The 57,671-nt window shown below is 42.7% G+C and carries 44 protein-coding genes, 3 pseudogenes and 1 CRISPR repeat array; of the genes and pseudogenes, 32 read left to right on the top strand and 15 right to left on the bottom strand.

Going from position 1 to position 57,671, the window contains the following annotated elements; all coding sequences use genetic code 11:
• Positions 1-149: 149 nt before the first annotated feature.
• Together BM122_RS24995 and BM122_RS08325 are read right to left on the bottom strand one after the other, a co-directional pair.
• Positions 150-1,262 (bottom strand): BON domain-containing protein, encoded by a 1,113-nt coding sequence (locus tag BM122_RS24995; RefSeq protein ID WP_074905139.1) that lies wholly within the window; start codon positions 1,260-1,262, stop codon positions 150-152.
• A 254-nt stretch (positions 1,263-1,516) separates the two neighbouring features.
• Positions 1,517-1,684, bottom strand: a complete 168-nt coding sequence (locus BM122_RS08325; RefSeq protein WP_074905138.1) for a DUF1328 domain-containing protein — start codon at positions 1,682-1,684, stop codon at positions 1,517-1,519.
• A 645-nt stretch (positions 1,685-2,329) separates the two neighbouring features.
• Between BM122_RS08325 and BM122_RS08320 the strand changes: the two are divergent.
• From BM122_RS08320 to BM122_RS08305, 3 genes and pseudogenes are all read left to right on the top strand, one after another.
• Positions 2,330-3,084 (top strand): annotated as a pseudogene (locus BM122_RS08320) (IS5 family transposase).
• Positions 3,085-3,294: 210 nt separating this feature from the next.
• Positions 3,295-3,489 (top strand): hypothetical protein, encoded by a 195-nt coding sequence (locus tag BM122_RS08310; protein ID WP_143083364.1) that lies wholly within the window; start codon positions 3,295-3,297, stop codon positions 3,487-3,489.
• 87 nt (positions 3,490-3,576) lie between these two features.
• Positions 3,577-3,879 (top strand): DUF1840 domain-containing protein, encoded by a 303-nt coding sequence (locus tag BM122_RS08305; RefSeq protein ID WP_074905135.1) that lies wholly within the window; start codon positions 3,577-3,579, stop codon positions 3,877-3,879.
• Positions 3,880-4,810: 931 nt separating this feature from the next.
• On the opposite strand, the gene BM122_RS08300 is transcribed toward BM122_RS08305, so the two are convergent.
• The gene (locus BM122_RS08300) at positions 4,811-5,395 is read right to left on the bottom strand and encodes a hypothetical protein (RefSeq protein WP_074905134.1); all 585 of its coding nucleotides are present in this window, start codon (positions 5,393-5,395) and stop codon (positions 4,811-4,813) included.
• A gap of 444 nt (positions 5,396-5,839) precedes the next feature.
• Between BM122_RS08300 and BM122_RS08295 the strand changes: the two genes are divergently transcribed.
• From BM122_RS08295 to BM122_RS08270, 5 genes and pseudogenes are all read left to right on the top strand, one after another.
• Complete coding sequence (locus tag BM122_RS08295) at positions 5,840-6,382, top strand: histidine phosphatase family protein (protein WP_083398396.1); 543 nt, start codon at positions 5,840-5,842, stop codon at positions 6,380-6,382.
• 761 nt (positions 6,383-7,143) lie between these two features.
• Complete coding sequence (locus BM122_RS25935) at positions 7,144-7,239, top strand: DUF1232 domain-containing protein (protein WP_074905156.1); 96 nt, start codon at positions 7,144-7,146, stop codon at positions 7,237-7,239.
• 392 nt (positions 7,240-7,631) lie between these two features.
• Positions 7,632-8,144, top strand: coding sequence for a low molecular weight protein-tyrosine-phosphatase (locus BM122_RS08285; RefSeq protein ID WP_074905132.1), 513 nt, complete (start codon positions 7,632-7,634; stop codon positions 8,142-8,144).
• 504 nt (positions 8,145-8,648) lie between these two features.
• Positions 8,649-9,797 (top strand): annotated as a pseudogene (locus BM122_RS08280) (ISL3 family transposase); the annotation flags it as partial.
• An 802-nt stretch (positions 9,798-10,599) separates the two neighbouring features.
• The gene (locus tag BM122_RS08270; protein WP_074905129.1) at positions 10,600-11,979 is read left to right on the top strand and encodes a porin; all 1,380 of its coding nucleotides are present in this window, start codon (positions 10,600-10,602) and stop codon (positions 11,977-11,979) included.
• A gap of 123 nt (positions 11,980-12,102) precedes the next feature.
• Here BM122_RS08270 and rluD read toward each other — a convergent pair whose 3' ends face one another.
• Complete coding sequence (rluD, locus tag BM122_RS08265) at positions 12,103-13,140, bottom strand: 23S rRNA pseudouridine(1911/1915/1917) synthase RluD (protein ID WP_074905128.1); 1,038 nt, start codon at positions 13,138-13,140, stop codon at positions 12,103-12,105.
• Between rluD and BM122_RS08260 the strand changes: the two genes are divergently transcribed.
• Positions 13,139-13,939: an outer membrane protein assembly factor BamD gene (locus tag BM122_RS08260; protein ID WP_074905127.1), complete on the top strand. Its 801-nt coding sequence runs from the start codon at positions 13,139-13,141 to the stop codon at positions 13,937-13,939. The genes rluD and BM122_RS08260 overlap by 2 nt on opposite strands.
• 33 nt (positions 13,940-13,972) lie before the next feature.
• Here BM122_RS08260 and BM122_RS08255 read toward each other — a convergent pair whose 3' ends face one another.
• Entirely contained in the window at positions 13,973-14,446 is a 474-nt protein-coding gene (locus BM122_RS08255) for a universal stress protein (RefSeq protein ID WP_074905126.1), read from the bottom strand.
• Positions 14,447-14,919: 473 nt separating this feature from the next.
• The gene (locus tag BM122_RS08245; RefSeq protein ID WP_074905124.1) at positions 14,920-15,900 is read right to left on the bottom strand and encodes a sulfite exporter TauE/SafE family protein; all 981 of its coding nucleotides are present in this window, start codon (positions 15,898-15,900) and stop codon (positions 14,920-14,922) included.
• Between the two features lie 549 nt (positions 15,901-16,449).
• On the opposite strand from BM122_RS08245, the gene BM122_RS08240 reads away from it, so the two are divergent.
• Positions 16,450-19,095, top strand: coding sequence for an MMPL family transporter (locus BM122_RS08240; protein WP_074905123.1), 2,646 nt, complete (start codon positions 16,450-16,452; stop codon positions 19,093-19,095).
• Positions 19,096-19,310: 215 nt separating this feature from the next.
• Here BM122_RS08240 and BM122_RS08235 read toward each other — a convergent pair whose 3' ends face one another.
• Positions 19,311-19,946, bottom strand: a complete 636-nt coding sequence (locus BM122_RS08235; RefSeq protein ID WP_074905122.1) for a DedA family protein — start codon at positions 19,944-19,946, stop codon at positions 19,311-19,313.
• A 796-nt stretch (positions 19,947-20,742) separates the two neighbouring features.
• Here BM122_RS08235 and BM122_RS08230 point away from each other — a divergent pair.
• The 6 genes from BM122_RS08230 to BM122_RS08215 all read left to right on the top strand — a co-directional run bounded on the left by BM122_RS08230 (position 20,743) and on the right by BM122_RS08215 (position 28,763).
• Positions 20,743-21,990: a TraB/GumN family protein gene (locus BM122_RS08230; RefSeq protein ID WP_083398395.1), complete on the top strand. Its 1,248-nt coding sequence runs from the start codon at positions 20,743-20,745 to the stop codon at positions 21,988-21,990.
• Between the two features lie 74 nt (positions 21,991-22,064).
• The gene (locus tag BM122_RS23205) at positions 22,065-22,223 is read left to right on the top strand and encodes a hypothetical protein (protein ID WP_177198074.1); all 159 of its coding nucleotides are present in this window, start codon (positions 22,065-22,067) and stop codon (positions 22,221-22,223) included.
• A complete protein-coding gene (locus BM122_RS08225) occupies positions 22,210-22,479 on the top strand; it encodes a hypothetical protein (RefSeq protein ID WP_074905121.1) in 270 nt (89 codons plus the stop codon). The genes BM122_RS23205 and BM122_RS08225 overlap by 14 nt, the downstream gene beginning before the upstream one ends.
• Before the next feature lie 525 nt (positions 22,480-23,004).
• Positions 23,005-26,181: an efflux RND transporter permease subunit gene (locus BM122_RS08220; protein WP_218152037.1), complete on the top strand. Its 3,177-nt coding sequence runs from the start codon at positions 23,005-23,007 to the stop codon at positions 26,179-26,181.
• On the top strand, positions 26,150-27,436 hold the full coding sequence (locus tag BM122_RS24085; RefSeq protein ID WP_218152036.1) for a TolC family protein: 1,287 nt from the start codon (positions 26,150-26,152) through the stop codon (positions 27,434-27,436). Before BM122_RS08220 ends, BM122_RS24085 begins: the two co-directional genes overlap by 32 nt.
• Before the next feature lie 25 nt (positions 27,437-27,461).
• Complete coding sequence (locus BM122_RS08215; protein WP_074905120.1) at positions 27,462-28,763, top strand: efflux RND transporter periplasmic adaptor subunit; 1,302 nt, start codon at positions 27,462-27,464, stop codon at positions 28,761-28,763.
• A 217-nt stretch (positions 28,764-28,980) separates the two neighbouring features.
• Here BM122_RS08215 and BM122_RS08210 read toward each other — a convergent pair whose 3' ends face one another.
• Both BM122_RS08210 and BM122_RS25930 read right to left on the bottom strand, forming a co-directional pair.
• A complete protein-coding gene (locus tag BM122_RS08210; protein ID WP_074905119.1) occupies positions 28,981-29,841 on the bottom strand; it encodes an alpha/beta hydrolase in 861 nt (286 codons plus the stop codon).
• A gap of 377 nt (positions 29,842-30,218) precedes the next feature.
• Entirely contained in the window at positions 30,219-30,395 is a 177-nt protein-coding gene (locus tag BM122_RS25930; protein ID WP_083398393.1) for a transposase, read from the bottom strand.
• A 125-nt stretch (positions 30,396-30,520) separates the two neighbouring features.
• Here BM122_RS25930 and BM122_RS08195 point away from each other — a divergent pair, with 125 nt between their 5' ends.
• The 5 genes from BM122_RS08195 (at position 30,521) to BM122_RS08180 (ending at position 37,291) form a co-directional block, all read left to right on the top strand.
• Complete coding sequence (locus BM122_RS08195; protein ID WP_074905118.1) at positions 30,521-33,730, top strand: hypothetical protein; 3,210 nt, start codon at positions 30,521-30,523, stop codon at positions 33,728-33,730.
• Between the two features lie 139 nt (positions 33,731-33,869).
• Entirely contained in the window at positions 33,870-34,253 is a 384-nt protein-coding gene (locus tag BM122_RS21555) for a RidA family protein (protein WP_083398392.1), read from the top strand.
• A 6-nt stretch (positions 34,254-34,259) separates the two neighbouring features.
• Positions 34,260-36,008 (top strand): NAD(P)H-dependent oxidoreductase subunit E, encoded by a 1,749-nt coding sequence (locus BM122_RS08190; RefSeq protein WP_083398391.1) that lies wholly within the window; start codon positions 34,260-34,262, stop codon positions 36,006-36,008.
• Position 36,009: 1 nt separating this feature from the next.
• Positions 36,010-36,756 carry a 2Fe-2S iron-sulfur cluster-binding protein gene (locus tag BM122_RS08185; protein WP_256211956.1) on the top strand — a complete coding sequence of 249 codons (747 nt, stop codon included), beginning with the start codon at positions 36,010-36,012 and terminating at the stop codon, positions 36,754-36,756.
• Positions 36,746-37,291: an NADH-quinone oxidoreductase subunit B family protein gene (locus BM122_RS08180; RefSeq protein WP_074905117.1), complete on the top strand. Its 546-nt coding sequence runs from the start codon at positions 36,746-36,748 to the stop codon at positions 37,289-37,291. Before BM122_RS08185 ends, BM122_RS08180 begins: the two co-directional genes overlap by 11 nt.
• A 149-nt stretch (positions 37,292-37,440) precedes the next feature.
• On the opposite strand, the gene tnpA (BM122_RS08175) is transcribed toward BM122_RS08180, so the two are convergent.
• Both tnpA (BM122_RS08175) and BM122_RS08170 read right to left on the bottom strand, forming a co-directional pair.
• Positions 37,441-37,872, bottom strand: a complete 432-nt coding sequence (gene tnpA, locus BM122_RS08175; RefSeq protein ID WP_074905116.1) for an IS200/IS605 family transposase — start codon at positions 37,870-37,872, stop codon at positions 37,441-37,443.
• Positions 37,873-38,140: 268 nt separating this feature from the next.
• On the bottom strand, positions 38,141-39,313 hold the full coding sequence (locus tag BM122_RS08170; RefSeq protein ID WP_256211955.1) for an NnrS family protein: 1,173 nt from the start codon (positions 39,311-39,313) through the stop codon (positions 38,141-38,143).
• Positions 39,314-39,746: 433 nt separating this feature from the next.
• Here BM122_RS08170 and BM122_RS08160 point away from each other — a divergent pair, with 433 nt between their 5' ends.
• Complete coding sequence (locus tag BM122_RS08160; protein WP_074905113.1) at positions 39,747-40,220, top strand: PepSY domain-containing protein; 474 nt, start codon at positions 39,747-39,749, stop codon at positions 40,218-40,220.
• A 154-nt stretch (positions 40,221-40,374) separates the two neighbouring features.
• Here BM122_RS08160 and BM122_RS08155 read toward each other — a convergent pair whose 3' ends face one another.
• A complete protein-coding gene (locus BM122_RS08155; protein ID WP_074905112.1) occupies positions 40,375-41,052 on the bottom strand; it encodes a lipocalin/fatty acid-binding family protein in 678 nt (225 codons plus the stop codon).
• Positions 41,053-41,953: 901 nt separating this feature from the next.
• Positions 41,954-42,244: a hypothetical protein gene (locus BM122_RS08150; protein ID WP_143083362.1), complete on the bottom strand. Its 291-nt coding sequence runs from the start codon at positions 42,242-42,244 to the stop codon at positions 41,954-41,956.
• A 424-nt stretch (positions 42,245-42,668) separates the two neighbouring features.
• On the opposite strand from BM122_RS08150, the gene BM122_RS08145 reads away from it, so the two are divergent.
• From BM122_RS08145 to cas6f, 7 genes are all read left to right on the top strand, one after another.
• Complete coding sequence (locus BM122_RS08145) at positions 42,669-43,655, top strand: helix-turn-helix transcriptional regulator (RefSeq protein ID WP_074905110.1); 987 nt, start codon at positions 42,669-42,671, stop codon at positions 43,653-43,655.
• 74 nt (positions 43,656-43,729) lie between these two features.
• Entirely contained in the window at positions 43,730-44,719 is a 990-nt protein-coding gene (gene cas1f / locus BM122_RS08140) for a type I-F CRISPR-associated endonuclease Cas1f (protein WP_074905109.1), read from the top strand.
• Entirely contained in the window at positions 44,716-48,003 is a 3,288-nt protein-coding gene (cas3f, locus tag BM122_RS08135) for a type I-F CRISPR-associated helicase Cas3f (RefSeq protein WP_074905108.1), read from the top strand. The genes cas1f and cas3f overlap by 4 nt, the downstream gene beginning before the upstream one ends.
• A 9-nt stretch (positions 48,004-48,012) precedes the next feature.
• The gene (csy1, locus tag BM122_RS08130) at positions 48,013-49,698 is read left to right on the top strand and encodes a type I-F CRISPR-associated protein Csy1 (RefSeq protein WP_074905107.1); all 1,686 of its coding nucleotides are present in this window, start codon (positions 48,013-48,015) and stop codon (positions 49,696-49,698) included.
• Complete coding sequence (gene csy2 / locus BM122_RS08125) at positions 49,695-50,744, top strand: type I-F CRISPR-associated protein Csy2 (RefSeq protein WP_074905106.1); 1,050 nt, start codon at positions 49,695-49,697, stop codon at positions 50,742-50,744. Before csy1 ends, csy2 begins: the two co-directional genes overlap by 4 nt.
• 13 nt (positions 50,745-50,757) lie before the next feature.
• On the top strand, positions 50,758-51,786 hold the full coding sequence (gene csy3 / locus BM122_RS08120) for a type I-F CRISPR-associated protein Csy3 (RefSeq protein WP_074905105.1): 1,029 nt from the start codon (positions 50,758-50,760) through the stop codon (positions 51,784-51,786).
• Between the two features lie 11 nt (positions 51,787-51,797).
• Positions 51,798-52,382, top strand: a complete 585-nt coding sequence (gene cas6f / locus BM122_RS08115; protein ID WP_074905104.1) for a type I-F CRISPR-associated endoribonuclease Cas6/Csy4 — start codon at positions 51,798-51,800, stop codon at positions 52,380-52,382.
• Between the two features lie 131 nt (positions 52,383-52,513).
• A CRISPR array of direct repeats spans positions 52,514-54,161; the repeat unit is 28 nt; unit sequence GTTCGCTGCCGCATAGGCAGCTTAGAAA.
• Positions 54,162-54,490: 329 nt separating this feature from the next.
• Here cas6f and BM122_RS22315 read toward each other — a convergent pair.
• Both BM122_RS22315 and tnpA (BM122_RS08105) read right to left on the bottom strand, forming a co-directional pair.
• Entirely contained in the window at positions 54,491-54,841 is a 351-nt protein-coding gene (locus tag BM122_RS22315) for a hypothetical protein (protein WP_143083361.1), read from the bottom strand.
• Between the two features lie 419 nt (positions 54,842-55,260).
• Positions 55,261-55,503: pseudogene (gene tnpA / locus BM122_RS08105) on the bottom strand (IS200/IS605 family transposase); the annotation flags it as partial.
• A gap of 688 nt (positions 55,504-56,191) precedes the next feature.
• Here tnpA (BM122_RS08105) and BM122_RS08100 point away from each other — a divergent pair.
• From BM122_RS08100 to BM122_RS08090, 3 genes are all read left to right on the top strand, one after another.
• Positions 56,192-56,545: a hypothetical protein gene (locus BM122_RS08100; protein WP_074905153.1), complete on the top strand. Its 354-nt coding sequence runs from the start codon at positions 56,192-56,194 to the stop codon at positions 56,543-56,545.
• 58 nt (positions 56,546-56,603) lie between these two features.
• Positions 56,604-57,038, top strand: coding sequence for a hypothetical protein (locus BM122_RS08095; RefSeq protein WP_143083360.1), 435 nt, complete (start codon positions 56,604-56,606; stop codon positions 57,036-57,038).
• A gap of 205 nt (positions 57,039-57,243) precedes the next feature.
• On the top strand, positions 57,244-57,564 hold the full coding sequence (locus BM122_RS08090; protein ID WP_074905096.1) for a copper-binding protein: 321 nt from the start codon (positions 57,244-57,246) through the stop codon (positions 57,562-57,564).
• Positions 57,565-57,671: the final 107 nt, after the last annotated feature.

Raw genomic sequence — 57,671 nt, 5'->3', positions numbered from 1 at the left:
TCTCCTCAAACATTGCATGATCCCGGTGATTTATGCAACAAAGCCCTTCAGCGCAAGAACGTCTGTTACGAATAAAATAGTTGTGCGACTCACTTTCGCATCATCAAATAGTGATTACTAAATCATACCAACTTTTAGTAAGTAATAACTCAGTCATTTGGCGTATCTAAAACAAGGTCGTTTTGCACTGATTTTACGCCATCCTGACTTTGGGCAACCTCAATAGCTCTGTCGATAATTTGCTGGGAATCAACTGTACCGCTCAGCTTTACTACGCCATCAACCGTACTCACTTTAATATCAGCTACCTTAAGCAGCATGGAGTCATTTAAAATGGCTGTCTTAACTTTCATGGTAATAAACGGATCATCCATGTACTGAGCACTTTCTTCAGTTTTCTCGTCAAGTTTACTTTCTGTTTTTTCTGTTCCTTGCTCAACCTTTTGTTCGGCACTATCTGATACATCAACAATAAGGTCGCTTTCCACTGATTTCACGCCATCCTGAATTTGGGCAACCTCGATAGCTCTGTCGATACTTTGCTGGGAATCAACTGTACCGCTCAGCTGTACTATGCCATCAACCGTAGTCACTTTAATATCAGTTACCTTAAGCATGGAGTCATTTAAAATGGCTGCCTTAACTTTCATGGTAATAAACGAATCATCCATGTACTGAGCACCTTCTTCAGTTTTCTCGACTATCGTCTCTTTTATCTCGTCAAGTTTACTTTCTGTTCCTTGTTCAATCTTCTGCTCAGTATCACCAGGTACATATACAATAAGGTCACTTTGCACAGATTTTACGCCGTCCTGACTTTGGGCAACCTCCATAGCTCTGTCGATACTTTGCTGGGAATCAACTGTGCCACTCAGCTGTACTACGCCATCAACTGTAGTTACTTTAATATCAGTTACCTTAAGCATGGAGTCATTTAAAATAGCTGCCTTAACTTTCATGGTAATAAACGAGTCATCGATGTACTGAGCACCTTTTTCAGTTTTCTCGACTATCGTCTCTTTTATCTCGTCAAGTTTACTTTCTGTTTTTTCTGTTCCTTGCTCAACCTTTTGTTCAGTTTGCTCAGCTGAACGATCTATCTCTTTTCCAGCTCTTTCTGTTGGGCCTTCTTTTTGGCAACTAGCCAATCCTATGATTGCAAATAAACTAATGATCATAGAAAGTTTTTTAGTTGAAATAGTTAACCTATACTCATGCGTTAGTTTCATGGCTTTTTCCTTAAGTTGATAATTTGTTAACAAAAATATATCCCTCCTGTAATAACCACTCAAATGTGTAATAAATGTCCGAGAAAAAAATCTCGCAACTTAAATTCAACACATTTAAATTTTGGTCAAACTATTACAAGAGTGACAATGCCAAGCACAGCTTCTCACTATTAACGTAGATGAAACCTTAAAAAACAAATTGAATCGCATTACACATGACGAATTCAACCTTCTTTAGGTTAATTATGTGAGAAAGCTGATGAGCACGTAAATTTTTACGTAACGAATTAGACGGGCGGTGGACGTCTTCCTAGTAGCCAGAAGATGAGGGCAAGAACAATTCCAACTACAAACAAAATCCAAGCCATCTCCATTGCCATCCCCATTACCCCTGTCGCCCCTAAAATAGCTGCAATTATTGCGATAACTAAAAAAACTACTGCGAGATTTAACATGATAGTTCTCCTTACTTTTAGTTCCAGGTTAGATGTTGCAACATATAATTAAATATATGATCATTCTGGATTATGACCCGAAAAGTAGCGGTATAACCCGTTGATAAAGATCTCACCAAATCAACCACCCGGATAAGAAAGAAATTTCCTACCTAAGGTAATTTATAGAAAATGAGCATTTATTAAATAGTGATAGTGCTCTTATTACTAATCCTCATAGATAAGCGAGAAATCAAAAACGAGTAATTTCCTTTGACTCGGGGGAATAAGCGGTACACGAGCCTTAAGCTGATACTGCCTTCAACTACTTTACATTCACCATTAGCTTTGGGTGTTTTTCCATGTAGAAATTGTGTGTAATTACTCCATTTCTCATTTCTTTTCGATTTATCGTGATATGTGATTGACGCTTTTGATGCTTCTGCTTTATTAATTAGCCTCCCATTGAAGGAATGTAGCGCCAAAGCGATTACTTAACTAACTTTAATAATATTAAGAGATAACAAATAGGGGGGCAATAATGCATTCGTATACAATTTCTATTGTTCGAGCTAGGGTCTATTGACGTTTTAAGATAAGTATTTCATAGATAGAAACAAACTTGTAATATTGGGTTTCCTATACCCTCAACAAAACGAGTTTGCGATGCTGCGATGGATGCTCAATGATGAGTTCTGGTCGAAGCTGGAGAAGATTCTGCTTCAAGAAGCGATGGATAACAAGCGCAATCTGCGCATGACGGTAGAAGGCATACTGTATCGAATGCGGGGTAGCTGTCCGTGGTGAAACCTGCCCAAGGCGTTCGGCTGCTGGAATTCCATCTATAAAAGATTCAATGCCTGGTCATTGAGCAGGAAAGGGTTCAATATTTTCAAAGCATTGGCTATTGATCCGGATTGGGAATGGGAATTTATGGATGGCAGCTATGTTAAAGCGCAAAGCCAAGTGCGGGAGCAGCGATCAAGAATCGCAGGCTGAAGGCCAAAAGCCGTGCAGGCAATACCACCAAGATCCCTTTAGCCGGTCGATGGTTATGGCTTGCCAGTTGAGTTTGAAATTACCGGTGGAGAAGTCAATGACTGTTCTGCAGCACCTGATTTGATTGCCAGGCTGACTGACGCAAAAGCGATGGTTGCGGACAAGGGCTATGACAGCGAATAGATACCGGAAAAGATAACGAAGAAGGGGGCTCGGGCTGTGATATCGAGAAAGCGCAACTCGTTGAAGGGTAATGCAGATATAGATTGGGGTTTATATCGATACCGGCATTGGGTGGAGAATGCTTTTGCCCGGCTAAAGCAGTATTGGGCAATAGCGACACGATACGACAAACTGAAGCGAAATTATGAGAGTATGGTAGCCATGGCGCGTGTGGATATCTGTGGCTACTACCTATGTGAAATGTCAACAGACTCTAGAAACATTAAAAATAGTTACTTGGATTCGCAGTTTCCAGCCGATCGGGCTAATCGACAGTTTTTTGTATCGCGACCTAACCAGCTATAGGTAGTAGATCCTAGTATACCGCCACAAGCGGCGTAAGAGATGAAGGTGTTAGTCCTTGCAATCGACTCGCAGAAGCAGGTTGCATACCACCATAAGTGGTGCTGGTGATGCAACACTTGGGTACACGGCGACAGATCGATACTGTTGAATTGGTTCATCACTATCGGTTGCTGGAGCTGATTGGTTATATCCCAAAGGCAGAGTTGAAAAAGCATATTGCTGCGCAACAAAAAGTGTTAGGCATTACCACTTGGCCCAAATTATTGGGTTTTCGGAAAACCCAACATGGTTCATATTGACTAAAACTTATTGCTAGGGGAACTGGAACCAAGCCAGAATACGTATATTTGTTGTCGTGCAATTTTGATTTATTTGAGGAGAAGTTTATGCTTGTGACATTTTCAACTGATGCTTATGCCGACATAACCATGTTTGGTGATATTGCCTTTACCATGCTCGAAATGATGGGTCATAGCAAAACAGTGCCCGGTGCTATTTTGGCAGAAGATATTCCTGAGGCGCTGAATCGATTAAAAGCTGCTATTGATGCAGAAAAGGCTTTGCCGCCAGTTGAAGACCAGGATCAGGATGAAGATGAGCCGGTTGTGAGTTTAGCTGATAGAGCATTACCGTTGATCAATCTGCTTACTGCCGCAGCAAAAGCTGAGTGTAACGTAATGTGGAAATAAATCTTTATATCTTCATCATCTGATGATGATTTTGTTATGACTAACGAATGTCGGGGCTTAGCATCTAGGATTTTCAATATAAATTGACGGGATAATTTTGGAAGGGTATTTTAAAACCCTTTTTGTAATTTTCGCCGTCAAATTTCCATAAATTAAAAAATTAAATTAATTTGGTCATTTATTAGGCCGCTTGGATGGGTATGTGTAGAGCACTCAAGGATAAAAAATCTACAAAAAATGCAACAAACAAGATTAAGGCTAATGAATGGATGGATATTTATTCTTCCTATTTCTCTTTTCATTTGCCGAAGACCGGTGGAGAAATTCGGTTTATTGCCCCCCTGTTTATAGGAGATCTTCGACATGAGCATAAAAACACCTTATCTTGCGTCCTGGAATTTATTTATCAGTGGTGCTCATCCATGCTACCAGTCTCTTTGTTCCACATATTTCCATCTATCTAAGCAATCGATTTACTGAAGCCACTTGGCTGGGGCAGATCAAACAATACGTATTATCGTCTTTCTTAACTCAAATAACGAGCTTGAAGCACGCGTTGCTTCCAGTTTCGTTAACTCCATACTAGCTAGAGTAATTAAGTGTAAGGGTTTTTGCATAATTTATTCAAAAACCTTGCGCTTAAAAATTGATTTTTACGATATCTCACGTAAAAACAATCCTTTATACTTTCGGAGCAAGCTCTAGTTAATTGTTCAGTTTGGCATAAGGTATGTATTTTTGTATGAGTGCCGCACATTCCAAGGTTAAATCCGCGAGAGAATCGCACTCTACAATCTAACTACCTGGCCCAGGAAGCTAACCACTACCGAGAATAAAAAATATGAAGACGCAAAAGCTCGAAAATCGGCACAGGGATCAGCAGATGCTCAGCTAAATTTGCGGCAATCCTGAACAACTATCTCCGGGCTAATTATTTACGCGAGCTCTGCGCTCGTGCCGCACCGATGGCGGTATGAACGCCCTTTTTCTCTTCAGGTGGAGGCAGCACAGCTTTCATGCCTAGAGAATTGATCCAGAGCTCACGACACCAGCCCATAGTGTGGTAGAGATGCTCATCTTCTTCATCTTCTACCCGGTCATATGCGTTTTTGAGTATCTTGGCCTCGGTACTTTTTGCTTTTTTTGCAACCTCACCGATAAGCTTCCAATTCTGGTGGTCTTTGGTCTCCGCAAAAACTACACATTCACAAGCAACAAGCTCAGCAGCTTTAGGATCGCCTGCTTCAAGAGCCATCTCCATTGCCTTTACCAGTGATTCACCAATATGACGAACAACTTTTCGTCCCGGCGTTTCCTCATCAGAATCCAGGCCCAGCTCCTGGAAAACCTCCAGCAGGATTTGATAGTGGTTCTTTGTTTGTTCCAGGTACTCTTCCCATTCCTCCTTTAGGTCTTCTTCCACTGCGCAACGAAGCGCCATTTGGTAGATTTCGATGCCACCTTTCTCAGTTTCCAAAGCCTGGTACAAGAGTTCATTTTTCTGGTCTTCTTTCATTGAAATTCCTCCTTGTAAAAATAGCCCCTCTGTTATCCATAATGTCTGTCGCTATACTTAATGGCTGATGAGGCTCTATCTAACTGCCAACGTAAGTACCATGGATCATTTGCTAATGATCCATGGTGAGGTTTGGCAGTGGTTACATACTCATATTGCTCCTCATAATTTCGCCCAAGACTAATGACTTGATTAGCTATTGAGTTGATGAGTAAGCTGTTTATCTATTGAGTATGCTTTACGTGAATAAAATTTAAGATCCTGATCTTGATTTCAATTTGTTTCGTTATACCAATCAAAGTTCCCTTGAGGATGACAGTATGTACATCATTCAAACTGTCAAATATTTGCCATCCTATTTCTTTGGATTTCATTTTCAATCCATTTTATTCAGGATGACCGACTCTTAACCTAGTTAACTTATTTTTTATCTTCATTTGCAACATGAATATCTACTTCATGCGCCATGGGCGTACTAATTATAATGATCTTGGTTTGTGTAACGATGATCCTAGCCGGGATGTTCATTTAACAGTAATAGGTATGGCACAGGCGAGATCGGCAGCGTTGGCGCTGCGTGATGTAGCATTTGAGCGTATTATTGTTTCGCCCCTGCCACGGACATACCAAACGGCGAAGATAATAAGCTGTTATCACTCAGTGCCAATTGAGGTGCATCCTGATCTTGCTGATATTCGTTCAGGGTTTGATAGCATGCCGGTATCTGACTATTTTGCGGCGATTAGCCATGACCCGTTACGAATGCGCGTGAATGGTGGCGAGTCATTGCTGGATCATAAGCAACGTGTGTTACGGTTTATTGATTGGTTAAAAGAGCAGAAGGATAAAATACTGCTAGTAATTGCTCATGAAGAAACCATGCGGGTATTCGTTGCTTATTTTGAGGGAGGCATTGAAGATGATCAACTGAGGGATATTCATGTGGGTAATTGTGTATATAAGCATTATGCGATGAATCTTGCTTAGATTTACCCAGAGTTTCCATCTAAATTCAACTCATCCTATTGAAAATAAAATGATATAGAACATGGAAATTGTGATGTATTAGTAATACAACTACTAAGATGGAGAATATTATGATTTTATTATCTACAATTTTCGTGAATAAACCTGTGAATAACTACTTTATGTCGAGGAAGGGTAAGGCCTATTTCGAGTGCTTTAAAAAGATGCTAAAGTATTCTCAATTTTAGCCGATAACCGATATATATATGATTCTAAATAACTATTCTCGTATCTCTTCTAACCCGGTGAGTTATATGCTTTGCTCCCTGGGTTATTTTTTAGCTTATCCTTAAAAACAATCATAACCTTGTCTGCTTGCTTCATTTGTCTGTTTGGCTGCCAGAATTCTGCACCTTTGCCTTTTCATAATACTGTCTTCCAATGTAAGTTTCTCATGTAAGCTGACGCATAAGCTCATGTGTAGAGAACATGTAGGGTATTGCAAATTGTTGATTTTGCGGTATCAACGATAGCGCTAGATTATTTTTCAAAATTTATTAGGGTGGGGATCAAAGAAGCATTGGGAAACTGGGAAAATCGCCTGGTTTACCGATGGCGATGTGTACTTTCTGATGGCTATTCATTTGATATGGTAAATTGACTATGAGCTTTTATTAAATCTACAACAACTTACGTTTTGCCTTAAAGCAGAAACCTTTGTACGTTTACTTCGATGCACGTGATCCTGCTATTCTGCTATTCCTTAGTATGCTAAATTTCTCATTGCTACTATTGTTGCTTATGCGTTCAGCCTAATTGATCTAGTTCCAGATTTTATTTCAATTTTTGCTTATCTGGATGATTTAGTCTTGATGTGATGCCTTTAGGGATTGCCTTGGTTATTAGATTGATTGCCTTAGAAAGGCTAGCAGCGTGTAGGATACAGGCTCAGGAAATCAGTCATAGTACAAGGCCAGTAAACCGAGTGGTAGACGGGATTGTCATTATGATCTAATTATTAGTAGAAGGCTTTATGTCAAACGGGTTAATGAAGATTGAGAGATCTTTTGTAAATATCGGAAAGGAAAAATCATATTTTATGTTCTAGATTTAAAATATTCTTAAAGAAGTGGCAGGCAAGCGCTGTCTGTCTAACTCTAGATAGGAAAGTGCGTTGATTAAAGGGTGAAATTTACCTTGCAACTATAAAAAAGTGTTTAAAGGTTTTTAATACTATTTTTCAAAATGAACTGGGAATGATGAAACAAAAATGAAGCAAGGTCAGAAAGTTAAAATTCTCTTTGTTTGTATGGGTAATATTTGCAGATCACCTACTGCGGATGCGGTATTTAAGCATCAAGTCAAAGCTGCTGGCCTGGAGAAACACATCTATGTCGATTCAGCCGGTACACACGCCTACCATATTGATGAGCCTCCTGATAAACGTGCCCAGAAAGCAGCACAGAAAAGAGGGTATAACATGCAGGAGTTGCGCGCGCGCGCTGTGGAACTAAATGATTTTGAAGAGTTTCACTATATTCTGGCAATGGATAAAAATAATCTCGCAATACTCCAGGATCGTTGCCCACATCAATATACTCACAAACTTGGTTTATTGATGAGCTATAGCAGTCAATGGGACAGATATCATGAAGTAGCAGATCCTTACTATGGGGGGAGTCATGGATTCGAGTTGGTGCTTGATTTAGTGGAAGATGCCAATCAAGGATTGCTAAGGCATATTATGGGAGGGTTTATTGAAAAATGTGATCAGGGACATTAATACTATTTCTTTGTGTTGCACTGATCACAATCTATTAAAAATTGTGGCAGGTAATATTTTTGGTTCTATGAGAAGTGCCGTGCAATTCTATTTGTTGCTAACAATTGGTGGATGAAGTATGCCAGCTCGAGTTAGGCTGGATATACTCAGATGGAGCCTCTTCCGCAGAATCTATGAGTAATATCTGATAAAAATTAGGGCATTGCTTCTCATGGAAAGGTAAGATTGTTTTCCCAAAACTATCGGACCTGTACCAAGGAAAAGCAATGCTGATCAAAACCTTACTAAACAAGATTGAGCGGTTCAAGTCATTTATTTATGATTCCATTGGCGTCAAGCTGGTGGAGGGAATAGAAGCTTTAGGGTACCTCTAAAAATTCATATTTCGTCACAATACTTCGTTGTTCACAAAAAATGTTTCCTTACATATCAGTTATATGCTACGTCAACATTTTTTGTTCTCGCTTTGTCTTGTCTAGAACTCTGAATTTTTAGAGGCGCCCTTTAGTCATTGACATCAAGCCACGCCTCAATAGTTAGCCTATCTGCCCTGAATGGGGTAAACGAGGTGCGACGTACGACCGACCACAATGATTATTCGAGTATGTGCCGATTGGGTCATTTAAGTGCTACTTGCGCTATGCGCCGCGTCATGTCCGATGCTTAACCCATGGTATGAAGGTAGAAGCGTTACCGTGGGGTCAAGGTAAGGAGCGGATGACTTTCTCATACCAGACCTATCTGGCTTGTTGGGCCAGACGGCTTTCCTGGAAAGAAACGGCCGACATCTTCGGGACGAGCCGGGATACAGTTTTCCGGGCAGTTAAATCTGTCGTCGATTATGGCTTGGCGCGAAGAAGCCTTGACGGTGTGACCGAGATCGGTATTGACGAAATGGCTGTCTTCAAGGGTCACCCGTATCTGACCTTGGTCTATCCACTCAATGCCGGCGCGAGAAGACTGATAGGGTACGGCTCTGAACGTCGAGTAAAAACATTGCTACGCTTCTTTCGCAAGTTTGGCAATAAACGCAGCGCGCAGCTCAATTTTGTCTGTAGCGACCTGTGGGCGCCCTTCCTCAAGGGGATTGCAAAAAAAGCACCCCAGGCGCTCAATATTCTCGATCGCTTCCGCATCATGCGTAAAATCGACGAGATCCGGCGCAACGAGGTCAAACCATTCAAAGAGACCTACCAGCAGAATATCCTTGCACGTAGTCGCTGGCCGCTACTAGAGCGTCCAGAGAATCTAGCCGAGAACCAGACGGTTCGGATGAGTGAGTTACTCAAACTTAATTTGGCATCGATCAAGGGAGATGCCTTATGCGTGAGGATTTCCAAAGGTTCTGGGACTATCCATGCCCAGATGCGGCGGAAAAGTTTCTCGATAATTGGGTGACCACGGCGCTTCAGACAGATTGGGAACCCATGAAAAAAACTGCTCGAATACTGCGCAGCCATAAGCTGTTAATTCTCAATTGGTTCAAGCCCAAAGGGCGACTTTTCCCGCAGCGCTGTGGAGGGTTTGAACCTCAAGACAAAACTTACTATGAGAAAAACCTATGGTTTCAAGACACTGAAATGTCTGGAAATCGCTCTATATCATCCACTTGGCGAATTGCCGGTGCCTGAGTACAACCACAGATTTTGCTGAAGAGTCGAATTTCAGAAGTGCCCATAAGTAAATTAAGTTTTTATATATGAGATGAGTCGATTGTATCTTTATGGGAATCAATATGACTCAATTTATTATGCTTATTCTTTGAAAATTTTATCGGTACTATGCGTCCTTATGAGAACCATATTATTAGTGTGGTTTCTTCGAATGCAATAAAATTGGAAAGGAGAAAAATTATGAAATTACCAACAGCATATTATATTATTTTAACTATTCTTTTATTATTAAATATATTTGAATGGATTGCTTAAATATAATAAACGATAAGTTATTATTAATAATATAGCCGCACATTCTATACTAATAAGGTAATGTGCGGCATTTTTTATTTTCTTAATTAATAAAATTTAACTATTTCATTATATAAAGTAAAAAATCCATCCTATGGTTCTATGATGATAATTTCCGGAAGAACCTATTTTATTTCTTAATAAGCAATGAATGTTTCAGCGCTCTAAAATTGCATACTTGAGCAATTTCCTTTCTCTGTCTTTGCGTGTCTCTGCGCTTCCGCTTCTCCTTTGCTTGCTAATTTATCCCAAGGCTCCACAGTCTGCATAAGTATTAAACTCCCCATTTTTCCTTCATTTTAACTGTGGCACCATCTCTTGTGATTAATTTCTAATGGTCATGGTTTAAATCACTTTACTTTATGTCGGATAGATTTTACATTGACCCGGCCGTATGTTATGTGTAAAGTCAAATCCTTGTGCGAAATAAGGGTATTAACTTTTCATTTTTATATTTTTAATTTATAAGTCCAAGGGAAGAGGGGAAAATGAGAATTAATTCTAAATGCAGGAAGCAGAGAATCTCTGCTGCAGTCATGGGATTATTATTATTTGGTATGAGTTCGACCGTCGTTGCTGCAAATACTGCCATGACTTTTCTTGAAAAGTCTGGGGTTAATCTTGATCAATATGGGCTTAAAGTTGGCGGCTGGGTTCAAGGCGGCGCAACCTTCAATCCGTATATAACCGATGGATTTAACGGTCCGGTCACCTTTGCAGATCAGGCTAACCGGTTTCAGCTCAACCAATTGAACTTGTTTTTTGAACGACCCGTGGTGACAGAAGGGAATTCATGGGATATAGGATTTAGGGCCGATTTTTTGTTCGGTACCGATGCTATTTTTACGCAAGCTTATGGCAACCCTGCATTTGATGTAAATGATGGAAGGGCTCTAAGTGATCGAGGCAACTGGGATCTTGACATTTGTTGTAACTCCAGTCGTACCTATGGTATCGCCTTTCCACAAGCCTTTGCTGAGGTATATGCACCCGTTACTGACAACAGAGGCGTCAATGTAAAGATTGGACATTTTTACACACCGATTGGTTACGAGACGGTTCCGGCACCAAATAACTTCTTTTACACTCATGCATATACCATGCAATATGGTGAGCCTTTTACTCATACTGGGCTATTAGGTGAGTATGCCATTACCGATAATTGGTCTGTGATAGCTGGGGCACTGACAGGGAGTGGGACAGGTGGTTGGGATGGTAATTTTGATAAACAATTGGCTAATTGGGGTGCGATAGGTGGATTAACTTGGACAAGTGATGATGGTGATACTTCTCTCAATATCAGCGGTACGGGTAGCACAACCTCCACTCGACACAGTGATTTCTGGGGAATGTTCAGTATTGTGCTAAAACATATGATTACTTCAAAAACACATTTTGTTTTGCAGCATGATCATGGTTTTGCTGATAATGTGCTGCTCAATAACCTCCATTTTACTAATGTAAATAAAAATGCCGAGTGGTATGGAATCAATATGCACCTTTATTATGATGTAACATCAGACTTGTCGATCGGTGTGCGTGGGGAGTGGTTCCGCGATAGGGACGGTTTCCGTGTATTCTCACCAGGCCGAGTTTCACTTGCGACCGATCACTTGGGCCAGAGCTATGCATTGGGTGGTTCAACCCAGCTTGCTACTAGTTCTCCTTCAGACTATTACGCTGTAACACTAGGTTTGAATTGGAAGCCAGGAAAAATGTTTAATTTTACAGATAGCCTGCGGCAGCTGAATATTCGTCCTAATTTTCGTTACGATGTGGCCGATCCCCTTCATGGTTCATCTTATAGGCCATTTGGGGGTAACAATGATCAGGTCTTGTTGTCACTTGATGCAATACTACCTTTCTAATTTAAAACTTTTCTAGGAGATAGTGAGTTGTTAAATTATTTAAGAAATGCACCTGCGGGTGCATTTCTGATATGGTCTCTTAGTTTTTATATATCCTAGCTCAGTAGGTTCTCTATCAAGAGATTAAAATGAGGACAGACTTGGCGATGTACTGTATTGCCGTAGTCCCTGCAGCAATACACTCATATCGTCTGGTAGTTCAGAATTCCATCTCATCGTTTCGTCATGCAGCGGATGAACCAAGGCTAGCTGTTGTGCATGCAAAGCTTGTCTCGGGAATTGGGTAATCAATCGCGCTATTTCCATAGGTAGTTTCCTGGTTTTGCCAGTGTAGACCGGATCGCCCACGAGCGGATGGCCCATATTGTGCATGTGTACGCGGATCTGATGAGTCCGGCCGGTTTCAAGCCTGCAACGAAGCAGGGTGCAACCGTTGAATGATTCTAATATTTGATAATAAGTACGCGCTGGTTTGCCATGGATGGTTACAGCCATTTTTGTGCGTTGTACGGGATGCCGCCCTACAGGGGCATCGATATAACCGTTCTGTTTGACCTCACCTAATACAATTGCTAAATAATTCCGCTCGACGCTATGCTCTTGCAGTTGCCGCACCAGACTGGTTTGGGCCTCTATTGTTTTTGCGACAACGAGTAAACCACTCGTATCTTTGTCTAGCCGATGGACGATACCCGCTCTGGGAATATCATTAAGCTGTTTGGAATGATGAAGGAGTGCATTTAATAGTGTGCCCTGCCAATTTCCATTGCCAGGATGTACAACCATCCCTGCTGGTTTGTTGATGACAAGTAGGTAATTATCTTCATAAAGGATCTCAAGTGAAATTGCTTCTGCAACATGCGTCTCGTTGATTGGTATAATATGGGGTTTAATACTAATTTTTTCGTTCCCCCAAATTTTTTGTTTGGGTGTAGCAATCTTGCCATCTACGTTCACACGTTTTTCAAGTATCCATGATTGCAAACGGCTGCGCGACCAGTGTGGCAGTAATTGTGCTAATACAAGGTCTAGACGAAGCCCAATACAATTTTGAGGTACAACCAATTCAATAATCGCTTCAGTTTGTTCAGCCAATGCGAATAAAGATGACTTTACGCTATAATCTTGAAGAGGTTTGTTTGCTTCTATAGGAAATTTCATGTGGCATCGTTTAATATTAATTTTAATTTTTGGGTTATCAGCATGCGGTTTATTGAAGGAAAAAACAACGGACAATAGCCAATGGTCTCCCAATAAATTTTACTCTGAAGCTAAGAATGAACTAAATAATGGTAATTATGAAGCTGCTATAAAATTATTCGAAGCACTGGAGGCACGCTATCCTTATGGGCGGTTTGCGCAACAAGCGCAACTTGAAATTGCATATGCTTATTATAAAGATCAGCAACAGGCTTCGGCGATTGCGGCAGCAGATCGTTTCATTCAGCTTTATCCACACCACCCAAATGTTGACTATGCATATTATATCAAAGGGTTAGCTAATTTTCATGATGACTTGGGTATCCTGGGCTATATTTCATCGAGGATTATTAATCAGGATATGAGTGAGCGTGATTCGAAGGCCTCGCGTGAATCATTTGAAAATTTCAAAGAGCTGGTTACCCGCTTTCCGAAAAGCAAGTACACCCCTGATGCGCTTAAGCGAATGGCACATTTGGTTAATGTAGTCGCTAAAAGTGAAATATATGTTGCGCGCTATTATATGAAACGTAAAGCATATATCGCTGCGGTCAGGCGTGCACAATATGTTCTGGAAGAATATCCGCAAACACCTGCTACAGAAGAGGCCCTGTACATCATGGCTAGAGCCTATGATAGAATGGGAATGAACGATTTACGAGAAGACGTGGAAAGGGTCATGAGAAAGAATTTTCCTCAAAGTGAATATCTGTCAGGTTCGGATTCGTTAGGGAAAGAATCCTGGTGGAAAATATGGTAAGCGCGTGATCTGTTGGAAAGAGCGCGAATATTTCTAGGAATAAGCCAATATTGTCGATTCTGCCCACTCATCCTGTAAGCGAACTGCCAGAACATCGCACTGAGCATGGTGCAGCACACCATTGGCAGTCGATCCTAGAAGTAATGCAAGGCCGTGTCGTCCATGTGAACCTACTACGATCAAATCAATATCTTCTTGATTAGCGATTCGAATAATTTCTACCTCCGGTTTGCCCCAGATTAACCATAGATTGGTCGGGTCAATAGTTAATCGATTGGCCGTGTGGATCAATTTATTTTTTTCTATTTCAAGCAGCTCATAGGATGAATCCGAATAAAGTGGAATCGCTGTGCCATAGGCGGTATCTGGCATTGGAATATTATCCAGTATGTGAATAACACTCAGTTTCGCGTTGAAGAAGGTCGCCAAACGCTCAGCTTTGCGGGCAACATACGTATCCTCATCTGAAAAATCGACTGCTAACAGAATATGCTGATAATCGGCCATAATTACTCCTTTGGTTTAGTAGGATAATGCTGACTGTTAAAAACGATTATCTTATTGCCATAGATACTTAGGCAAAAATAAGGGAATGTTCTCTTCATAGTATTATTTGCTGTTATAAGTATGGATGTTATAGAGGTGATCTCTATATGTGCTATGGCGAGATGGCTAAGATTCTCTGCCGACCAAACTGAATTCAAGAATGACAGCGATAATTTTCATTATGCAAAAATTGCAGGTTATAACCTGCTTGCAGATTGCCAGTGTAACGCTAAAATTCCAGTAATTCCATTTCCACATCAAAACTGACTTTGTCAGCTTCACCTTGCCGTATTATTGATACTGTCTGCGGCTCGCCTTCGCGTCATTTTTGATGTGGAAATGGAATAATAAGTGTCGTTACAAATAACTCATAATACCGTTCTTATCGTGATCAGTTTATTCTATTATGAGTGGTTCTGCCGAGTGTTTCCTTTTTATAAAGAAATAAAGGCTTTATAAAGATTATATAAACTAATGATAGTAATCAAAATTCCTACTAGTATGAGTAATGTGCGTGCATGAAATTTTTTGCATAAGATAGCTGCAAAAGGAGCTGCAAATAAGCCTCCGAATATCAAGCCTATAATAAGTGGCCAAGTATTTGTTTCCATCAGTAATGCAAAAACGGCTGCGCTAGTGAGCGTCAAGAAAAATTCTGCAAAATTGACTGAACCAATTGTTGTACGGGGATCATTACCCGTGCCCACCAAGGTTGTAGTTACAATCGGTCCCCAACCTCCGCCACCAGCAGAATCCATAAAACTACCAAAAAGTGCCAGTTTACCTACATGTTTTGGAGCTTCTTTTCGAATATTTAATTGACGAAAGGCTTTACTCAGGATATAAATTCCTAGCAGAAGCAGGTAAGCCGAGATAAAAGGTTTAAATAATGTACCGTCTATTTGCGTGACTAATACTGCGCCCAATATACCACCCAGTATGCCTGGTACCAGTAAGCGCGTGAATAGGTGTTTATTCACATTGCCAAATTTAGCATGAGCAATGCCTGAAACCCCGGTTGTGAAAATCTCAGCAATATGGACGCTAGCACTAGCTGCTGCGGGATTTGCACCTGTTGCTAATAAAAAAGTCGTTGCTGTAATGCCATAGGCCATGCCCAATGCACCATCAATCACTTGTGCGAGAAAACCAACGGCAACAGCGCTCCAGAAAATTCTGCTATCCAGCGTACCGTTAATGATCAACCAACTATCAACCCAATCTTGTGCAAGAAAGAAGCGACCAATCAGAAATAAAATAAGCGAAATTAAAATAATGACAGCAAACCAGACGGAAGCACGTAAAAAAGGATGTGCCTCTAAGTGAGATACCGTATCTTCAACAGGTGGTAATCCCAATTGTTGGTGCTCTTCATTTACCGGATTGAGTGTCAAGTCCAAATTGCGGATTTTCATGAGCTTAACTTAATAGTCTTAAAATTTCTGGCACTATAGTCTTGCCCAAGGAAAATGAGAAATAATATTATGTAATAAGCTTATATGAAAAATTTCTAACGCTGATGAGTGTATTCCGGTAAATACGAGGATTGAATTCCATTTCTCAATCAAAAATGACTTTGTCGACTTCACCTTGCCGTATTATTGATACTGTCTGCGGCTCGCTTTCGCGTCATGTTTGATTTGGAAATGGAAGAATATCCATAAATACATTCAATTATTAGCGCTTACTGGAGCGTTAGGGCAATTTAACAGCCTTATCAAACAAGGCCATTGGAAAGTTACTGATGTGGCTAAACAATATCGAATTACTCGACTGTACTGCTTAACTTATTGCTGCTGAGCTTTTTAAGGGTTTGAATAACGCATCCTATTATGAAATACTCTCAGCTTTTTTCTCCAGCAGACTGTCAGAACCCGCTTACATCCTATCATTAGGAATTAGCACTGACACACTGGCAGTTTAAAGCTAATTTTCTCAGATTGTTTCCAGAAGGAAATTGAAAAATGGAAGCTCCACACAGTTATACCTATAGAGCCTTTGCTCGATGCGCCCGCTTCTCTTACCACTATGCTCCCTGGATTCTGTTTGCAGCATTCCTGATAGCTATAGCTAGCACTATATATGTCGTGCGCAACCTTGGTATGAATACCGATACTACAGATATGCTCTCTGAGCATCTGCCATTTCGTGTTAATAGCATGCACTACAATAAAACATTTCCCCAGGAGATGGATATTCTGCTGCTCGTGTTGGATGCGCCTACACCGGAGCAGGCTTATTCTGCTGCTGGTCAGCTTGCAGCGCGCTTAAAAGAAGACCCTAAGAATTTTATTGATGTTTATGCTCCCAATGTTGATGTTTTTTTTGAGCGCAATGGCTTACTTTACGAGAATATTTCAGAACTCGAACGCATTACTGATCGCTTGGCAGAGGCACAACCATTAATTGCGCGCATTGCTGATAATCCATCACTCCATACTTTTGCCTCAGTGCTTACTGGAGCAATAAAAGAATTAAGTAAAGGGCGGAACTTGGAGTTGGGGCCGGTGTTAAAAAGTATGAGCGATACTCTGGATGCGCAGCTTGCAGGTAAGCCACAGCAGCTATCATGGCAGACACTTTTTCGCGGTGAACCACAGAAAAATAGTTATCAAGAGATAATTTTGGTAAAACCAAGACCAGATTACTCACAGCTTTTTGCAAGTGAACAGGCTATATCTGCAGTTTATACTGCGGCGAGAGATATTGGCTTAACAGAAGATGGTCCAATTCAGCTGCGTGTTACGGGTGATATGGCGTTAGCTGATGATGAGCTCAAGAGTTCGCTCAGTGGCATGGAATATGCTGGGATCATCACCTTGGTACTGGTGGGAATAGTCCTCTATTTTGCAATGCGCTCGATTGGTATGGCGCTTGCGGTATTGCTTTGCTTAACGTTAGGATTGTTGCTTACAGCAGCCTTTGCTACCGCTGCCATTGGTCAACTGAATGTTATCTCTATCGCTTTTGCAGTGCTATACATAGGTCTCGGTGCAGATTTCGCTATTCACTTTTTGTTACGATATCGTGAAGTGTTAGAGAATGGTCAAATCTCAACAGAAGCCATGTATAAGGCGGGTGGTGAAGCCGGGAGTGCTTTGGCTGCATGCACTATTGCCAACGCTATTGGTTTTTATGCATTTATACCCACCAGTTACAGTGGAGTAGCGGAATTAGGCATTATTTCCGGCACCGGTATGCTGATCAGCTTGCTGGTTACTTTCATCATAGGACCTGCCCTGTTACGATATTTGTCAAAACGATCTATTCCTGAAGCGGGCATAAAGGGATCTCTAGGCAAAGTGCTTGAGTTTTCCTTAAAGTGGCACAAATTGACGTATGCCGCTATTTTTGTGCTGCTACTTATTGCTATAGCGCTATTACCTCGGGTAAGGTTTGACTACAATTTGCTTAATATGCAAGACCCGAAAGGAAAAGCGGTGCAGACTTTTCGGGAGTTACTCGCATTCCCTGAACATTCACCTTGGCATGCTATCGTGTTAACCAAGAATCGTGAAGAAGCGCGACAATTAAAAGAGCGCTTAGCTGAGCTTCCTGAAGTAGGCAAAATAATTACATTTCTTGATTTTGTACCAACGGAGCAGGAAGAGAAACTTTCCGCTATTGAGGAAATGGCACTTATCATCGGTCCACTCCTACTATCATTGCCGGAGCCTCCGACAGATAAGCAAATGGTGATGCAGCAGCTCGAAGAATTAGATGCTTTAAGTACAGCATTAGACCTTTATATTAAGGAACACCCCGAATCATCCCTATCTGATTCTGCGCGTGCTCTCAAAACATCTCTTGCAAAGCTGTTTAGTCGGTTAGACAGAATGAATTTCAGCGATAAGGAAAAATTACTGCATTCAATAGAAGAGGATCTACTTTACACCTTACCTATTGCAATTCAGCGCTTACGCACTTCGGTTGAAGCGACACCCTTTAGCGAACAAGATCTACCCGGGTCACTCAGCAGACGCTGGCTCAGCCATACAGGAGAATATCGAATTGCTGTTTACCCATCCGAAGATATCGGCGACAATGAAGCATTGGCTCGCTTTGTAAGAGCAGTACAGCAAATAGCGCCGCATGCTACCGGAATGCCGGTGGTAAGTCTTGAAGCAGGTGAGGCAGTAGTAGAAGCATTCATTCAGGCTTTCTCTTTGGCCCTGATCGGGATCACAGTGGCACTTTTGATATTATTGCGCAGTATAAAATATACTTTACTCGTGCTGATTCCACTTTTGCTGTCTAGTGTATTTACTGGTGTTTTCACTGTCTTGCTGAATATACCGTTTAACTTTGCCAATATTATCGCCTTGCCGTTATTACTTGGCCTGGGTATTGACAGCAGCCTGCATATGGTGCACCGAAGCTTGGATAACAAACAAGAAAGCGAAATCCTGATCCACACTAGTACTGCGCGTGCTATTTTTTATAGTGCTTTAACTGCCTTGGTTGATTTTGCAAGCCTCATGTTCTCACCGCACAAAGGTACCGCCAGTATGGGTGCATTACTTACTGTTGGGTTAACTTTTACTTTGATTTGTACTCTCATCATCTTACCAGCACTGCTGCGGATCCCTGCTCAGTATGCAAAATCATGAATCTCGGTAACGTTAAATTTTTTGCACTGAGAAACGCATTATCAATTATCTGAAATTGTAATTTCATTTTCAGATCAAAAATGACGCGAAGGCGAACCGCAGACAGTATCAATAATACGGCAAGGTGAAGCCACCAAAGTCAATTTTGATTTAGAAATGGAATAAATCGGTTTTTGATAATGTAGAAGCCCAGATCTTAATTTATTGCATCTACTTCATTGTTTTTTATAGCGATGTTTGAGATATTCAATGATGGGCGGTGATATCGATAGAATGATAATTGCAAAAATAACAAACTTGAAGTTTTTCTGAATAAATGGGAGTTGTCCAAAATAATATCCGGCATAAATAAATAACCCTACCCACAGTACAGCACCAATTATGTTATACACAATGAAAGTGCGATAGGGCATGGTTCCAATACCCGCAATAAAGGGAGCGAATGTACGAATAATAGGAATAAAACGTGCAATGATAATGGTTTTACTTCCGTGTTTGAGATAAAAGGCTTGTGTTTTGTCTAAATACTCGCGTTTAAAGAAGCGAGACTCTTGCGAGATAAAAACTTTTGGTCCAATTTTTTTACCGATCCAGTAATTTACAGTGTCCCCTAAAATACCTGCGATGCACAATCCAACAAGTAAAAAATGCGGATTGAGTTGTGAATTTTGTAATGATGCGAGAGAACCTGCAGCGAATAATAGAGAATCACCCGGCAAGAGAGGAAACACGACAAGTCCGGTCTCACAAAATATAATCAAGAACAGAATGCCATAGAGCCATAGCCCATATTCTGATGCGAGTTCATGAAGATGCTTGTCAATATGGAGAATAAAATCAATAAGAAACATAAGTGTAGGAAAAAAGTAATTTCCTTATTTAAAAAGGATGAACCAGAGAATCTAGCATGCTATTGAACACATTGAGAAGCAGTCAAAAGCAATATTTAGCTTGAGAAATGAAGCGCCACTAAAAATTCAGGTATTTATAATGTTTTGAAACATAAAATTAGGCTGTCTTGGATATATGTTTATATCGAAATGGATAGAATTGATCGAAAATGATAATTTGGCAATAACATAATTTATATTATTCCATTTCTAAATCAAAAATAATGCGAAGGCGAGCCGCAGACAGTATAAATAAAAATAATACGGCAAGGTGAAGCTGACAAAGTTAGTTTTGATTTAGAAATAGAATTAAATAGATTTTATTATGCATGTTGCGAATAGCTTTGTAATGCATCGATATGAAATAGTAGCGAATGCATGTTGTTCTAATACGTGCTCATCTTATCTGACTAGAAGTCAATTATTTTTACTAACTAGGCTGACTTGTAATGGACAGCAATGTCCTAAAGCTGAATTTTGATGATCGGCATCATATTTTCATGCAGATTTCCACCAATAAAAAGTACATAAATTTAATAAGTTAAATACTTTTTGTATGTGATAACATCAAATAAATAGAATTATAAAGCTACTTTTTTCACTGAATATCTACCGTTTTCTATTTGTGATATCGATTATACTGCCTGTTTATAACTGATCAGTCTGAATAAATAAAGGCTTATATCTTTAGATAAAAAAATTGAATTAGCAATATTTCCACTACTTAAAATAACCTTACCTCAAGCCTTAATCCATAATGTCTGAATTAATGCAAGAACAGATAGCTTCCTCCATAAAAATAAAAAAAGAGACTGAGACAGAACCCATCAAGACTTTTGAAGTAGATGGTCATAAAATTACCATCCTCGGTACCGCACATATTTCTCAAACCAGTGCGGATAAAGTGAAAGAATTGATTGCCACTGGTGAATTTGACGCGGTTGCTGTCGAATTATGCCCAAGCCGTCATAAGGCCATTGTCAATCCAGATCTATTAAGCAAAATGGATCTCTTCCAGGTTATTAAAAAAGGTCAAGCAAGTATGGTTGCTGCCAGTCTAGCGCTAGGAGCTTTTCAGCAGCGGATGGCTGAACGATTAGGTGTCGAACCAGGCGCAGAAATGCGAACCGCTATTAAAGACGCAACAGAAGCCAAATTACCGGTTTTACTGATTGATAGAGAGATTGGAACCACGCTTAAGCGCATCTATCACAACGTACCATGGTGGAGACGTATGGAGTTATATAGTGGTTTGCTAGCCAGCATCATTACACGGGAAACAGTCAGTGCTGAAGAAATCGAGCGGTTGAAAGAAGGTGATGTGTTGGAAAGTGCTTTTTCACAGTTTGCAGAAAATGAAAAGCATTTATATCAACCACTGATTAGTGAACGTGATGAATATATGTCGGCACGTCTCTTAAAAGAATGTATGGAAAACAACTATCAACATACCCTTGCAGTGGTAGGTGCGGGGCACTTGAAAGGAATTGAGCAAATCATGATGAATGGCAGGATTAACGATCCGGATGTAGCTATTCAGCAGCTTGACACCATTCCAGAATCCACCAATTGGTTCAAATTTCTACCATGGGTGATCGTAGCCATGGTGCTGACCGGCTTTACAATAGGGTTTATGCGTAGTCCTGAGATTGGTATAACCATGATAATCGATTGGATACTCATCAATGGCGGTTTAGCCGCTTTGGGTGCTACCATCGTACTTGCTCATCCACTCACAATTTTAACTGCTTTTCTAGCTGCTCCAATTACCTCGCTTGATCCAACAACAGGGGTTGGAATGTTTACAGCTTTAGTAGAGGCCTATTTACGCAAACCTACAGTGGGTGATTTTAGTCGTCTTAGAAGTGATACGGCTAGCCTAAAAGGCTGGTGGCATAATCGAGTAACCCGTATTTTACTGATATTTCTGTTTTCTTCATTCGGATCAGCCATTGGCACATATATAGCAGGTTTTAAAATATTTGATCTAATCATTGGTAGCTGATACCGAGGAGCCTGACTCAGCTTTTCATTGAAATACTTGATGAAACGGCCCTGTGCCGATTCCGTAATCAGCTGGTGGCTAACAATAAGCAGGATGGTCTCCTGGCCGCTATCCATGAACATAGCCAATCACATGGTTTAGTCACCCAAAGAGCGATAAATGCGGTGATTGATGCCATACTAATTGAGTCAACGGCACGCCTACAAATGACTACCCTGCTTGAGGTGGGCTGAAAGCAAGACCGTTCAGTTTGAGGATGGTAGCCAACCTGGTATTTCTTATACCGAAGAGCAGAGTGCGGGTACGGATACGGCCTGGCTCAAACAAGGTAAAAAGCCGCATTTTGCCTACCGAAGTTACCTGGTAACTCACACCCAATATGATTATGTGCGTGAGGCACACACTGCCCCAGCCAGCCAAAGCGAGCGGATGCGTTTCGAAGCAATTATTGGTGGCGCACATCAAGTCGAATCGGGTGTGGGCACATAAGATTCAGTAAGCCAACGCCAATCGGCAATTTTTGAAAAGCGCAAAATCAAGAGCATCATCATATATGGGGGAAGCAAGAATAACCCACCTTTGGCACGACAGAAGCTGGCAAATATATAGATCAGTAAAAAGCCCTATATTTCCGAACAGTGCTTTGGCCTGGCCAAACACCTATTTATTCCGTTTCTAAATCAAAACTGACTTTGTCGGCTTCACCTTGCCGTATTATTTATACTGTCTGCGGCTTGCCTTCGCGTCATTTTTGATTTAGAAATGGAATGAGAAGGGCGCGCGCCAGCAGCTACGGAACGGTAAAAGTCAATGCCCAAGTCGTGATAAAAAACCTATACTGACACCAGCCCGATCCTACCTTTGGGTAGCTTAATTATTTTCCTGGCTATTGTTATTCCAACACAGTTGAGGCTTACCTGATCACAGCATAACCATCCTGTGGAGCATTGCTATACTTAGGTTAATCATTAGGGCTTGAAGCTCTCCTTTCTTACCAAAGAATTGTATAAATGCATGATTAATAAGATAATTAGTTTTTCTATAAAAAATAAATTTATCGTGGGCTTGCTCACCCTTGCCCTCATAGGTACGGGAATATATTCCTTATTCACAGTAAACCTGGACACGGTACCCGATATTACCAATAACCAGATACAGGTAATCACAGTCTCACAAAATCTGGCTACTGAAGATATGGAAAGGTTTGTCACTTTTCCTGTGGAACTGGCTATGGCTAACCTGCCAGGTGTTATAGAGATCCGTTCCATTTCTCGCTTTGGTCTTTCTGTGGTAACTATTGTCTTTGAAGACGATATGGGCACTTATCTGCCACGGCAATTAGTGCAGGAAAAACTTAATTTAGTAAGGGAACACATCCCTGAAAATTTCGGTAGGCCATCTATGGGCCCCATCACAACAGGGCTTGGGGAGATATATCAATATACCCTCCAGCCCAAACCTGGCTACGAAACAACGTATTCTCTGACTGAGCTGCGGACTATCCAAGACTGGATCGTAAGACGGCAATTAGCTTTGGTAGAAGGAGTAGTCGCAGTCAATGCTTTTGGAGGAAAAATTAAACAGTATGAAATAGCTATCAATCCTGAGAAGCTCAATGCTAACAATGTTTCCATTTCTGAAGTATTTGAGGCGTTGCAGCGCAATAATAATAATACGGCTGGCGCCTACATTGAAAAAAAGAAAATGGCCAATTTTATCCGAGGGGAAGGACTGGTACATTCACTTGACGATATTCGAAACATTTTTATAAAAAATGAAAATGGTATACCAATCTTAATTAGAGACGTAGCAGAAAAAGTACATTTCGGTCATCAGATACGCTATGGTGCTTTCACACAGGATAGTCAAGAAGCGGTAGGCGGCATGATTTTGATGCTAAGGGGATCAAATTCTAATGCTGTGATCCAGAATGTACAAAAGCGCATAGTTGAAGTTCAGAAATCATTACCAGAAGGCCTGGAGATCAGACCTTTTCTAGATAGAAGCGCGCTTATAGAACGGACTACCAGTACAGTAAGCGAGAACCTCACAGAAGGTGCGCTAGTTGTGATTTTTGCCTTGGTCATAATTCTAGGTAGCATAAGAGGCGGTATTGTTGCTGCCAGTACTATCCTCTTGTCCTTCCTCTTTGCCGCTATCTTGATGAAGCTATTTGATGTGTGGGCCAATTTGATAAGTCTGGGGGCTATTGATTTTGGGATTATTGCTGACGGCGCAGTGATCATAGTGGAGCGCACTATATATGAAATTCAAAAACAAATTAAATCCGGAAAATTCGAGATTGATCAAGCTATCATGGATGAACTAGCTTATCAGGCGGGAAGCTCTATGATGAATACCGCTTTTTTCGGCCAGATGATCATCCTGATCGTATTTCTTCCCATTCTATTTCTTACCGGAATAGAAGGCAAAATGTTCCACCCCATGGCTTATACTTTTGGTTTTACCATGCTGGGAGCTATTATCCTTTGCTTGACTTATGTTCCCATGATGTCAGCATTTTTTTTAAAACCAGTACAGAACAAAAGGAACTGGCCTGGAAAGTTAGAAAGCTCACTTGAGAAGGTTGGTGAAAAGATTATAAGTAGCTTCCAGCGAGCTTATTTTCCATTACTCAAAAGTGCACTACGGCATCAAGTAATTGTTATGATTGCGGCGATTGTGCTATTGGGTGCTGCCGTCTTTACTTTTACCAGAATGGGGGGCGAATTTATACCGCAGTTAGAAGAGGGCGACATTGCCATGCAGGCACTTATTCGGCCGGGTAGTGGCCTTACTGAGGCTATTGAAGTTTCCGCTAAAATAGAAAATATTTTGCTGGAAAATTTCCCGGAAGTAAAAACTACTTTAGCCAGGATTGGCGTGGCAGAAATTCCCACAGATCCCATGCCGATGGATATAGCTGATATGTTCATCATTCTGGAAAAAGACAAGAATAAGTGGGCTTCTGCCAAATCAAAAGATGAGCTTGTTGAAAAAATCAAAGGAAAGCTTGACAGCGAACTAACAGGTATCAATCTGGTTTTCAGCCAGCCGATTGAGCTTCGCTTCAATGAATTATTAACGGGTATCCGGGAAGATATAGCCGTAAAGTTATATGGTGATGATCTCGATGTGCTAGCGCAGAAAGCTGGTGAGATGGTCAAAATCATCCAGACTGTTCCTGGCGTGGGTGATGTAAACCCCGAAAGAACTACCGGTCTGTCTCAAATGACCGTGCGTTATAACCGCGAAAAAATTGCTCAATATGGACTGAATATTGATAAATTGAATGAATATGTCAGTTCGGCGTTTGCCGGAGGCGTGGCTGGAGTGGTTTTTGAAGGGGAAAAACGCTTTGACATGGTTATACGTTTTGATGAAACCCACCGGAAAAGTATTGAGGATTTGCGCAATCTTTATATTGACTTACCTAACGGCAATCAGATTCCGATCAAGGAGTTAGCCGATATCAACTATGTGGTGGGTCCCATGCAAATATCCCGCGATAATGTATTCCGAAGAACCTATGTCGGAGTGAACGCCCGAGGGCGTGATATGGAATCCGTGGTTAAGGATATCCAAAAAAAATTGGATGCTGAATTAGATTTGCCGCCTGGCTATTACCTTACATATGGCGGAGAGTTTGAGAACCTGCAAAAAGCCAAGGGTCGGTTCGCCATTGTGGTACCTATTACCGTCTTATTGATTTTCGTTTTGCTGTATTTTGCCTTGAAATCACTTACCCAATCGCTCATCCTTTTTACTGCTATTCCGCTGGCAGCCATAGGTGGCGTGTTCGCTCTATGGTTACGGGATATCCCCTTTAGTGTTTCAGCAGGAATCGGTTTTATTGTGCTATTTGGTATTGCTGTGCTGGATGACTTGGTATTAATCAATCGATTTAATACTTTAAAAGAAGAAGGAATAACCGATATTCAAGAGCGCATTCTTGCTGGAACTAAAGAAAGAATCAGGCCTATTTTACTGACTGACGCCACAGATATACTCGGCTTTGTGCCAATGGCGTTATCCGTGTCAGCAGGAGCCGAAGTGCAGCACCCCTTGGCAACTGTTGTAATTGGTGGCTTAATCTCAGGCACACTGCTTACCCTTATAGTGCTTCCGGTAGTTTATGCTTTCGTGGAGAGTCGTAGTAATGTCAAAAGAAGCCTTCCTTATAAGCCTTGAACGCTCCAATACAAATGCATTCCTGACATTGATCGTATTCGGGGGATTGCTCGGTATCCTGCTTGTCACGACTCCTAAAGTAAAAGCACAGTCACAGTCGATAGACAGTTTTCAGGCGATTACTCTGGAACAGGCAAGGGAGTTAGCTGTAAGAAATTATCCAAAGATACAGGCAGCGAAACTAGAAATAGAAAGCCAGGAAGCGCTGAAGAAAACAGCTTGGGACCTCGGTATGACCTCAATCTTCACCGGTGGAGAAGAAATGGGCAATGGTTCAAATGATGTCTATACGCAAATAGGTATTGAACAACGCCAAATCGATGTATTTGGTATCGTTCCTAAGTTGGGGCTGCAAAAAGAGCGGGTAGCACTGGCTGAGAACGTACTTAATCTATCTGTAATAGAAGTAGAGCGGGAAGTGAGCCGAGCCTGGGCGATGGTATACACCGCCAAAAATAATTATCAGGTCTACAAGCGGTTGGATTCGGTTTTTACAGATATCCAGCGAGCAGCGCGAATAAGGCTTGAAGTTGAGGCGACTTCTAAGCTGGAATATCTAGCAACCTCGAATCAAGGGAATCAAGTGCAGATACAGAAAGAGCAGGCTTATCGCGACTATTTGAGCGCACTGCAGCGGCTGAATCTATGGCTTGTCAGTGACACAATGTTTACCGTGCCAGATGTTCCTCCGGATCAACTGAATGATCCGCTGAGCTTTATAGCAGACTCTCTAGACAATCATCCTATGCTCAATGTTTCCAAACAACAGGTTAATGTTGCGGACGCGGCTATCAAAGAGAGGCGTTCACAGTTTTTACCGAAGCTGAATTTACATTATGGCAAGCAAGAAATTGCAGGTCAGTCGGGGTTTCATCAGTTTCAGGCTGGCATTCAGATACCGTTAATTTTTGCTCCTGAACTAGGAAGATCACAGGCAGCAGAAATCCAGCGCTCGATTGCAACTCAAAATCTTCAACAAACCAAATTGGAGCTAAACACAGCTTATCAAAATATCCGTGAGCAGTATATTAAGTGGCTGAACTCATGGCAATACTATCGGGATACAGCTCTTCCCATGGCCAAGGAGCAGCAAACCGGAGCGATTATAGCCTACCACGAAGGGGCTATAGATTATGTGACATTTTTACAAAACGTGAGAGAAGCAATACGTATTGAAGTCGACTCATGGAATGCCTTTGGTAATTATTTGGACAGTCGCTACCAGTTGGAATACTTCTTGAAAACATCAAACTAGTACGAAAAATAAAGAGTAAATAACGGTGAAAAAAACTATTCTATTATTATTTACTCTGATATTAACAGTATTTTTCTTTGCCAACTGTACCAGTAAATCAGTTGATAACAGCAATTCAGAAGAAGGTAAAAATCAAGCGGCCTTAAAAGGAAGCGATTATAAAGAACATACACATGCAAAGCCCGCCGATGAAGAGCATGCTCGTGAACAAAGCATTTACAAAGATCTTGTTCACAAAGGGAATAGTGAAGAAGGAATCGGCGAGGTATATCTCTCTATGTCAAAGTTTAATAGTCTCGGCATCAAAGTAGATACTATACCCACACGTACTCTTTCCATCGTGGTGGATGTCAATGGTAGGTTGGCATTGTTTCCCCAGCATCAAGCCATGGTTACGGCTATTTTAGGGGCCAATGTAACTGATATCAAAGTAATTGAAGGAGAAAAAGTAAAAAAAGGCCAGGTATTAGTCTATCTTTCACATCCTAACCTAACTAACCTCCAAACTGCATATATCAAAGCTTATAACCAGATGCAGTTTCTAGAGAAGGAATACAATCGTCAAAAAAAGCTTTATGATGAAGGAGTGGGCTCAGGTAAAACCTATCAGCAGATACAAGCTGATTACCTAACCATGAAAGGGGAAACAAAGGGTTTTGAAGCACAATTGAAGCAATTAAATATCAATTTTGCAAAGGTCAGGGAAGGGGATATTTTTCACTACGTACCGGTAGTAAGTCCTATTGAGGGCTACATTGAGAAAGTATTGGTACAGACAGGGCAGTTTGTAGATCCTCAAGCCCAAATGCTCAGTATCATCAATAATGATTATATTCATGCTGATCTAATGGTTTTCGAGAAAGATATTTATAAAGTAAAAGAGGGCCAGAAAGTGTCATTCACGGTGGAGTCAGTTCCAGGAAAAATGCTATCTGCTACCATTTTTTCTGTTGGAAAAAATTTTGAACAACACCCTAGAGCGGTACGTGTACATGCCGAAATTGATCAAAAAGAATCCTTTCTTATTCCAGGAATGTACATCCATGGAAAAATCCACATAGAAAGTATGTTGGTAACAGCCTTGCCAGAAGAAGCTATTATCATGCATGAAGGCACACCTTACATTTTTATTGCGGAAGCTCGCCAGAAAGGCGGAAAAATGGAATGGGTGTTTAACCCTATTGAAATCAGAACAGGCGCTTCTGACAAAGGTTGGGTGGAAATTAGTCTCCTTGAGCCATTAGCTGGAAATGCCCAAGTGGCATGGAACAATGCCTATTACCTGATTGCAGAAATGATGAAAAGCGAGACATTACAACAGCGTTAAGGAATATAGGTATAGAAAAAATTTGGATTTTCTCTGTCCTTGATCAAGCTAAACAGTCTGAATACTGAATGATACTTGCTTTTTATCGTTGAAGTTTAATTCAAGATTAGACTGATTGAGATAGTGATTTTTAGCATGACAGTATTTGTCTATTTTCATTTATTCCCTCTCATAATAAGTATTATTATGATCAACAAGGAAAAAAACGAAAAATATTCTACTGCAATAAATACTTGGATAGAAACGAGGAAACGCGTTCCTCATAGCTTCTGCTGTTGTAGGTGTGCATATTATAGTGTCCTGCGCCTGGGATGATCCACAGTTCTTTGGGCTGAAGAGCGGCATCAAATAAACGCTGAGCCTCTGATTGGGTTGTATGTCTGTCGTGCGTACCTGAAATCAAGAGAATAGGGGTATTTAAATTACTTATTCGATCAATGGGATTGAGTTGATCCGTTGAAAGATCCAAAAGCAAGGATAAGTAGGATAATAAGAAAGGCTTAAGCCATATGCCGAATTGACCGAGATGAAGTTTTAGTCGATTCTCAACCGCTTCTTCAAAAGTCGGATGAAGAGATTCCAGCACAATGGTATTGAGCTTCAAAGGAGGATCTGCCAGTGTGATCGCGGCTGCACCTAGGGTGACGCCGATGGCGGCAATACGTTCACCGGGAAAATTGTCCCGCAGATAGTCAACCGCCGCTTTAACATCCTTCGACTCACGCACACCAAAAGTAATTCGTTTGCCCGGTGTTTCTCCATGAGCCTGCAAATCAATCAATAATACACTGTATCCTTGTTCATTTAGAAATCTGGCCCTGCCAAGCATTTCCAGGCGATTGCTACGAATGGAATGGACAAGCACTACAGCGCCATGGCCCCTGATGCCTCGTGCCAACCAGCCATGAACTTTATGGTTCTGGTTGGTTGGAATTTGCACCGAATCCACCGGAAAATCGGGTACCAAGACGCCAACAGCAGTCGATGCGGGTCCGGTCAGAACCTCTCCCATGATAATAATACCGATAATGATAGCTACTAGAATTGAAGCGATTTGAATCAGAATCCAGCGATACATTGTTTAGGAGTTTGATGAATGATGGGTTGTTATAAGGTGAATATCTGGTCAAACTTAAGTTCTAGTTCTTATTCCATTTCCAAATCAAACATGACACCATCAATGTGAGCTGCAGGTAATATAAATAATGCGACAAAGAGAAGCCGGAAAAGCTGCGATTGATTTGGAAATAGAATTACTTCTATATTACACTTATGAAATAAAAATGGAATTACTCCGCACGGCTTTTTTGATAGCCTGCAGTTCTTGACTGACTGCACCCGCACTGTGCTGATATGCTTTTATGCAGTTGCCCTTGATGAATTTTCACTGCCAATCCGGATCAATGATCAGAGCTTGGAAAACCCTGGTCCACTTGCTACTGGATGACCACGCATTCAATCTCTTATAGATTGAATTCCAGCAGCCCAACGCCTTGGGTAGGTCGCGCCAGGACAACCAACCTGCATTCGATACGGTATCCCTTCTACCGTCATGCGCAGATTGCGCTTGTTATAAATGGCTGCTTGAAGCAGAATCTTCTCCAGCTTCGACCAGAACTCATCACTGAGCATTCATCGAAGCATTGCAAATTCTTTTTATGGATGATGTGAGAACCCTAATATTACGAATTTGGTTGTATTTATGAAGTACTTATAACGTCAACAAATCATAATGTCGCTCTAAATAAATTATAGACATGGACGCAGATCGCGATCGCAACAAAAGTGTCTTGATCAATCCGCTACCGATCATTATGGTGATCTTGCTTGCAGCAGGTGTGCTGGTTAAGAATATTCCACTGGAAAGTGCTCGCCCCAGTGATGTCGAGCGGGTGAAATTTGTTCCGATTGGCCAGCAAAATGTTGAAGCGCGGCTCTGGCAAGATCCGTTTGCGGCGGTGGAGAAACATGAGGAACGTTTTGCACAGACTGCTAGCAAGAAGCAAGCGGAGTCCATTAGTCAACCTGAAGCACTCAAACCCGAAGTGCTCCGTAATAAGATCGAGCAGCTTCGTAAAGAGCATTATGAGGTAACCGTGCTAGCAGTCAGTATTTTTGGTGGTTCCTTTGCTGAAGCTGCTGAGAGTCGACGACGTTCCCGCTTTGCGGTGATATCAGCCCTTAGCTTCCATGGCTATAACCCAGAAAATCCCGATGCGATAGGCTATTTCTGGATCGATCAGAGCAAGCTGGAATCAGAACCCGAGGAGGGGAATAGTGATGGTGATGGCCAGATAAAACACATCATGATTCCGTTTGAGTGGTTCGAGGGAAATGAGCAGTCTGCCTCAAAAGTACTACTGCTGTGGTTGAATGAAAGTTTATATGATCCTGCTCTAGTTCAGGAGAAGCTGCCTGGCTTGTTTGGTGAACTCGCCCTGGTAGGGCCGACAGGATCGGCCATGCTAATGAAACTCGTGCGCAGTGCCGACATGATGGCGCTAGATCAACAAGCCGCTGTTAAGATATTTTCACCCACTGCGACGATTACTGACTGTAATCTCCCTGCTTTGCCAACAAAGCAGGGAAATCAGTTGCAGCCATGGCAGTGTTTCTTTGAGCGCAACGTTTATCGGGATGAGTTGCAGGAGCAAAGAATTGTTCGCTCTATTGGTACCGATGATGTGCTTGCAGTCACCTTGCTATGGGAGCTATGGCAGCGCGGTGTCAATCGTGAGCGGAGATGGTTGTCGCAAGTTGAGCAAGGAATAGCCGGATTTCAGCGCGATAATCCCTGCAAGGATGGGCTCGTATTGATCAGTGAACTGGATTCCGCGTATGCCCGCACATTGTTACAAAATTTGATCGATAGTTTTTCCGAGCTTTGTCAAACCAATAACGGCTCATCACCGCCTGTGCATAGTTTTAACTACCTGCGGGGGCTGGATGGGGTGTTACCTGGCGTTGAAAAATTAGGCGCAAAAACAGTGCGAAAAAATAATGAGAACCAACCCATGGATTTACGAACGCAGCTTGAAGCAATGCCACTCGAACATGCTGATGGACTCAGTCAATACGACTATCTGCGGCGGTTAGCAGACGAGATTGCCAGACTTGACCGTGATCCACGATTTGCCGATCATGGCGTCAAGGCGATCGGTATTGTAGGTTCTGATGTTTACGACAAACTATTGATTCTCCAGGCGCTACGCAGTCATTTCAAAGAAAAAGTTTTTTTCACTACTGATCTGGATGCGCGTTATATGCATGCCGATCAGAAGGACTGGGCGCGCAATCTGGTCGTGGCTTCCAATTTTGGCTTAGCATTACATCCTGCATTGCAGCAATCGACGCTACCCTTTCGTGATGGTTATCAAACCTCGACCTACCTCGCTACCTTGATGGCGCTTTCCTCCGAGCCACTTAATTATTGGGCTGAGCAAATGAAAAAGTGGCTACGACCGCAAGTTTTTGAGATAGGCCGGACTGAAGCAGTGCTGGTAGCTTCCCCCGCTGTAGATGATCTTATTGCTTGGATCAAGGGCAGCAATCCGGAAGGGATCAGTCATTTGACTCAGCCAGCGTCATGTGAGGATTGGATGAAATGCGAGCGGATAGATTCGCCTCTCCTTTCTTCGAAGTCTTTCGCAGCACCGCAATGGACGATAATAGGGCTTGTTTGTATCTTGTTCGGTTTGTGGATAGTGATCACCAGTCGTCATGCTCAGAAAGGGGTGTTAACCTTGCTGCATTCGTTCAGATCAACCGGACACTCGCCCAGACAGATTAATTTTGTAGCCTTCTGCATAATTGCGTTGGCGGTATTCACGATGGCTGCATTCGTAATCGTTAATCAGGCTATGCAAGAAACGATCGAACAAGGAACGGGTGAACCATTTAGGTGGTTGGAGGGAGTCAGTGTATGGCCTAATCTCGTCATTCGTTTCATCGGGCTTACTACTGCGCTCATTATGATAGGGGTATTCATCATTCGAATCCGGAGACAGGCACAGGCAATAGCCGTGCGGTTTAATTTGACCATGCCCCCATTTAAGCCATCAAGCTGGTCGCTGACACGTAGTCGTTTTTCTGCTATGAGCATCGGTCCTTATCTTGATCTGACAATGTTCGATGCGGCAGGTAGACCCAGGCCCGACGTTTTATCAGAGGAAGTCGAAGTATCCACCTTGTGGCAGAATTATTTGCGCGCTACCAGCTGGCGTGAAATGGCTGGCTGGATTGCTTTGTCGACTGTGATTGTATTTGTATTAAGCATATTGATATTCAGTATCTTTGACATTCCTTCGTTCCCACATCGAGGTGAATTGGTGAAGTATCTGCACTACCTGCTCATCGGGATGACTGCCCTTGTGCTCTGGCTGATCATTTTTTGGATAGGCTATGAAAGTCGCGCCTGTACTCAATTTATCGAAGCACTCGGTCATGTTCGCAGGCAATGGCCGGAGCAGTTGATTGATCGGGAGACGAATGAAATGGGAGTGCCTCGTCCCTATCTCGATTATTTTCTTGATTTTCAGCTTATCGTAGCGGCAACACGCCGCATACAATGGCTTATTTATCTGCCGTTCGTTTTAATTCTTTTCATGGTGATTGCGCGGAGCGACTTGTTCGATGCCATGGGTTTTCCCTTGGCGCTTATTCTGATAGTCATTGTTGCGCTGCTTTATACATTGAATACGGCTAGGTTACTGAATAAAAGTGCAGACGCCATGCGTACTAAGGTACTGGCTCATTATGAGCAAGTACTGCTGCGGCTCGCTCAGCCCAAGGCGCAGATTCAACTCCATATCAGTGCGGAGCAGATTAATCGGCTGATCGAGCGGATTCGTAATACACGCGAGGGTGCCTTTGTCCCTTTTACTCAGCAGCCGGCACTGCAGGCGCTGCTACTGCCATTTGGTGGCTTTGGTGGAGCGGAGTTAATTAATTATCTATTCACATTCTAATTCCATTTCCAAATCAAAAATGAAGCCGACAAAGTCAGTTTTAATTTAGAAATGGAATAATCTATGTAGTTGACTTTATTTGCTAGATCGGTTGATCATTATTGAACAAAATTTTTATCAATATTCTATGGGAGATCGTATGACAAGACGGTTGATCAGCTCAGGTTCCACCTTTGAAGAAGAAATTGGCTATTCGCGTGCAGTCGTGGAAGGAGACTGGATTTTTGTTTCAGGGACGACAGGTTTTGATTATTCCACTATGACTATTTCGGAAGATCTGCTTGAACAGGCCGAGCAGTGCTTCAAGAATATCGAATCAGCCCTGCGGCAGGCTGGCTCCAGTTTACATGATATTGTGCGGGTGACTTATGTGCTACCCAATGCAGCTGATTTTGAACTGTGCTGGCCAATTTTTCGCAAGTATCTCGGCAAGGTTCGCCCGGCGGCCATGATGATTGCAGCTGGCTTATCTGATCCACGCATGCGAATCGAGATTCAGGTAACCGCACACAAGAGCACCTGAGTAACCATGACCGAACACCTGCATTTGCTACATATTCTGCATGAATTGCAGCAAAAGCACCGGTATATTTCGGAGGAATCGATCTGCGAGGTGGCTGCACAATTGAGTTTACCTGTCAGCCAGGTAAGAGCAGTGGTCGCATTTTATGCCTTTTTCTATTCTACACCTTGCGGCCACTATCATATTCTGTTCAGTAATTGCACCAGCTGCGGTTATCGGGCTGGAGGAACCGATTTAATTCGTATGCTTTCCCAAAAGCTGAGTGTCAACATAGGTCAGACGCGTAAAGACGGGCAGCTCAGCATACATGAAACTTCCTGCATTGGTATGTGTGACCATGGCGCTTCATTGCTCATTAATGGCGTACCGCTGATCCATCTGGATTCGGAGAAGATTGAACAGATAACTGATCTGATCGAGGCCGATAAACCATTGAATGAATGGCCGCTTGACTGGTTTCACATCAAGGATCACATTTATAAACGAGGTTTGCTACTCGAAGGCGATCTGCCGGCTGGCGATGGTTTACGCGCGATGCTGGCGCGGGGCAGAGAGGAAACGCTGACAGAAATCACTCAATCAAAACTGCGTGGCCGGGGTGGCGCCGGATTCAGCACGGGCCTGAAATGGCATCTCTGCCAACAAGCAACGGGAGAGGCGCATTATGTGGTATGTAATGCAGACGAAGGAGAACCTGGTACTTTCAAGGATCGAATGTTATTACAGCAGCATGCTGATGCATTGCTTGAGGGCATGACTATCTGTGCTTATGTCATCGGTGCCTATCAAGGGTTTATCTATTTGCGTGGAGAATACCGGTATTTATTGCCGCATCTACAGGCTACACTGCTGCATCGCCGCAAACTCGGCTTATTAGGAACAGCTATTCTGGGGCAGACAGGATTTGATTTTGATATTGATATCGTGGTGGGAGCAGGCGCTTATATTTGCGGGGAAGAATCAGCCCTGATTGAATCGCTCGAAGGTAAACCCGGTATTCCGCGTAGCCGCCCGCCCTTTCCGGTGGCGCACGGCTATCTAGGGCAGCCTACTGTGGTAAATAATGTTGAAACGTTTATCGCAGCTACCCATATCGTTTGCAACGGAAGCGAATGGTTTACCGCAGCAGGCACAACCGAATCCACCGGAAGTAAACTGCTGAGTATTAGCGGTGACTGTGCCGCCCCGGGCATTTATGAATATTCGTTTGGGGTCACGATCCAGCAGGTTCTTGAAGAGTGTGGCGCTGACAATGTGCAAGCGGTGCAGGTAGGAGGGCCTGCCGGTACATTGCTTGATCAAACTGCTTTTCACCGCCAGATAGCGTTTGAGGACGTCGGTACTGGCGGTTCTTTTATGATCTTTAATCGGGAGCGTGACATACTGGCTATCATTCATCAGTTTGCAGCCTTCTTTGCCCATGAGAGCTGCGGCTTTTGTACGCCATGCCGGGTCGGAACAACCTTGCTCAAGCAAGGTCTCAATAAAATCATTATCGGGCAGGGGGCACGCAACGATATGGCTGAGCTCCAGCGTGTCAGCGAGCTGGTCAGGCGCTATTCCCATTGTGGGCTAGGTCATACAGCAGCCAATCCCATTCTGGACGGGTTGCAGCATTTTCCGCAGGCTTTTGAGCAGCAGTTGACTCAATATGACTTTACTGCGCGATTCGAGTTGGATGCGGCTTTGCAAGAAGCCCGCCAGTTGACACAGCATGACGATAAGGGAGCACATCTTAAGCAAGAGGGAGATTAACATGATGACAGCGCCGGAACCTAACCTTATTCGTATCGATGACCGGGAAATACCATTTGTCCATGGGGAAACTATCATGGATGCTGCACTGGCAGCAGATGTTTATATTCCCCATCTTTGCCACTTTCCGGGTATCACGCCGCAAGGTAACTGCAAGCTGTGTACCGTCGAAGTCGATGGCAAACCGTTAACGGCATGTACCAGTCCGGCTGCAGCCGGGCAGCAGATTCGCAACAATATCCCTGAACTCAATGAAGCACGTAAAGTTCTAACACAAATGCTGTTTATTGAGGGTAATCACATTTGTCCTTCCTGCGAAAAAACCGGCAATTGTGCTTTGCAGGCAATGGCCTATCATCTTGGCATGCTGCATCAACATTTTCCCCAACAGTTTCCAGAGCGTGAGGTTGATGCCTCTCATCCGACCATCATGCTGGATCGAATCCGTTGCATCCTGTGTAGCTTATGTGTGCGTGCCAGCCAGGAAGTAGATGGTAAAAATGTCTTTGCCATTGCCGGGCGCGGCATTCATGCCAGCCTGATTGTCAATACAGCCAGTGGCAAACTGGTTGATAGCGATCTTGAGCCTAGCGATCTGGCTGCCAGGATCTGTCCGGTAGGAGCCATTCTTATTAAGGAGCATGGCTACGACGCCCCCATCGGTAAGCGTATCTTCGATCAACACAAAATTAGCGAAATCGGTTTGGAGAAAATATACATTGCAGGAGCCAAATCTGATGACTCATAAACCCAAGCTTAAATTAGCGACTACTTCGCTAGCTGGCTGTTTTGGCTGCCATATGTCCTTCCTGGATATGGATGAGCGAATCGTGGAGTTGCTTGAGCATATCGAATTCGATCGCTCTCCATTCACCGATATCAAACAGCTCGGCCACTGTGACATTGGCCTGATTGAAGGCGGCGTTTGCAATGCGGAAAATGTGCATGTGCTGCGTACCTATCGGGCTAGTTGCCGGATTCTGGTTGCGGTCGGCGCTTGCGCCATCAACGGTGGTGTGCCTGCCATGCGTAATCACTTCAGCCTGCAGGAATGTCTGGAGGAAGTCTATTTGAAGAGCCCTGACATGATCAATCCTCACATTCCGAACGATCCAGAATTACCCTTGTTGCTGGATAAAGTGTACCCCGTCCATGAAGTAGTCAAAGTAGATTACTTCTTACCTGGCTGCCCACCCTCGGCAGATACTTTTTATCGTTTTTTGAGCGAATTGATAGAGGGGAAAGAGCCTCAGATTGGTAAGGTGGAATTGAGATATGATTAGGATAGTGTGTTGGAAAACCAATATGCTGCTTGATCAATTAATTTTAAATAAGGGTGTGCCGTATTAGTTAAATTACCTCCGGCAAAGCCGGAGGCTTATTACTGTTAGCCCCTCAAAGGGGAAAGAATTGGAGCCACCTAAAGGTGGCATCACATACCAAGCTTGAGCTGATCATAGTGCTCATCCTCTTTCTCTTGGTGCTGGATATATTCTCTGACCATCTCTTCATCTAATCCTACCGTGGATACAAAATAACCACGTGCCCAAAAATTTTCACCTGTGAAATTCCTTGATTTCCCCGTAAATCTCCGCGCAATCGATATTGCACTTTTCCCCTTGATATATCCTACTACGTAGAATACCGAATACTTCGGGGGAATACTGATGCACATGTTTACATGGTCAGGAATCAGGTGTCTTTCTACTATCTGACTGTTTTTCTGCGCAGCTAATTCGTGAAATACTTTTCCCAAGTGTTTTCGTATCATTCCGAATATCACTTTCTTCCTTCTTTTCGGAATAAATACGATATGGTACTTACAGTCCCATGTCGTATGGGCCAAACTCTGATAATCTCTCATTTGATTCTCCTAGCTCTTGATCAAGCTAAAAGAATCACGGTGACCATATCACACGGTCAAACCTTTAATAGTCCCCCGGCATAGCCGGGGGATTACCTTATTTATTTAGGTAATCAATCTGTTATTTTTAATTTTGGCCAGATAAGTAATTCCATTTCCAAATCAAAAATGACGCGAAGGCGAGCCGCAGACAGTATAAATCATACGGCAAGGTGAAGCCGACAAAGTCAGTTTTGATTTAGAAATGGAATAATAAGTGAAGGAAGTATTAAGTCCTATCTTTTGTCAATGTTTGTTGCCTCACAGATTTGCGAAACGGTGTATTAGCCAGGCAATCCAGCAAAACAAATAAAACAAGCAGAAAGCTAGTGCTCCAGGCTACTGCTGCAGTAGCCAATAATATTTCTCGATAGGCGCTAAAATCAGCGCCCATACGCGTGAGAGCAGCAATACTCATGATGCCAGTCATTACCACGAGCTGCGGTATTCGCGAAGGATATTGCTTTACATGCAGCAATGTCACGCGCACCATGACATTAGCGGCGAGTGTACCTAATGCGCCTACCGTGATTGCGTGAACTGCGGTACTAAAATAGTCGCTTCCAGTCAGCTTTACCCAGCCCAATAGCACGAGCCCCACTGCCAGCCAACTATAGCCTAACCCTAGACAAATCAGATCAGGCCGTGCCAGGCAATGCCATAACTGCCAGCGAAACATCCGGATAGCTGCCAAAATTCCACTCATAATCAGCAAAATACCTGATACGGGAGTTGCGACTGGAGCCAGCACGAAAGCAGTTGAAACTGTCACAATTAACCCGGCTTCGATGTGCGGCTGAACCCTTGCTTCAAGCTCCATTCCTTGCCGATAAAATTCGCCGGCTACTGCTGGCGCCAGCATGCGTCCTCCTATGAAAAGCATCAGCAAGGCGAATAATTGCACGCTCTCGTCCAGCAAATAACGATGCAGCCAGCGATAGTCAAGCTGGTTCATCAAAATGATTGCAATCGTAATGGCACAAATCAGACCGAGCAATGGCACCAACGTCCGATTACGCCATTTCTTCGCAACCCACAGACGAGGCAGTAAATGCCAGGCGAGCAATGTGACAAAGACAGCATTACTGACCAAAGTCAGCCAACTGGCAGAGTCGACTAATCCCATTACCCGTGCCAATAGCCACGAAATCATGAATAAGGCTAATCGTTGCGCAGGCATAGGTCCCAGCAGATAACCAGCGATCAAAGCCAAAGCGAAACCGAACAGCATTTCAAAAGCGTGGCTGGTTGATGTGGCTAGTACTTCCGGTCCGTAACCATGCCTTGCCAGCATGGCCAATGGCACCATCAGCACGGCATAGGCACATGCTGCCAGAAAGAACCATTGATGCGCGTGGACTTTGGTTTTTTCCGGAAACCAGCGTAACAATATATTTTTCAATTGGGTAATAGGCTTTTTATGCAAATTTTTATTTTATTCTATTTCGCAATCAAACTTGATTGTGTCGGCTTCTCTTTGTCATATTATTTATACTGTCTGCGGCTCGTCTTCGCGTCATATTTGATTTTGAAGTGGAATTAGCTGCAAACTTAGCTTCGCTAGTTATGATCGATCGCAGCAGTAAACAAACTTGCTATCCTCTCAAACCAGCTTTACCAGCACAGCATGAGGAAACACAGATGATGTCGTTGCCTGATTCATTACTTTGAACAATTTTAATGCTAATTAAAATATTGACAATCATTCAGTTAAAGAGTAGATAGAAATCAACGAAAACTTTTTTCGTTGCGATCTTTTTGATTGTGCCTACAAAGGTAGGTGTATCGATAGATTTTAATGAATGCATATTCGGCTACGGCCAAAGGAGATTTTTATGAAAAAACAACTTTGGATTGTGGTGGCACTAGCCACTTTTTTAGCAGCATTCGGCCAGGCAAATGCCGGTGGAAAAGAAATAAACAAGGATCAAGTGCCCAAAGCGGTCCTCGAAGCCTTTGAAAAGGCTTACCCCAATGCCAAAAAAGTAGAGTTCGAGAAGGAGATGTTCGAAGGTAAAGAAGCTTATGAAGTGGAATACAAAGAAAATGGCAAGGAGTACGAAATTCTGTATAGCTCCGAGGGCGAGGTCCTGCAGAAGGAAGAAACCATCGATGTTAAGGATCTACCTGAAGCGGTAGTTCAAGCCATTTCCAAGACACACCCAAAAGCGACCATTAAAGAGACAGAGAAGGTAATGAAACCTGATGGGACAGTTTCTGGTTACGAGGTAGAAATCAAGGCAGAAGGGAAGAAACTCGAACTCGAACTGGATCCCAATGGGAATATTTTGAAAACAGAGCAGGATTGAGTTTTATCTTGATACAAATCCAAGACAACACTCCTCATCTACTAGCCTTTCTTTTAACTAGATGGGGAGCTGTTACTAACCGCCGATGTATTTACTAGCTGTCGCAGCGTGAGCGAGATTTAATTCGCTCACTAATCTGATTCTTAGCTGATTCTCAGCTCAATACAGCTACATCATCCCAACTAATCTGACCATCATGAACACCGATCAATTTAATTGAAACATCAGGCCCAAAATTGATGAGGAAATCGTCACCTAGAAAATGGGCATCAGTGATAAAACTAGCTAAATGTTCTTTTGATTGCAGCCCTAGCCCAGTATCAAAAACAATTTTATCGTGTTCGGCGTGGTGAAAATCTTCAATTTCCAAATGTGAAGCTTCGCGGAAATAGAAACTATCTGATCCACTTCCGCCATGAGAACTCTCATCTCCACGCACCACTAGATTGTCATCGGAAGAATCAAAACCTCTATAGACTAGACTACCATTGTATTTGAAATTGCCACCGGATACGCTTTCCGAGAAACGAGTATAAATTCCATCCCCCTCAGGATCGGACAGAATTGTGGTTTCAGTACCAAATGGCTTTTGCTCAGTGTGAATGATATTGTTACCGCTGACGGTATAAGTTTCGTCTCCATCTAAATTTTTCTGTTCAAACACGCCATCTTTAAATTCAAAAACAGCGGTTACTTGACCATTCTCAATAGTGAATTTAAAAGATTTATGATTTCCACTTCCAGTAGGATTATCATCACCAGAACTATTGTTAAGACCCCCTTTATCATCTAAAAGATCATGGTTTAAGTCGTCATCTGCACCTTTACTCATAATAATCCCCTTTTTAGTCTTCAATTAATTTAAAACCAACAGCGATAAACCACTCTGTCTTCATATTCACCTTTGCATAAGCTCGGCTCACTGCATCGATCTAATTTTTAAATTTGCCATCTGGAAATAATGAAGCCTCATTTAAAAAATCACTATTCCAAGGCTATCGCAATAAATACACAACCTGCCTATCAATTTATACCGAAATCATCGCGCACTTTACTCTTTATTGCCTGCTTCAGGAAACGCTCTTAGAACGAATATCTATGTAATTAAGGGCACCTCTAGAAATTCAGAGTTCTAAACAAGACAAGGGGAGAACAAAAAATGTTGACGCAGCCTATAACTGATAGGTAAGGAAACATTTTTGGTGAACAACGAAGTATTGTGACGAAGGGGGGGAAGCAGGTAATCCGCAAAGCGGATGCTCGCAAATATGAATTTTAGAGGTGCCTTTAATTGAATAAATGCTACCTCTTGGCCTGCTGCATTGTCCTGGCTGATGGGGAAGATTAATGATCACGAATGTTTTACCCTATTCGCAGTAACTCTTGAATAAACTTTATGACCAAAAGAGATCGTTTTAAGCCGAATAATATCCAAAATAATTACTCATTCATTATTAATTCCCGTTGTGCTGACACTTGCAGATCAGATCTAAGAATGTTTTTTCGATTGACTCAGCGCGATTCCTCCGATCACTTTGCTTTTCGGGTTTCGATCCGCAACAATAGATGGCTGACGAAGTTTAGTCGGATATGTCGATCGCATTTTCGAATCATCTTGTAGCCCTATTATATCAATCTATTAACGACTCGAAAAAAACCAACGGCAGTTTACCAGGAAGGATAAATGTTATACCTCACGCGGTTACACTACAGCATACCCAAGAAAGCGCCCATCAAAAAGTGTATGGCATCAACAAAGAAGACCCGCGCTTGCCTTGCTTTTCCTCTTCCAGTAAGGGCTCAAGCTTGTTGTGTAAAAATTCGTGCTGCTTATCCGGATCGGCTTTAGAGGGGATCACTGCCATTTTTCGAGATTTCATGCAGAGACGTTTATGCATGAAGTCGCGGCAGGCACTTAAAGCCGATTGAATCCCGGTGAGCTTTTCAATCTCACAGGCCGCCTCAGCAACAGCGTGCGACCGATGGGCTTGGAAACGTGTTTGAAGTACTTCCGAATAGAGCAACAATGCACTTGCTGGGACAATGACGCTGGGATGAGCAAAGAGCCGTCCCACCAACTTCGATATACGCCCGCAAATAGCGTATCACGCTATCTCCGCTGGCTCGTGCAATGCGGCCAATTTCTTGATGAGGCAATTCCAGCGCATTCATGTAGCTATGAATATCGAGCCATTTCACGTCATGGTCATGAAAACGGAGATCCAGTATAGAAATCACCGGATCCCAGCTATCCCAATCTGAATCACAACAAGCTTTATAAAATGACAATTGAATGGTACATTCACTTAGCAGTATGATGATGGCCTATCATGTGACTCCCTGCTTTTGTCGTGTAACAGAAGCAAACCCTTGGCAAAGCGCGACAGCAGGTTGATTCGTGCATGGATTAGACTATGCTGTAATAATAATAAAAACAGAAAAACCAGGATGGATCGCCTACAGCGCATTTACAAATTACACCAAATACTTGCCTCCAGGCGATCTCCCGTTTCACGCCAGATGCTTGAAGAAAGACTGGAATGCTCACCTGCTACGGTCAAACGTTTGATAGAAGAATTGCGGTTGTACTTTAACGCACCGCTGAAATATGACCGAGAACACAATGGCTATCTTTACGACAGCCAAGAGGGAGAAGTCTTTGAGTTGCCAGGACTCTGGTTCAACGCCAATGAACTGTATGCCTTGTTAACCGTGCAGCAGTTACTGGAGCAAACCCAGCCCGGATTGCTGGATGATCATTTCAAGCCGATAAAAAATCGGCTTGAAAAAATTCTGGCCACTGCCCAGCTCAACAAGAATGAGATTGCCAAACGCATCCGTATCCTGCGGATGACCGCGAGAAATACTGCCAGCGAGCATTTCCAATCTGTAGCGAGCGCCTTGCTACAAAGAAAGCGGCTGCACATCCACTATCACAGCCGCAGTGATGACCAGACTACCCAGCGGCAGATTTCACCTCAACGCCTCACCCATTATCGTGATAACTGGTATCTGGATGCTTACTGCCACAAACGCAATGCGCTACGCAGCTTTGCCGTTGACCGCATCTGCGCATGCCGTTCACTCGATCAGTCCGCGCTCGAATTCGATGAGGCCGAACTCGATGCCTATTTCGCCTCCAGCTACGGCATTTTTGCCGGCCAACCCAAAGAGACCGCCGTGCTGCTTTTCTCTCCCGAACGCGCCCGCTGGGTAGCTGATGAGCAATGGCACCCGCAGCAGCAAGTTAAGCTGTTACCAGATGGCAGCTATGAACTGCGCATTCCCTATGCTGATAGCAAAGAACTTGTGATGGATATTTTGAAATATGGTAACGGAGTTGAAGTATTAGAGCCTGCCGAACTGCGCCAGGAAGTCATCAATCAGTTGCAAGCAGCGATCGAGAAATATAGTGAGGGCAATGTCAGATTTTGAGCCTGTATATAACGTATTCTGCAAAATACTAAACTCTGGTTATTTTCTAGAACATAAGGATATAAATATTGCCAATGGAATTACTTACAGATTTGAAAGCAATACTCCATTCTAAGCGAGCGAACATTTATTACCTTGAAAAATGTCGTGTCATGCAGAAAGACGGTAGAGTGCTTTATTTGACTGAAACAAAAGATGAAAACCTTTATTGGAACATCCCAATTGCTAATACTACCGTGATCTTATTGGGAACTGGAACATCGATAACCCAAGCCGCCATGCGTATGCTAGCAAGCGCTGGGGTTTTAGTCGGTTTCTCTGGTGGTGGAGCCACGCCATTGTTATCAGCTAATGAAATTGAATGGCTCACACCGCAAAGCGAATATAGGCCTACAGAATATGTGCAAGGTTGGCTAAGTTTCTGGTTCGACGAGTCTAAACGATTAAGAGTCGCGAAAGCCTTTCAACAAGCCCGTCTTGATTATATCAAACGTATTTGGGATAAAGACCGCGAACTCAAAAACGAAAACTTTTTCATAGACAACCTCGAAATCAGCTCGGCTATGGATAACTACGCAATCCAAATTGAAACCGCCGAGAAAGTCGGTGATTTATTGCAACGCGAAGCGCTGCTGACTAAACAACTGTACCGCTACGCCGCCAAAGCCACCCAATTTGGAGATTTTACTCGCGACCACCAAGCTGCTGATTTCGCCAACGGCTTTTTGAACCATGGTAATTACCTGGCCTATGGCTTAGCTGCCAGTACTTTGTGGGTATTAGGCATCCCGCACGGATTCGCTGTCATGCACGGTAAAACCCGACGCGGCGCACTCGTTTTCGATGTTGCCGATCTCGTCAAAGACGCAATCATACTGCCCTGGGCATTTATTAGTGCCAAAGAAAAGATGAGTGAGCAGGAATTTCGCCAGCAATGCTTGCAGAAATTTACCGAACACAAAGCCTTGGATTTTATGTTTGAGCAAGTCAAGCAACAAGCCATTCAAAACATTGAATCCCCTCTCTCTGCGGAAGAGGGAAAGGGTGAGGGGAAACACCCATGATGGTGACTTTTGTCAGCCAATGTGAGAAAAAAGCACTCAACCGCACGCGTCGTGTGCTCGATGCCTTCGCCAACCGTATCGGCGACAACACCTGGCAAACTGTTATCACTGAAGAAGGCCTGGTCGCCGTCAAGACCCTATTGCGCAAAACCGCCACCAAAAATACCGCCGTGGCTTGCCATTGGATACGGTCGAGAAGCCGCAGCGAGTTGATTTGGATTGTTGGGAATCGCAGGAGATTCAATGCAGAAGGGGTGGTGCCGGTCAATTGGACAAAAAATAACCTGATACACCATGACTGGGAAAAAGGTTGGCGCTTAACTGAAATTATAGCTATTGCTTCGGCAATTGCAGGATTGTTCCATGATTTGGGCAAAGCAAACGATTTGTTTCAGGACAAGCTTAACATAGAGATAAAAAGCAAAAAATTCGAGCCATATCGGCATGAATGGATATCTTTACGGCTTTTTCAGGCTTTTGTTGACGGACGTGACGATCAAGTATGGCTGGAGCAATTGTCAAATGTTGACGAGCGGTTAGAAAAATATATTTTGCAAAAAATAGTGATGGATAACCCTCAGTCGAATGAATTCAATAACCCATTCAACATGTTGCCAGAATTTGCAAAATTAGTGGCTTGGCTAATTGTCTCACATCACCGTTTACCCGTTTATCCAAAACAAGGTCAAGTGGAACCAAGTCTTGATTATATTAATGACTGGTTAAGTCAGTTTTTTGATGATGCATGGAACTCGGTCAATAGCCGAAATCATGAATGGGAAGAACGAAGTTTAAAAGCTAATTGGTCATTTTCAAATGGCACTCCAATGATTAGCAAAACTTGGCAGAAAAAAGCTAATGAGTTATCGAAGCGCGCTTTATCTTGTCAGGGATTAATTGATGTTGATTGGTTTCGCCAGCCATTCGTGATGCACTTGTCGCGTCTGGTTTTGATGCTTGCCGATCATCATTATTCCGCCAAAGACGTGCAAGCCCATTGGCAGGATTCCAATTATCAAGCTTACGCAAATACCGACAAACAAAACCAGCTCAAGCAAAAGTTGGATGAGCATAATGTCGGGGTGAGCCAGCACGCCTTTGAGTTCTCATTAAAATTAAGACGCTTACGCGAAGAATTACCCCCGCTCACCGACAATAAAACCTTAGCCAAAGGCCCGAAAGAAGACCAAGAGCCATGGCAAACTAAGGCATATCAAGCTGCTCAACAATTTCAAAGCCAGGTCAAAGAGCAAGGCTTTTTCGGCATCAATATGGCCTCGACAGGAAAAGGCAAAACCTTGGCCAATGCCAGAATTATGTATGGATTAGCCGATGAGTTGGAAGGTTGCCGTTTTAGTGTCGCATTAGGTTTGCGGACATTGACCTTGCAAACCGGAGAAGCATTGCAAGAACGCTTGTCTCTCGATAAAACTGAAATTGCTACGCTCATTGGTTCTCAGGCAATTATGCGCTTAAACCAAATTATGCAAGCTAAAGAAAACGATGACAATCCATTTGCCATGCGAGGTAGCGAGAGCTTGGATATGGGGTTGGATGATGACGGTTTTGATGTCTTTTATGAAACAGAACTCTACGAAGGCCAATTAGAAAAGTGGTTTCAAAATAATCAAAAAGCGAAGAAATTGTTACATGCTCCCATATTGGTCAGCACTATCGATCATTTAACACCGGCAACCGAAGGAGTGCGTGGCGGCAGACAAATTGTGCCGATGCTTCGCCTACTCACGTCCGATTTGGTTTTAGATGAACCGGATGAATTTGATTTAAACGACCTACCCGCACTTACGCGTTTGGTGAATTGGGCTGGCATGTTAGGTGCAAAAGTATTGCTTTCCACGGCAACTATGCCGCCAGCACTGGCTTATGCTTTGTTTGAAGCCTATCAAGAAGGCCGGAAAGCATTTAACTCCGCAGCTAGTCATCTTGAAGTACAAAAACCTATTATTTGTGCTTGGTTTGATGAATTCAGCACACAATTTTCAGAACAGCAAAACCTGCAAAGTTTCATCAAAGCACATGATGAATTTATCCAAAAACGCATTACCAAGCTGAATCAAGATAATTTGGTGTTCCGCAAAGCGAAATTACTGAAAATAGTCACAACAAACGAGGTATCGCCACTCAATACAATAAGCGAAGCAATCCGGTATGGCATGGTGGCATTGCATCAGAATCATCACCAACAACACGAATCCTGTAAAAAAATTTCTATTGGCTTGGTGCGTATGGCTAATATCAATCCACTCGTAGCAGTTGCCAGATTGCTTTATGAAAATCCTGCACCCGAAAATTACAGGATCCATTACTGCGTTTATCATAGCCAATATCCATTAGCGCAACGGGCATTCATTGAGAGTAGGTTAGACCAAGCCCTCAACCGCAAAGATAATCGAGCCATTTGGAGCATTCCAGAAATCCAACACGCTTTGAGCAATTGTCCCGAACAAAACCAACTTTTTGTGGTATTGGCGACTTCGGTATCGGAAGTGGGGCGCGACCATGATTACGATTGGGCCATTGCCGAGCCCAGTTCCATTCGCTCAATTATTCAAATCGCAGGACGTATACAACGGCATCGTAAGCAAAAGCCTGGAACAGAGAATTTTTACATTCTGGCTAAAAACTATAACGCATTGAAATGTAAGGAGATTTCTTATGAAAAACCTGGATTTGAAGCTAAAAACCGAAAGCTAACCAGCCACGATTTGCATGACATCCTGCAAGAAAGTCAATTTTCAGCACCAAATGCCATCCCAAGTATCCAGCGGCCTAAGAGATGGGCTGAAACGTCGCCATTTTCAAACCTAGTAACACTGGAACAAATAGCCTACCGCCAAAAAATGTTTGAACATGTCGTTGAAAAAGGCCCTGCATGCCTATGGTGGAAAAATCAGGTGACATGGTGCGCCGAAGTCCAGCGAAAGCAACCTTTCAGGGCCTCAGTACTCGACCAAGGGTACTGCCTCTATCTTAATGAAGAAGATGCTGAACCTGTTTGGCAAATCAAGAACGAGAACATCTATCCCATTGAATACAAGGAAGTAACGGACATTATAGACATTGACCTAAAACCAGTTCTGGGCAATCAATCATGGTTCGCTTTTGATGTTAAAGAACAATATGGACATTTAGCAGAACAGTTAGACAAACCGTTGAAATACATTAGCCATTGCTTCGGTGAAATACGATTGACTGATTATGGCAATGAAACAATTAAGTGGTGTTATTCCCCTTTACTTGGGGTTTTTAGAGAAATTAAATAGGGATGACTAATGAAAAATGCCCAACAAGCAATAGAAAACTTTTTTAATGAAAAAATTCAAGAGGAAATTTCAAAAGGCTATGAAGAAATACTTAAACCCATAAAGGATAAAAAGCAAAATCATGACCATAGAGAAGTTTTAGAAAAATGGACGGCAGAAGAGGACGCTATTGAATCAAATCAATGGACTCGAAAAAAATTAGAACAATGGATGGTGGTTTGTGGTTCCGATAGAGAATTATCACAACTAATTGAAGAGTCGTTAAATTTATATCAAGAAGCTTCTGACTCAAATCAATTGAAAGAGAAGCTTTCTGAAAAGATTAAATCCTTGAAAAAGAAAATTAATCAATCTCAATTATCTGAACAAAATAAAAACTTTTCTGAAAAAATAGATAAAGAGAAACTTCAACCAGATAAGCATAATAAAAATAGACGATTACTTAAAAAATTATCTGAAATTGACACTGAAATAGCTAATGCCATGAAATCAGCAGAAAAGGCTGCTCAGGAAAAATTTCAGCGAAATAAATGGATTAATGATGCTGCCCAAAAAGCCACTGAAATCAGTATTGGCATGACCCATATTGCTAAACTGACCCATTCCAGCACGAGAGCATCCAATATAGATTCAACAGTATTAGGCGAAAACTCTTCAAAAACGCTATTAGTTACCGTTAATTGTGCAAAAGAAATAAAAAAAGATTTTTCTTATTCCACAGCGGCGTATTCTCCGATTGCAGAATTTTTGCACTCAACTGGAAAAGAAATATGTACAAATTCTACCTTATTAAAACCTTATGCCGAAGACGATAAGCAGTTAAAGAAATGGCAAGAACAATTTAACTACGCTTTTAACGAAAAAAATAAATCTAGCCATGTTTTGGCAAAGCAGGTTTATTTTCCGGTAGAAACCACCAACTATCACTTATTAACCCCGCTGGTTTCTTCAAGTTTGGCGCAACTCATTTATGAGCGTATCTGGAAAACTCGCCAAAAAGACATGCCAGGTAGAGAGGCTAGAAATAATAGTGTCTTCAGTCAAGAAACAGATACTTTGTTTAATAAAACAGCAATTTTAAAAGTAACTCAAAGCCAACATCAAAATGTCTCAAATTTAAACGGCAGTGGCAATGGTAAACGTACTGGACAATTAATTTTATTGCCGGCCATATCGCCACAATGGCAGACTCAAACTAAACTGCCCATCCATCTAAAAACAGTATTCAATAAGCAACTTGCCGCCCAAGCCAGAGAACCGTTAACAGAGCTCAAGAACTTACTGTTAGCTATTAATGCACACCGCCTCAGTGTCAATTTTCAACGCAAGCAGATTATCCGGGAGCTAATCGCTGCTATTGCTGATATTGTTTTTGACCATGCCGTTCAGATTCAAGGGCTTAAACAATTTGCGGGATGGTCACAGGAGTCAAAATTACCAACTCATCAACAATATTGGCTTGATCCGTTAAGGACGGATGAAGAATTTCAGAATGCCAAGTTAACGCTAGATTGGTCGCCCGATGTAGTGATTGATTTTTCTAAATGGATAAACCGAAATATTAAACATAAGCAACTTACGCTAGGGGCAGCACATGAAAAACAGTGGCAAAAACTATTCGCTCCCTTGCTACGCGAATTTAACGCGCTTAGCGAAGCGGATTTGGCAATCAATACTGAAAAGGTAGAAGCATGAATAATGCTTACATCATTTTTGAAAGGATTAGCGTCCAAGATGCCAATTGCATCGCTGGGTTTACTTATGGATTTCCTGCTGTTACCCATTTTTTAGGCTTTGGCCATGCTTTATCACGAAAGCTAGCGAAAAATTCCAGATTATCGCTTCAAGGTTGCGCGGTTATTTGTCATCAGCACCAAATACATGTCTATCAACATAAAAGGTATAGCGACTATTTCTTTGCTCAAACAAAAAATCCACCTAGAGAGAAAGGGAAGGACAATAAAGGACGAGAAAAGGCCACAACATCTCCACCCATTATCGAAGAGGGCAAAATGAGCATGACGGTTTCTTTGATCATGGCTTGCCCTGATTTGAATATAGGCCGGACGGCTGAAATTAACACGTTAAAGGAAACACTCCTGAATTTGGCATATCAGCACCGCTTAGCAGGTGGCTCGATTCAAAAAATTGCTGCTATCCATGTGCTTAATCAGGATGAAGAAAAGCTACTAAAGAAAATTAAATGCTTGCTATTACCCGGATTTGTACTGATGGATCGTACCGATTTATTAACTGAACATTATGAAAACATAAAACAACAGCAACCAGATGCCGAATTAATCGATGCTTGGCTGGACTTTTCTGCACTTAAGTACCAAGCCAAACCCAAATTGCAAGACAACGAGTTTGAGGCAACCGATAAAACCCAAGCCGAGTGGGTACGGCTCGAAAAGCCCGCCAAAGGTTGGCTTGTTCCGATCACCAACGGATACAAAGCTATTAGCCCTGTTTACCAACCGGGCGAAGTCGCAAACACTCGCGATGCCATCACCCCAGTTTGCTTTGTAGAAGCAGCGCACAGCATCGGCGAATGGCGCAGCCTGCACCGTATCCAAGGTCTGGCAGACATGCTTTGGCATTACCATTATGAACAATATTGGTATTTATGCCGACAAGGTGAATTGGCACAGGTAAGCCCAAAATCTAGCTTAACTGAGCTTGAGTCTAGGGCTGAAGTTGACGATGATTTTGAAGATGATTTTTTCGATTTCAACAATTAAAGGAGAAAAAATAATGGCTGCAAAACAAACTAAAACTACTGCGTTGGATCTGCCATCGGTACTAGCGTTTAGCCGTAAACTGGAAGTTTCTGATGCGTTAATGACATCAGGCTTATGGATTGATATTGACAAACACGATCAATGGCAGCCGATCAAATTGCATGAAAAAAGAAACCGTGCTACCAAAAGCCAGTATGGCGTGAAGAATGATAAAGAAAAAGCAGAACCGAATCTTTCGTGGGGAGATGATGCAGCCCTACCACATGAAGCCGATACCTTATGCGTCAGCTTTACGTTAAAAATTTTGGGTCAACTTGAAGAGCCAACGGCTTGTAACGCTCCAGAGTTCGAAGAAAGACTCAACCAAGTCATCAAAACGTACCGAAATGAACATAAATTTGAAGAGTTGGCGGTTCGCTACGCCAATAACATTGTCAATGGACGGTTTTTATGGCGCAATCGTTGTGGAGCCGAAAACATTTGCATCATTGTGAAATATCGCGACCAACAATGGTATTTTAATGCTTACGATTATTCATTTAACCAATTCAGCTTATTACCAGATGACAGTAATCATCCTTTCGCGCAATTGGTTACTACGGTGCAAAATGGTCTAAAAGGTGACAGTTTTGAGTATCTTGAAATAACAGCATTTGCCAAGATAGGTTTTGGTCAACATGTATGGCCCTCTCAAGAAATGGTGCTCAATCCTCCCAAAGGTGAAAAATCAAAGTTTTTATTCCAATTAAATGGATGCGCGGCCATGCACTCAGAAAAAATAGGCAATGCCTTGAGGACTATCGACACCTGGCATAATGTCGATTCCAGTGCAAGAGTCATCGCCATAGAGCCTTATGGTTCGGTCACATCGCGAGGGATAGCACATCGAATTGAAAAAAACGATTTTTACACTTTGTTTCTTCAATGGCTGAATGACATCGAAATACCCAATGAACAACAACATTATGTAATTGCAACATTAATTCGCGGTGGAGTATTTGGCAAAGAAGATGAAAAGAAAAAACAAAAATCTGATGATTAAGGTAACTAAGCATGAAATATTATCTAGAACTCAAGCTGTTACCCGAAGAAGACATTTGCATCAACTTTCTCTGGTCTAAAGTCTTCCAGCAAATTCACCTAGGTTTGGTTGAAATGCAGGATGATCGTAAACAAGTGCCAATTGGAGTATCGTTTCCGGAGTATGTTGTAGGCGAGAGATACAGCGTCCTGGGCGGTGAGTGTCGACTGTTTGCTCACGACGAAGCCATGCTCGCCCGTTTTAATGCCGCGAAATGGCTGGACCGCCTGAGCGACTATTTACATTGCACGAGCATCCGCCCCGTGCCTGAAAAGCTTAAGGGATATGCGATTTACCAACGCCAGCAACCCAAAACCAGCAAAGAGCGCTTAGCCCGGCGTTATACCGTTCGGCATAATGTGAGTTATGACGAGGCGTTGCTTCGTTATAACGGGATGACGCATAAATCCATAACAACACCGTTTATTCGCCTCAAGAGTTTGAGCAGCGTTAAAAAATTTTGTTTGTGGATTAGAAAAACAATAATTTCAAAACCTTCAGGAGGTACTTACAGCAGCTATGGTTTAAGCAACAAAGCCACCGTTCCTGAGTTTTGACCCATTTTTTTTGCTCTTTAAAAATATATAAACTAATCAGTTAATTATATTTATCAGTTTTTAGATGGGTAAATTAAGGAAAATCCCTCTGTAAACTGTTATGTGACTGGCTTTAAGTTTTTTTATGATCTGTTCGCTGCCGCATAGGCAGCTTAGAAAAATCTCACCTATGGGTAACACTGCTGCTGTTAGTTCGCTGCCGCATAGGCAGCTTAGAAAGCTCGAGGTGGACACGTCGGCCGGCGTGTTGAGTTCACTGCCGCATAGGCAGCTTAGAAACGATCAGTTCCTCGGGCATCGGTTCGCCGAGCGTTCGCTGCCGCATAGGCAGCTTAGAAATATATCTCGATCAAGGAGATCATCGAGCACCAGTTCGCTGCCGCATAGGCAGCTTAGAAAAAATTCAGAATATGTTTCTATTTTAGCTATGAGTTCGCTGCCGCATAGGCAGCTTAGAAATCGCCGTTAGACTGGCATCTTAATGTGCTACCGTTCGCTGCCGCATAGGCAGCTTAGAAAGTGCTGGGCCACTGGCTCAGACGCGCGCCGACGTTCGCTGCCGCATAGGCAGCTTAGAAAACCGTGTCACGCAGCTCGCGCAGGATTTCCGGGTTCGCTGCCGCATAGGCAGCTTAGAAAGTGCTGGGCCACTGGCTCAGACGCGCGCCGACGTTCGCTGCCGCATAGGCAGCTTAGAAAACCGTGTCACGCAGCTCGCGCAGGATTTCCGGGTTCGCTGCCGCATAGGCAGCTTAGAAAGTGCTGGGCCACTGGCTCAGACGCGCGCCGACGTTCGCTGCCGCATAGGCAGCTTAGAAAACCGTGTCACGCAGCTCGCGCAGGATTTCCGGGTTCGCTGCCGCATAGGCAGCTTAGAAAAATTAGGGGAAGCAGAATTACCAAAGGTTGTTGTTCGCTGCCGCATAGGCAGCTTAGAAAGGTATAGGCAAAGCTGCTGAAAGTATCTTCAGGTTCGCTGCCGCATAGGCAGCTTAGAAAATACCCGCTGCAACCACGTTTTGGCGTCCAGTGTTCGCTGCCGCATAGGCAGCTTAGAAAATTTTCGGAATCGAATTGAATTGGATTCACAAGTTCGCTGCCGCATAGGCAGCTTAGAAATTAAAAGCGGCTTGAAGTCTTTATCTCAGACCGTTCGCTGCCGCATAGGCAGCTTAGAAAAAGTCCATTTGCTCCACCTTCACAAATACAACGTTCGCTGCCGCATAGGCAGCTTAGAAACAAGTGCGCCGAGATCGTTAATGCAAGTAGTGGTTCGCTGCCGCATAGGCAGCTTAGAAATCGAGGAGCCGATTGTCTCGAACCGCTATGTCGTTCGCTGCCGCATAGGCAGCTTAGAAATTGGTGCGGCAGGTGCGAGACTTTCTAATCCCGTTCGCTGCCGCATAGGCAGCTTAGAAAATCTATCGTCATCCGATCGCCAGTGTTTGATAGTTCGCTGCCGCATAGGCAGCTTAGAAATGCAAAAGCCCGACTAGCGTATTAACGCTGCGGTTCGCTGCCGCATAGGCAGCTTAGAAATGATCGTGAAGCTGTACAAAAAGGCGCTGAAAGTTCGCTGCCGCATAGGCAGCTTAGAAAACAAATCCGCCGACGCTTTGGCCGCGGTCAATGTTCGCTGCCGCATAGGCAGCTTAGAAAGCTCAATCGCTGCCACGCCTCGATCTCGCTGTGTTCGCTGCCGCATAGGCAGCTTAGAAAGAGAACGTCGCGCTCAACAAGCCCTGGGACGAGTTCGCTGCCGCATAGGCAGCTTAGAAGCAGCAGATACAAAAGAATTCTGTGACTTTTGGAAAGGATTACTTGCCCATCTTTCTAAACTCCTGCATGAGGTCGAGAGTTTGCGTTCCACTTTCTTAACCTCTTTCCTGAATTGATCTGTTTCGAAAGTAACCTTACATCCAGTGCAACGGTTACCATCCTGCTTAAACTATCTCAAAGGCTTCTTGATCTTAGTCTTGCAATTAGGGCAGGTAATTTCGATGTTCTGGTCGTTAAATAATCCCATAGCTTCCCCTTTAATAGTTTGGTGGAACTTTCTATTCTATCAGCATAGGAGAGGCCGCCTATTCAGCCAATGTGTAATAAAACTATTTAAGGATATCAATTGTGATGACTGATTCTTTTTCACAATCCATGCAAGTGAAGAAAGTGTCGACTATGCCCATATCTCCAAATATTTTATGTGGTTCACCCCCTATTCTTTTCAGCTTTGTCGAACCGCAATGTCTACATCGATGACCATGAGGGTTTGCGTTATGAAAGCTTTCTATCTTCTCATTCAATGCGCAATTTTCGAGCTTAAGGCTCTGAATTTGAGATTCAAGGTGGCATATCATATCTGCCAAAGCAGAAGTCTTTCTTCTGCATGCAGAAAGCTCATTCTCGTAAGTTATGAGCTGATCCTTCAACAACAGAAGCTGCTCTTTAAGAGTTTCCATAGATCCATGCTCCCTAATAAGCTTTTCAATAACCTCGATGGCCATGATAGGGCGAGGGTAAGCAAACTAAGTCGTATAGTACTCACGAATGTCGCTGCCAAAGAAGTAGCACAGCTTGAAAAGTCCGGTGTCCATCGTTCTGTCATTAACAAAATTGTCATTTCAACTCGATTGAGGTGAGACAACAATTTATTGCAGATTGCCAGAATCAGTTTACCGGATTATCCGTTAAATTTTTGTGTGTGGCAGTCAATTTGTGGATGCAAATGGCATCAGTTGCACCCTTTATGGATTGCATCCAGAACTAGGAACCATAAAAGCTAGCTAAATATTTAGTTAAATTACCTCCGGCAAAGCCGGAGGCTTATTTTTGTTGGCCCCTCAAAGGGGCAAAAAGCTGGTGCCACCTAAAGGTGGCCTCATATACCCAGCTTGAGTTGGTCATAGTGTTCATACTCTTTCTCTTGATGTCGAATATATTCTCTGACCATCTCTTCATCTAATTCCACCGTGGATACAAAATAACCACGTGCCCAAAAACTCTCACCTGTAAAATTCCTTGTTTTTCCCATAAATCTCCGCGCAATCGATATCGCACTTTTCCCTTTGGTATATCCTACTATGTGGGATACCGAGTACTTCGGCGGAATACTAATACACAATCAGGGTGACCGCATCACATGGTCAAACCTTTAATAGTACCCCGGCAAAGCCGGGGGATTACCTCGTTTATTTAGGTGTGAGATGGCAAAAATTAAATTGATTGGATTAACCGGGGCGATGGGTGCGGGTAAAAGCATGATTACTCAGCTTTTGCGTTCGCTGCCGCATAGGCAGCTTAGAAAAATAGGCATGTCACGGTAATAGACCAACCATGTCAAAGATCTCGTTGAATCGAATATTCTTCCCATCGCAGGTCATATGACTTCTTTGTTAATTTGTTAGCAGGGTTGGTGGTTTTTATCTTCTGAGAGAAGAAACCATTTTTTAACATTAGGTTTTCACAGGCTTTTCCAGTCGAGGTGTCGTGATCCTTATGCCGAACTCACGTTAAATAGGAAAGATACTTATGACAAACTGTTCATCCAAGAAATACTTGAGGGAACACACCAGCGGTGCTGGCTGGGTCGTTCCTTCAAAATCCTTTTTTCAGGGACAATTTAATAGTAGACTGCATATTGTAAGTTGTCTCAAGAAGTGGTCTTATTCCATTTCTAAATCAAAACTGACTTTGTCGGCTTCACCTTGCCGTATTATTGATACTGTCTGCGGCTCGCCTTCGCGTCATTTTTGATTTGGAAATGGAATTAATTGCTAGCCCTATACTTCAACTCATTCGGGAAAGATATCATGAAAATATATAAGATTTCTGTAATTTTGATTATTCTTGCTTCGTTGACTTCCTGTGCACAAATGCATCCTCATCCAATGGATATGACGCAAGCTATCCAGAATGCTAAAACTCCTGCTGACCATGAGGCGCTAGCCAAACATTATGAAGCGACAGCGAGGGAGATACAGTCAAAAGCACAAGAGTATAAGAAGCTGCTTGAGAAATACGAAACAAATGCTCCTCACTATGGTAGACAGGCACAGGATTTGCAGGGCCATACTGCGGCTTTGGTCCATCTATATGAACAGGCTGCAAAAGCGAATAGGGATATGGCTGATTCTCACCGTAAAATGGCTGCAGAGATCAAGTAATGTTTGATCAGCAAAGTAGCAAGATTCGGCTCCCAGTTTTAAGAATGTCCTTTTCGGCATGAAGCACTGGACCCTTTCTATTTGCTCCCGTCAGTTTTCCTTGCGCTATTCGAAACGCTTGTTAAGCGGAGTATTGCTCATATCGTTGTTAGTAGTGCAAGCAAAGATCATGCTGGAGGGTTGTCTGGTAATGCCCTATCTGCCAGCACCACAGAGCATGGAGCATAGGGAGGGGCCTTGTGCCGAGCCTGCCTCACCTAGTGAGCGAGTTTGTCTGGCTAATTGTGAATATTCGATAAGCAAACCCAAGCTTACCGGTGAGGTCGCGTTGCTTGATGTTATTGTCGGGTTACCGGTGTTAATGATTGTGATGGGTGTTCTCATTAGTTTTTCACCTCATACTTTCTATATTGCATTCGTACCCGCCATCGGGCCGCCTTTATATCTGCTGTTCCTGCGTCTTTTCATTCCCATTCCTTCCTCTCGTCATTGATTGAGTGGATTTCTGCACGCCTGTCGACGTCAGCAAATTCCATTCGATTCAATAAATATCTTAATCGTTTTCCAAACTTGTGTTGCTTGCCTCGCTGAGAGGAAAGCGCAGGGTGTTTTGCCAGTGTGCCAAGATATATTTATTTGTTTGGATCGTCAGACCGATTGGTATACAAAAAGTGGTTATTTATTCAGGAGTGAGGATCATGAAACGAAATGTAATGAGTGTTTTTGTCAGTGTTTGTGTTGTATTTGTATTGGCTGGATTGATCACCATGCAGTTTGCTGATGCTGGCGCTGTATCTCATGAGGGAACGGCAACAGTAAAAGCGATTGAATTGGACAAGAACATCGTAAAACTTGCCCATGGGCCGATTGCATCGCTCAAATGGCCAGCTATGGTGATGAATTTCAAGGTCAAGGATCATGCACTCATGCAAGGAATCAAGGTGGGTGATAGTGTGACTTTTACATTCATTCAATCGAATGGGGACTATATGGTCACGCATATCCAGCCAGATAAATAGGGAGAGATATCTAGAGCAATGGAATGGACTCCTCCACCCTGCTAGGGGTACGGTAGCAATTTCAACTTAAACAGGAGACCAACATGAAACAAATCGCTGTTGTCGGC

Source organism: Nitrosomonas communis, assembly GCF_900114745.1.
In the GTDB taxonomy this organism is placed as follows: Bacteria; Pseudomonadota; Gammaproteobacteria; order Burkholderiales; family Nitrosomonadaceae; genus Nitrosomonas; species Nitrosomonas communis_A.
The sequence above is the reverse complement of the archived record's forward strand: the minus strand, read 5'-3'. Positions and strand labels throughout refer to the sequence as shown.

Bases quoted from the DNA above. Each gene is read 5' to 3' on its own strand.
- BM122_RS08095 (WP_143083360.1), top strand. From the start codon at position 56,604: ATGAAGCACTGGACCCTTTCTATTTGCTCCCGTCAGTTTTCCTTGCGC.
- csy3 (WP_074905105.1), top strand. From the start codon at position 50,758: ATGGCTGCAAAACAAACTAAAACTACTGCGTTGGATCTGCCATCGGTA.
- csy1 (WP_074905107.1), top strand. From the start codon at position 48,013: ATGAAAAATGCCCAACAAGCAATAGAAAACTTTTTTAATGAAAAAATT.
- BM122_RS08235 (WP_074905122.1), bottom strand. From the start codon at position 19,946: ATGTTTCTTATTGATTTTATTCTCCATATTGACAAGCATCTTCATGAA.
- BM122_RS08230 (WP_083398395.1), top strand. From the start codon at position 20,743: ATGTCTGAATTAATGCAAGAACAGATAGCTTCCTCCATAAAAATAAAA.
- BM122_RS08220 (WP_218152037.1), top strand. From the start codon at position 23,005: ATGATTAATAAGATAATTAGTTTTTCTATAAAAAATAAATTTATCGTG.
- BM122_RS08100 (WP_074905153.1), top strand. From the start codon at position 56,192: ATGAAAATATATAAGATTTCTGTAATTTTGATTATTCTTGCTTCGTTG.
- BM122_RS08285 (WP_074905132.1), top strand. From the start codon at position 7,632: ATGAAGCAAGGTCAGAAAGTTAAAATTCTCTTTGTTTGTATGGGTAAT.
- BM122_RS08305 (WP_074905135.1), top strand. From the start codon at position 3,577: ATGCTTGTGACATTTTCAACTGATGCTTATGCCGACATAACCATGTTT.
- BM122_RS08145 (WP_074905110.1), top strand. From the start codon at position 42,669: ATGGATCGCCTACAGCGCATTTACAAATTACACCAAATACTTGCCTCC.
- BM122_RS08090 (WP_074905096.1), top strand. From the start codon at position 57,244: ATGAAACGAAATGTAATGAGTGTTTTTGTCAGTGTTTGTGTTGTATTT.
- BM122_RS08155 (WP_074905112.1), bottom strand. From the start codon at position 41,052: ATGAGTAAAGGTGCAGATGACGACTTAAACCATGATCTTTTAGATGAT.
- cas1f (WP_074905109.1), top strand. From the start codon at position 43,730: ATGGAATTACTTACAGATTTGAAAGCAATACTCCATTCTAAGCGAGCG.
- BM122_RS08260 (WP_074905127.1), top strand. From the start codon at position 13,139: ATGTGGCATCGTTTAATATTAATTTTAATTTTTGGGTTATCAGCATGC.
- rluD (WP_074905128.1), bottom strand. From the start codon at position 13,140: ATGAAATTTCCTATAGAAGCAAACAAACCTCTTCAAGATTATAGCGTA.
- BM122_RS21555 (WP_083398392.1), top strand. From the start codon at position 33,870: ATGACAAGACGGTTGATCAGCTCAGGTTCCACCTTTGAAGAAGAAATT.
- csy2 (WP_074905106.1), top strand. From the start codon at position 49,695: ATGAATAATGCTTACATCATTTTTGAAAGGATTAGCGTCCAAGATGCC.
- tnpA (WP_074905116.1), bottom strand. From the start codon at position 37,872: ATGAGAGATTATCAGAGTTTGGCCCATACGACATGGGACTGTAAGTAC.
- BM122_RS25930 (WP_083398393.1), bottom strand. From the start codon at position 30,395: ATGCTCAGTGATGAGTTCTGGTCGAAGCTGGAGAAGATTCTGCTTCAA.
- BM122_RS08325 (WP_074905138.1), bottom strand. From the start codon at position 1,684: ATGTTAAATCTCGCAGTAGTTTTTTTAGTTATCGCAATAATTGCAGCT.
- BM122_RS08295 (WP_083398396.1), top strand. From the start codon at position 5,840: ATGAATATCTACTTCATGCGCCATGGGCGTACTAATTATAATGATCTT.
- BM122_RS24085 (WP_218152036.1), top strand. From the start codon at position 26,150: ATGTCAAAAGAAGCCTTCCTTATAAGCCTTGAACGCTCCAATACAAAT.
- BM122_RS08245 (WP_074905124.1), bottom strand. From the start codon at position 15,900: ATGAAAATCCGCAATTTGGACTTGACACTCAATCCGGTAAATGAAGAG.
- BM122_RS08185 (WP_256211956.1), top strand. From the start codon at position 36,010: ATGATGACAGCGCCGGAACCTAACCTTATTCGTATCGATGACCGGGAA.
- BM122_RS08255 (WP_074905126.1), bottom strand. From the start codon at position 14,446: ATGGCCGATTATCAGCATATTCTGTTAGCAGTCGATTTTTCAGATGAG.
- BM122_RS08210 (WP_074905119.1), bottom strand. From the start codon at position 29,841: ATGTATCGCTGGATTCTGATTCAAATCGCTTCAATTCTAGTAGCTATC.
- BM122_RS08240 (WP_074905123.1), top strand. From the start codon at position 16,450: ATGGAAGCTCCACACAGTTATACCTATAGAGCCTTTGCTCGATGCGCC.
- cas6f (WP_074905104.1), top strand. From the start codon at position 51,798: ATGAAATATTATCTAGAACTCAAGCTGTTACCCGAAGAAGACATTTGC.
- BM122_RS08180 (WP_074905117.1), top strand. From the start codon at position 36,746: ATGACTCATAAACCCAAGCTTAAATTAGCGACTACTTCGCTAGCTGGC.
- BM122_RS22315 (WP_143083361.1), bottom strand. From the start codon at position 54,841: ATGGAAACTCTTAAAGAGCAGCTTCTGTTGTTGAAGGATCAGCTCATA.
- BM122_RS08160 (WP_074905113.1), top strand. From the start codon at position 39,747: ATGAAAAAACAACTTTGGATTGTGGTGGCACTAGCCACTTTTTTAGCA.
- cas3f (WP_074905108.1), top strand. From the start codon at position 44,716: ATGATGGTGACTTTTGTCAGCCAATGTGAGAAAAAAGCACTCAACCGC.
- BM122_RS08300 (WP_074905134.1), bottom strand. From the start codon at position 5,395: ATGAAAGAAGACCAGAAAAATGAACTCTTGTACCAGGCTTTGGAAACT.
- BM122_RS08195 (WP_074905118.1), top strand. From the start codon at position 30,521: ATGGACGCAGATCGCGATCGCAACAAAAGTGTCTTGATCAATCCGCTA.
- BM122_RS08190 (WP_083398391.1), top strand. From the start codon at position 34,260: ATGACCGAACACCTGCATTTGCTACATATTCTGCATGAATTGCAGCAA.
- BM122_RS08270 (WP_074905129.1), top strand. From the start codon at position 10,600: ATGAGAATTAATTCTAAATGCAGGAAGCAGAGAATCTCTGCTGCAGTC.